At 42.0% G+C, this 57,671-nt stretch carries 30 protein-coding genes (2 of these 30 cut by a window edge); 20 read left to right on the top strand and 10 right to left on the bottom strand.

From position 1 onward, the window contains the following. The 18 genes from JMN32_RS25065 to JMN32_RS24980 form a co-directional block, all read left to right on the top strand. Positions 1–3,470, top strand: the final stretch of a protein-coding gene (locus JMN32_RS25065) for a non-ribosomal peptide synthetase (RefSeq protein ID WP_202859158.1). The gene continues 4,462 nt to the left of window position 1, outside the view; the window shows 3,470 of its 7,932 coding nt (coding positions 4,463–7,932); the start codon falls outside the window, past its left edge; its stop codon occupies positions 3,468–3,470. 43 nt (positions 3,471–3,513) lie between these two features. Next, on the top strand, positions 3,514–5,379 hold the full coding sequence (gene asnB, locus JMN32_RS25060; protein ID WP_202859157.1) for an asparagine synthase (glutamine-hydrolyzing): 1,866 nt from the start codon (positions 3,514–3,516) through the stop codon (positions 5,377–5,379). Between the two features lie 78 nt (positions 5,380–5,457). Then, positions 5,458–8,586, top strand: coding sequence for a non-ribosomal peptide synthetase (locus JMN32_RS25055; protein WP_202859156.1), 3,129 nt, complete (start codon positions 5,458–5,460; stop codon positions 8,584–8,586). An 88-nt stretch (positions 8,587–8,674) separates the two neighbouring features. Then, the gene (locus JMN32_RS25050) at positions 8,675–10,027 is read left to right on the top strand and encodes a glycosyltransferase (RefSeq protein ID WP_202859155.1); all 1,353 of its coding nucleotides are present in this window, start codon (positions 8,675–8,677) and stop codon (positions 10,025–10,027) included. Then, on the top strand, positions 10,005–11,087 hold the full coding sequence (locus tag JMN32_RS25045; RefSeq protein WP_202859154.1) for a fatty acid desaturase family protein: 1,083 nt from the start codon (positions 10,005–10,007) through the stop codon (positions 11,085–11,087). Before JMN32_RS25050 ends, JMN32_RS25045 begins: the two co-directional genes overlap by 23 nt. Positions 11,088–11,103: 16 nt before the next feature. Further along, entirely contained in the window at positions 11,104–19,062 is a 7,959-nt protein-coding gene (locus tag JMN32_RS25040; protein WP_202859153.1) for a non-ribosomal peptide synthetase, read from the top strand. Between the two features lie 71 nt (positions 19,063–19,133). Then, positions 19,134–20,951, top strand: a complete 1,818-nt coding sequence (locus JMN32_RS27800) for a phosphopantetheine-binding protein (protein ID WP_202859152.1) — start codon at positions 19,134–19,136, stop codon at positions 20,949–20,951. 33 nt (positions 20,952–20,984) lie between these two features. Further along, positions 20,985–22,976 (top strand): glycoside hydrolase family 13 protein, encoded by a 1,992-nt coding sequence (locus JMN32_RS25030; protein WP_202859151.1) that lies wholly within the window; start codon positions 20,985–20,987, stop codon positions 22,974–22,976. After that, entirely contained in the window at positions 22,973–24,493 is a 1,521-nt protein-coding gene (locus JMN32_RS25025) for a glycogen synthase (protein ID WP_202859150.1), read from the top strand. The genes JMN32_RS25030 and JMN32_RS25025 overlap by 4 nt, the downstream gene beginning before the upstream one ends. A gap of 124 nt (positions 24,494–24,617) precedes the next feature. Continuing rightward, positions 24,618–25,370: a hypothetical protein gene (locus JMN32_RS25020; RefSeq protein WP_202859149.1), complete on the top strand. Its 753-nt coding sequence runs from the start codon at positions 24,618–24,620 to the stop codon at positions 25,368–25,370. A 258-nt stretch (positions 25,371–25,628) separates the two neighbouring features. After that, positions 25,629–27,386: a carbamoyltransferase family protein gene (locus tag JMN32_RS25015; protein WP_202859148.1), complete on the top strand. Its 1,758-nt coding sequence runs from the start codon at positions 25,629–25,631 to the stop codon at positions 27,384–27,386. Positions 27,387–27,407: 21 nt separating this feature from the next. Then, a complete protein-coding gene (locus tag JMN32_RS25010; RefSeq protein WP_202859147.1) occupies positions 27,408–29,462 on the top strand; it encodes a hypothetical protein in 2,055 nt (684 codons plus the stop codon). Between the two features lie 55 nt (positions 29,463–29,517). Next, complete coding sequence (locus JMN32_RS25005) at positions 29,518–30,234, top strand: thioesterase II family protein (RefSeq protein ID WP_202859146.1); 717 nt, start codon at positions 29,518–29,520, stop codon at positions 30,232–30,234. Between the two features lie 314 nt (positions 30,235–30,548). After that, positions 30,549–31,679, top strand: a complete 1,131-nt coding sequence (locus JMN32_RS25000) for a GNAT family N-acetyltransferase (protein ID WP_202859145.1) — start codon at positions 30,549–30,551, stop codon at positions 31,677–31,679. A 146-nt stretch (positions 31,680–31,825) separates the two neighbouring features. Further along, positions 31,826–32,509, top strand: coding sequence for a 2'-5' RNA ligase family protein (locus tag JMN32_RS24995; protein WP_202859144.1), 684 nt, complete (start codon positions 31,826–31,828; stop codon positions 32,507–32,509). Positions 32,510–32,697: 188 nt separating this feature from the next. Then, positions 32,698–33,015 (top strand): hypothetical protein, encoded by a 318-nt coding sequence (locus JMN32_RS24990; protein ID WP_202859143.1) that lies wholly within the window; start codon positions 32,698–32,700, stop codon positions 33,013–33,015. Positions 33,016–33,030: 15 nt separating this feature from the next. Then, entirely contained in the window at positions 33,031–33,456 is a 426-nt protein-coding gene (locus tag JMN32_RS24985) for a DUF3108 domain-containing protein (RefSeq protein ID WP_202859142.1), read from the top strand. Positions 33,457–33,561: 105 nt separating this feature from the next. After that, positions 33,562–33,921: a winged helix-turn-helix transcriptional regulator gene (locus JMN32_RS24980; RefSeq protein WP_202859141.1), complete on the top strand. Its 360-nt coding sequence runs from the start codon at positions 33,562–33,564 to the stop codon at positions 33,919–33,921. Here JMN32_RS24980 and JMN32_RS24975 read toward each other — a convergent pair. Together JMN32_RS24975 and JMN32_RS24970 are read right to left on the bottom strand one after the other, a co-directional pair. After that, the gene (locus tag JMN32_RS24975; RefSeq protein WP_202859140.1) at positions 33,897–34,415 is read right to left on the bottom strand and encodes a lactoylglutathione lyase family protein; all 519 of its coding nucleotides are present in this window, start codon (positions 34,413–34,415) and stop codon (positions 33,897–33,899) included. The genes JMN32_RS24980 and JMN32_RS24975 overlap by 25 nt on opposite strands. An 863-nt stretch (positions 34,416–35,278) precedes the next feature. Beyond that, positions 35,279–35,614: a hypothetical protein gene (locus JMN32_RS24970; protein ID WP_202859139.1), complete on the bottom strand. Its 336-nt coding sequence runs from the start codon at positions 35,612–35,614 to the stop codon at positions 35,279–35,281. 599 nt (positions 35,615–36,213) lie between these two features. Between JMN32_RS24970 and JMN32_RS24965 the strand changes: the two genes are divergently transcribed. Together JMN32_RS24965 and JMN32_RS24960 are read left to right on the top strand one after the other, a co-directional pair. Then, the gene (locus JMN32_RS24965; protein WP_238354624.1) at positions 36,214–40,119 is read left to right on the top strand and encodes a hypothetical protein; all 3,906 of its coding nucleotides are present in this window, start codon (positions 36,214–36,216) and stop codon (positions 40,117–40,119) included. 12 nt (positions 40,120–40,131) lie between these two features. Continuing rightward, on the top strand, positions 40,132–41,226 hold the full coding sequence (locus JMN32_RS24960; RefSeq protein WP_202859137.1) for an outer membrane protein assembly factor BamB family protein: 1,095 nt from the start codon (positions 40,132–40,134) through the stop codon (positions 41,224–41,226). 350 nt (positions 41,227–41,576) lie between these two features. Here the strand turns inward: JMN32_RS24960 and JMN32_RS24955 are convergent, their stop codons facing one another. The 8 genes from JMN32_RS24955 to JMN32_RS24920 form a co-directional block, all read right to left on the bottom strand. Continuing rightward, a complete protein-coding gene (locus tag JMN32_RS24955) occupies positions 41,577–42,419 on the bottom strand; it encodes a trypsin-like serine peptidase (RefSeq protein ID WP_202859136.1) in 843 nt (280 codons plus the stop codon). Between the two features lie 94 nt (positions 42,420–42,513). Next, the gene (locus JMN32_RS24950) at positions 42,514–43,005 is read right to left on the bottom strand and encodes an NUDIX hydrolase (protein ID WP_202859135.1); all 492 of its coding nucleotides are present in this window, start codon (positions 43,003–43,005) and stop codon (positions 42,514–42,516) included. A gap of 124 nt (positions 43,006–43,129) precedes the next feature. Continuing rightward, complete coding sequence (locus tag JMN32_RS24945; RefSeq protein ID WP_202859134.1) at positions 43,130–43,951, bottom strand: aminoglycoside phosphotransferase family protein; 822 nt, start codon at positions 43,949–43,951, stop codon at positions 43,130–43,132. Continuing rightward, on the bottom strand, positions 43,948–44,766 hold the full coding sequence (locus JMN32_RS24940; RefSeq protein WP_202859133.1) for an aspartyl/asparaginyl beta-hydroxylase domain-containing protein: 819 nt from the start codon (positions 44,764–44,766) through the stop codon (positions 43,948–43,950). Before JMN32_RS24940 ends, JMN32_RS24945 begins: the two co-directional genes overlap by 4 nt. Further along, on the bottom strand, positions 44,756–51,892 hold the full coding sequence (locus tag JMN32_RS24935; protein ID WP_202859132.1) for a type I polyketide synthase: 7,137 nt from the start codon (positions 51,890–51,892) through the stop codon (positions 44,756–44,758). Before JMN32_RS24935 ends, JMN32_RS24940 begins: the two co-directional genes overlap by 11 nt. Before the next feature lie 215 nt (positions 51,893–52,107). After that, positions 52,108–53,517, bottom strand: a complete 1,410-nt coding sequence (locus tag JMN32_RS24930; RefSeq protein ID WP_202859131.1) for a hypothetical protein — start codon at positions 53,515–53,517, stop codon at positions 52,108–52,110. A 23-nt stretch (positions 53,518–53,540) separates the two neighbouring features. Beyond that, positions 53,541–57,512 carry a hypothetical protein gene (locus JMN32_RS24925; protein WP_202859130.1) on the bottom strand — a complete coding sequence of 1,324 codons (3,972 nt, stop codon included), beginning with the start codon at positions 57,510–57,512 and terminating at the stop codon, positions 53,541–53,543. Positions 57,513–57,514: 2 nt separating this feature from the next. Continuing rightward, positions 57,515–57,671 carry the 3' portion of a hypothetical protein gene (locus JMN32_RS24920; protein ID WP_202859129.1) on the bottom strand. It continues 800 nt past the right edge of the window, so 157 of the gene's 957 nt are visible here — the last part of the coding sequence; its start codon lies beyond the right edge, outside the window; it ends in the stop codon at positions 57,515–57,517.

Genomic DNA, 57,671 nt, shown 5'->3' with positions numbered 1-57,671 from the left:
TTCCTGTTGAACAAGGAGATACGCAGGAAGAGAGCTTCAGTATCACCAATGTTAAATCTATAGGAAGGACCAGTTTTGATTTTTGGATGATCATTACCCCGGACGACGGACTCGATATCTGTCTTAATTACGATGCCGGTGTTTTTGATGACGACACCATTAGCAGTGTTGGAAGCCACCTCGAAATAGTACTCAATAACTTTGTGTATAATCCTGATAAGCGACTTTCTGAAATTGAGATATTGACAAAGAATGAGAGAGAGCAGATCCTTTATCAGTTTAATGATACCTCCCTGCCCTATAGTAACAAAAAGCTTATGCATGAGCTTTTTGAAGAGCAGGTGTGTAATACGCCGGATCACACGGCCATCATTATCAATGGACAATCATATTCCTATAAATGGTTAAATGAACGTTCCAACCAAATGGCAAACTACCTCAGGGGTTTGGGAGTAGAAGCTGAAGATGCTGTCACAGTAGTGATGAAAAGAGACATAGAGCTGGTTATTGCTTTGCTGGCGATACTTAAAAGTGGAGGAAAGTATATTCCAGTTGAACCATATCTTCCATGGAATCGCAAAGCAACTATAATAAATACGGTATCATCCCGGATCTTAATTACCGATCAGCAGGAGTTTAGGGAACGATATTTGGACGATCAGGAGATAGCTTGCCTTGAAACCATTTTGGAAAACCCCGATGCCAAGCAGGGTTTTCAGGGTACCCAGCTCAATCAGGGCAAGGAGAATGAAATTGATTTTACACATTACGCCACAGAGAACCTGGTTGGCACTACTACCAGTGATCACCTGGCTTATGTAATCTTTACCTCCGGATCAACAGGAAATCCTAAAGGTGTTGCTGTAAAACATCACCCTGCGGTTAACCTGATCGAATGGGTGAATAACACTTACAACATCAACCAAAACGATGTGATCTTTATGGTAAGTTCGGTGAGTTTTGATCTCTCTGTATACGACCTTTTCGGAGGCTTGGCCAAAGGAGCAACCGTACGAATTGCCAATGAAGAAGAGCTGGCCTCACCAGAGATGCTTGCATCTATAGTGGTCTCCGAAGGAGTAACCTTTTGGGACTCAGCGCCTGCTATGCTACAGCAGTTAATACCATTTTTTGAAGCTATGCCTAAGGAGCACCTCCAAAAAAGCAAGCTCAGGCTCTCCTTTTCAAGTGGTGACTGGATCCCGCTGTCCATGCCCGTTAAAATGAAGTCCCTGTTCAGCAATTACCGTTTCATAGGATTAGGAGGCGCTACCGAAGCTACTATTTGGTCTAATTACTTTGAAGTAGAAAAAGTTTTGACTGAGTGGAGCAGTATCCCTTATGGAAAACCGATCCAAAACGCCCGCTATCTGGTATTAGATAAAGATTTAAACCTATGTCCTATTGGAGTCAAAGGGCACTTGTACATTGGTGGGGATTGTCTGGCAACCTGCTACTTCAACGAGCCAGAACTAAGCGCCTCTAGGTTTATAGATAGCCCTTTTTACGAAGGAGAAAAGCTTTACCATACCGGTGATATGGCACGTTGGTATCCGGACGGAAACCTGGAGTTCATGGGAAGAGAGGACTCTCAAGTGAAAATCAGGGGATACCGAGTAGAGTTAGGTGAGATTGAAAGAAGGCTGCAGCAGCATCCGGATATAAGTCAGGTGATAGTACATGCCAATGCAAGAAGTAAGTATGATAAATATATTTGTGCATACTATGTCTCAGAGAACAACATAGACCAGGCAAATTTAAATGAATTCCTGTTACAGGAGCTTCCGGCTTATATGCTGCCAAGTTTTTATTTCCGCCTGGATGAAATCCCAGTAACTGAAAATGGAAAAGTAAATCGGAAAAAACTGCCCACAGCTCAAGATGCACTTAGTAAAGATGCTTCAGAGCAGGGAGTTTTGACTGAAACTGAAAAAGCCCTAAGAAAGATCTTTAGCAAACTTCTGCAACATAAAGAGCAAAACATAAGCATACAGGATGATTTCTTTGTTCTTGGAGGGCATTCCATTATGGCCGTCTACTTAATGGGAGAAATTCAGAATGTTTTCGGAGTAAAATTAAACTTAAGGTCTATTTTCGATCACAGCGTGTTGCAAAGCCTGGCACTACTTATTGAAGGTAAGAAAGGAGAAGACAGTGATAAGATCCCACATTGTGGTATTAGAGAGTTTTACCCTGTTTCTTCAGCCCAGCAAAGACTGTTTTTTCATTCTCTGATGAATTTTGACAGTACACTGTTCAACATTCCGATGGCGTATGAAATTGAAGGAGATATAGACGCAGTAAAAGTTGAAAAAGCCCTAACTGAACTCACTCGGCTACACGATGGGTTAAGGACTAACTTTGAGCTAGATGACGATGGAGTGGTGCAGCAGTACATCGGGCAGGACCCACGTATATCATTAGAAGTAAACAACTTAAGTTCCGGGTATAACTTGTTTGAGGCCTTTCATGCATTTGTAAAGCCTTTTGATCTGGAGCAAGGGGTACTACTAAGATTCAATCTAATGTTAGGTCAGGAGAAGAGCTTTTTGCTCATTGATATTCACCATATTATCTGCGACGGAGTGGCGTTGAATACACTCATGACGGACTTTATGAAGTTATATCAGGGGCTTTCAGTAGCAGCACCTTCCGTTCGCTATGTAGATTATGCGCAATGGCAGAAAGATCGCAAGGAGCAATTGCAGCAGCAAAGAGCTTTTTGGCTGGAAAAACTGGACGGAAATATTCCCCAACTGCGATTTCCTGCAAATAACTCCATAACTGTTGATTCGGATAACAGTGCCATGATTTTTGACCGGGTTCTGGATAAAAATCAGTATAGCAATATGAAAGCGTTCTGTGCAAAAGCAGAAGTTTCCGAATTTATGTATTTGCTTTCAGTTTATTTTCTACTGCTTCACAAAGTATCAGGAGAGAGAACCATCATTATTGAAACAGATGCTTTGGGTAGGAGTAAACAAGAGCTTTTCAAAGTAGTGGGGACTTTTATTAACGTCCTTCCATTAAAGGTTAATATAGACCCGGAAACCAGTTTCAGCTCTTTTGTAGAAACTATTAAGACTAATGTTCTTGATAGTTTTGATAATCAGGATTATCAGTATGATGACTTACTTGGTGAATTGAATGAAAAAAACGAAATAGAAGGAGGAAGACTGACCAATACACAATTTACATTCATCAACTATTATACTGAAGAATCAAAAGTAGGAGAGCTTTCATTCAAGCCATTAAAATTGTCACAGGACACCGTCTCTGACTATGCTTTTAAAATAGAGGCACAGCCAAGTCAAGATGTGTTGGAACTGTTCTTTATAGGTCAGCCTCAGTTGTTTGAAAACGAGGTACTTGAGGCATTGGCCGACCAATACCTGAAATTAGTGAATGAAACCCTTAGGGACTCTACAATGCCTATTAGCGAAATCAATACTGAAGCAACTGTTGCCTAGTTGTTCAGTATTCATCTAACAAAAAAATAAAACCAATCACCATATGTGTGGAATTTGCGGATTTGTAAAAAATACTGCTACAACCCTTACCGATAGGGAAATTATTGAAAGAATGAATCAGAAACTGATTCATCGAGGGCCAGATGCCCAAGACGTGATGTTACATGAAAACCTGGCTTTTGGGTTTACCCGGCTAAGCATCATCGGCCTTAATAATGGTATGCAACCTATTAGTAATGAGGATGATTCCGTTACTTTGATCTGTAATGGGGAAATATTCAATTATGTAGAACTCCGGGAAGAACTTTGGAAGAAAGGGCATGCCTTTAAAACGGACACGGATGTGGAAGTAATCGTCCATTTATATGAAGAGCATGGAGTAGAGTTCATTAATAAGCTTAACGGACAGTTTGCTTTTGCACTGTATGACAAAAAAAGACAACGTTTAATCTGTGCAAGAGATCATTTAGGCATCATACCGTTATTTTATACTTCGGTAAACGGACATTTTATTTTTGCTTCTGAAATAAAAGCCATACTTGAACATCCACAGGTATCTGCCTCGGTGGATTTAACCGGTTTGGATCAGGTCATGACCTTCCCGGGACTCATCAGCCCTAGAACAATGTTTGATAACATCCAAAGCCTGGAAAATGGACACTATTTGATATATGATAATCAGGGGAGCCTTAGTGTACACGAATATTGGGATTTGGATTACCCCACACTTGATCAGATGACTGATGGAAAGCCAGAAAGCGAATATATAGAAGCAATGGAGGAGGTTTTCAATACATCATTGAAGTATAGGCTCAGGGCCGATGTTCCTTCGGCTGTTTACCTCAGTGGGGGCTTGGACTCATCTATGATTGCTTCTATGGTCAACCGCAACTATCCCGATTCAATAAAGGAAGCATTTTCCATTGATTTTACAGACCCGCTGTATTCAGAGTCATACTATCAGAAATTAGTAGCCAGCCAAAACAATATGAATCTGAACCAAAAGGTGTTTCAATATGAAGATATCAGCGATCGGCTCGTTAAGTCTATCTATCATAGCGAATGCCCTATAAAAGAAACATATAATACGGCATCACTATCTCTGTCGGAAAGTGTTAGAAATAAGAATATAAAAGTAATTCTATCCGGAGAGGGGGCAGATGAGTTTTTTGCAGGATATGTAGGGTACAGGTTTGATAAAATGAGAGCAGAAAAGCTGGTCTCCACGGAAGCTTGTGAAGCTGAAAAGGTGTTGAGAGAATCACTCTGGGGAGATCGGGATTTTTTATATGAGAGGAATTACCTGGAGTTTGATGATATTAAAAAATCGTTGTATTCGGATGGAGTCAATGAAGATTTCGACAAAATAAACTGTCTGAAGAATGGCTTTCCCCTGAACAAGGAACGAGTAAATAATAGGCATATTCTTCATAAAAGAGCCTATATCGACTATAAACTTCGGTTAGTAGATCACTTGGTTTCTGACCATGGAGATAGAATGGGGATGGCCAACTCAGTAGAAGTGCGGTATCCATTTCTGGATAAAGATCTCATAGAGTTATCAACGAGGATCCCCCCGGATTTAAAGCTGAGTGACTTTACCGAAAAGTATATACTTCGACAAATGGGGAGTAAATATGTTTCTCGAGAGATTCTGGATCGCGAAAAGTTTCACTTTATCGCCCCCGGAAGCCCTTTTTTGCTACAGCAGAACATTGAGTATATCAATGACCTGTTATCTTATGATCTGATTAAGAAACAAGGATATTTCAATCCTGATATGATAGAGCATCTAAAAAAGAAATATAGTCAAAAAGGCTATACCATAAATGCTCCATATGAAAATGACCTCCTTATTGTAGTGATTACGTTTGGTATTATGCTAGATCTATTTTTTAAGAAGCACTGACCGTACCAATAGACATGCAAAACGACTCACAAACGGTACTCATTAAAGTAACAAAACCTAATTTTAAAATTTAACTGTATGACTTTTCAGCAAGAACTGATCAAGTGTTTGGAACTGAACAAAAAAGCTATAGCTCTGGAGCATGGAGACAGGGTATTTACATATGAAGCGGTACATAAAAAGGCGATTAAGATTGCCAGATTTCTTCTACAAGCCGACCTTCCGGAAAATAGCTTTATAGGAATAGCAACAGAGGACAGAGTTTCCATGATCTGTGCGATGATAGGAGTAGCACTGGCTCGTCATGTATTTGTACCCATTGACACCAAAATGCCCGTCAGTAGATTTAATAATATAATTGCTGATAATGACATAGCTTATCTCTTATATACTTCGCATGGGGGATTTAACACTAGCATACTTCCTGATAGTAGGGCTGATATTGAAGATGTCATGGTGGCAGATGTTGCAGAAATTGAAGTATTGTCCAATTATGATGAAAAGGACAGCTTGTATATGTATTTTACTTCAGGGTCAACAGGTAAACCCAAAAGCATTGTTGGACAGAATGATAGCCTTTTGCAGTTTATTCTTTGGGAGGTCAGTGAGTTTTCAATTAATAAAAATGACCGTTTCAGTCAATTGATAAGTCCATACTTTGATGCATTTCTTCGAGATGTATTTGTTCCGTTGTTTGCAGGAGGAACCGTATGCATTCCTGAAAGTCAGGAAGTATTTGATCCTTTAAACCTGTTGGCTTGGTTGGAGACAAAACAAGTAACGGCAATACATTGCGTTCCCAGTGTGTTCAGAGTATTTAATAGCAATGAGCTAAGCGAAGATCAGCTGGGTTCCCTCAGGTACATCTTCCTTTCAGGGGAAAGGGTCATACCTGCAGAACTGAAAAGCTGGTATGAGAAAAAGGGTGAAAGTACAGAATTGGTCAATTTTTACGGGGCTACCGAGACCACTATGATACGTGCTTTTTACCGGATCAAGTCTGAAGATGCAGGAAAGGTAAGGATACCCGTAGGTAAGGCCATAAGAGGCTCACAGGTTTTGGTATTAGACGAAACTATGAAACCATGCCCTGCTCTTACCCCTGGTGATGTTTATATTGTTTCCGAATATTTCACCAAAGGATATTATAAAAATGAAGCACTAAATGCCACGAGCTTTATTACACTTGAAAATGAAGAGGGCAAGCCATTGACGGCTTATAAAACTGGTGATCGTGGTGAAATAAATGCAGATGGAAATTTAGATCTATTAGGCAGGAATGACCGTCAGGTCAAAATGAGAGGCATACGTATAGAGCTTGAGGAATTAGAAAATGTAGTATCAGCATCTCCGCATGTTAAAAATGCGATGGCTATAGTGGTGAAGCAGGATCTACCTGAAGCTGAGATCAGAATGTATGTTGAACTTGTAGATTTTGAGGATCAGGAAAACGGGATAAAGGAACTATGGCAACTATTGAAGGTACAGTTACCTGAGTATATGCACCCTGCGTTATTGATTCCTTTAAAATCAATTCCATTGCTGTCCAATGGTAAAGTAGATATAAAAGCCCTGGAGAAAATACAGCCACAGAAAACCGAATCGGCTACAGAGCCTTCTAATGAAACTGAAGCCAAACTATTGGCTATATGGAAAACAGTGCTTAATAGTGATAGTATTTCTGTAACGGATAATTTTCTTAGAATAGGAGGAAACTCCATCAGTCTGATGAAGCTGATCGGTAGAATCTATAGAGAGTTTGGAGTAAGACTTACTTTAGGCCATGCTTTAAAGAACCTTACTGTAAGACAGCAGGCACATAAGGTGCAGGAACTCAATCAGGATAGTGTTTTTGTTATTTCTAAAGTAGAGTCCGGAGTTCGGTTCCCGTTGAGCAAGAATCAGGAGCGTATGCTTTTTGAGGCAGAAACGAATAAAGATGTTGCATATAATCTTCCTATCGCCTGGACAATTAGTGAGCATGTGCAAATAGATAAGATGGTCGAGGTCTTTAATCAGATCATAGAGCGACATGAAGCTTTTAGGACCAGTTTTGTATTTGATGATAAGAAGTTTTGGCAGGTAATTAATGCACCCTGGGAGATTGAAATTGAGACTATTGAAGTGAAAGGAGGAGAATCAGAGATACTACAAGCAGCTAAAACCTTTGTCAGGCCGTTTCAGTTGGAAAGCGGGAAATTGTTACGCGTTGGGATTATTCAGTCAGATACTTCTCGTGTGGTTATTGCAGATACCCATCATATTGTTTGCGACGGGATGTCGCAGATCAATTTGATACGCGATTTTCTGGCTTTTTACAATAACCAGACTCCGCAACCTCTTAATATTCAATTTAAGGATTATGCGGTATGGGAAAATAAATTCAGAGAGAGTGGCGAATATGCAAAGAGCGGTCTTTTCTGGAAGCAGATATTAAATAAGAAGACACCTAAATTGGGTTTTCAGCCATTTTATGAAGCTGAAGGGAATGGAGAGGGGAGTCATCTTGAATTTTTTGTTTCCAAGGACATTATAGCACAGCTTATAAAGGCGTATGAGAAAAACAATGTCACCGCATTTTCGATAATTTATACCCTTTATTTTTTGATGCTCTCGAAGGTTACAGGGCAAAAGGATATTACCATTGGTATTAATGCTATAGGAAGAATCCAACAAGAAGTAATGGGCATCATTGGCATGTTTGCCAAAACTTTACCTGTACGTTTTGAAGTAAAAGGAGAGCTGACTTTCCCACAAATGGTACTTGATGCTCATAACTTGCTCACAGAGGTGAATGAAAAACAACTTTTTGACCTTTCAGACATTACAGATGATCTTATCCGCTCTCAGATACTAGATAAGGGGCAACAACTGATTGAAACCATGTTGGTATTTCAGAATCTGGATTTTTCAGGGTTAAAAGTTGCAGATAACAGTTTTACCCCTTTCCAAATCGATATGGGGGGAGCCAAACATCCGCTCAGCTTGTTTGTATATGAACAGCCTCAAAACTATCTGTTTCGTTTTGAATACTCTACTTCATACTTCAAAGCGGAAGAAATACAATCTTTAAAAGCCTTATTCGAGCAAATGTTAGATGTGCTGAAGAAGGATACCTCACCATCTTTGGGGACACTTTTAGATCATTCATCCCAGGTTACTAAGGAAACACAGACTTTAGGAGATGAGATAACCTTTAACCTATAATATGATTTTTCTTCCAGGCCCAGATGCATATCAGAACGTCAGGGGCTCATACAATACTTGGAATCCCAGATAGTGTAACCCTTATAACATGGATGAGAAAGAACTAATATGTATTGTTATTAAACCTGAGGCAAGTACCATCAGGTCTACACAATACCTGGCAAACTTTTTAAAAAAGCATCGGTATGAAGTGGAATATGCCGGAATCTTTGATGAAGAAACTTGCAGGTATTTTGATAAGAATGACCTGAAGTACAAGGCATTTTCTTTTCCTGAGCCTACGTTTGATTTAAATCAACCTAAAAATTTACACTTATATCAGGTGGAGGCAGAACAGGCATTAATGACAGAATGCTACAACTATTATCGGGAATGTCCACCTAAATTGGTTTTGTACGAGGTGCTAAATACATCATGGACATTGCCTTTTGTAAAATTGGGAGTTCCTTTACTGGGGATCAGTGTTACGCTCTCCACCGAATTCAACACACGATTGCCTTCGGTGCATTCCACCTATGCCCCTTCAAAGAAGCTTAGCCTGATCGATCGTATGAAAATCCTGGCGGGTTGGATGAGCATTTATCGGTGGTGGTTAAGAGATCGTCTTCAGTACAATGCAATGCTTTATAGATATTTTGGGTTGACACATATCCCAAAGAACAATTTTAAGCAGGCTTTCAAAAAATATGGATATCGCATTATATGGGGCGATTATCCGACCAACGATTTTAGGATAAATACACCCGTTCTATATTGCTGTCCGGCAGAGTTTGATCTGCCATACCGCAAAAACAGGAAAAGGGTTTTTTATGGAGGGAGTTTTGTTTTGCAGAACGAAAAACAAGGCGAGCAGTTCGACTGGTCAGTTTTTGGAGAGCAAAGCAAAGTAATTTATGCCACACTAGGTACCATGCCCCAGTTTTTGAACCCTAAGGTGAGGGTGAACTTTTATAAGTCTATGCTCGGAGCCATGGAAGAAATGGATGGTTACGAGTTGATTCTTCAGGTTGGGAAAAAAGAGGATTTGGATGGATTGAAGGTTCCGGGCAATGTACATATTTACGATTGGGTGCCCCATACAGAAATATTCAACAGAATATCCCTGATGGTATGTCATGGGGGGTTAGGAACACTTAGAGAAGCCATCTATCATGGAGTTCCCTCGGTGGTTTTCCCATCTTTTGGGGATCAACCCGGAAATTCAACAAGGGTAATATATAACAACCTGGGAGTCCGGGGTAACCTGTTAGATATCAATAAAACAGAAATGTTGAGACTCATGAATCAGGTTTTTCAGGATGACAACATTCAGCGAGGGGTTCAGAAATTTCAGAAGATATTTAGAGACCAAATGGACTTCCCGTTGGGAATAGACTTTTTCAATCAGTTAATGCAAAAAAAAATCGATAACACTACCTATGGAAACGTTACAACAAATTGAACCGATCAATATTTCAAAAAGTATATTAAGAGAGGTTCAGAAACTACGAGGAGCAAATAAATACTCGGGGTTGTTAATCGTGCTTTTTAACTACCTTCTAATTGCATTTTCAGTTATCATTTGTGTGCAATTTTCGTATTGGTTTTACCCAATTAGTCTGATAATCATTGGGTCAGTTCAGCGGGTTTTTGCTAATCTTTTACACGAGGCCAGCCATGGGTTATTGTCTTCTAATAAAAGGCTAAACCAGATTTTAGGAACCTACTTTACTTCGTTTCTAATCTGTCACCTTTTGATTCCCTATAAGCAGACACACCTTAGAGGGCACCATCCTTATTGTGGAGATGAAGAGAAGGACCCGGATTATAACTTTCAGATAGCTTGTGGTCTGTACGATACTAAAGAAGGGTATAGAATGTTTTTTATCAAAAATATCGTGCTTTCGATTATCGGTTATAGAACCATTGAATACATCCGGTATATCTACCGCGACAGGATCTTTTTTGACACGTCTCATTTGTCAGCGGAAAGAGCTCGTAAATTCAGGAGAGAAAGACTACAGTTTTTTATTACTTGGGCGGTTGTTTTTGCTACTGTAATACTTGCAGGAGTTTTATTGGAATTCTTTCTATTCTGGATCATACCACTCTTTACATCTTATGTTACAATTGGCTGGTTAGCAGAAATGGCTGAACATTATCCTTTGCCAGAATCTGAAAAGTCAGAGTTACTGCTTACCAGAAACAGGCACGGGAACATGATTGAAAACTTTATTTTCGGAAGACATGGAGACCGTTATCACTTGGTGCATCACCTATGCCCTTCTATTCCTTGTTACAAACTCAGAGAAGCACATGAGGTTCTACGAAAAGATGCTAATTATCGAGAATGGGACAATATATGGGGAGGAATTTTTAGTAGGAGTAAATCTAAGACGGAAACTCTTTTGAGCTATACAAAAAAGTATCGTAAGTGGGAAGGAGGGGAGCCTGGTATATCATTTGGGCTACATATGCTGGATGAGTACCGGGGCTTGGTAAATGAAGGCGAACTGAGATAATAAAAGGGAGTATTTTATGGCAAAAGATATAGAGTTAAAACTGGTTGACCGAGGTTACTTTACGGGTCAGCTGGACCGTTGGGAAGGCACGGATTATTTTGGTGATTACGAGCTAAGACATCAAGATGGTTATGAGTCAGGCAGCGTACAAGTTGAAGTGTCAGAGACTTTATTATCTGGTCTGAAGAAGATATCTGACTCCTTGCGGGCACAACATATGGTATTGCTATCAGGTTTCCAGGTGCTGGCGAGCCGATTGTCAGGTTGTAGCCAGGCGCTGGTATTTACAGGAGCTTATACCGATACAGAGACCTCCGTAGCCGACGGTTACGTTATTCCCGTCCTCAGTGAACTGGGACCAACCACCACTTTTCGAGACATATTGTCCCAGGTAAAGTCGAGTATACTGGAGAGCCTTGGCCACCCTCACTGTAATGTGACACATTTGTTAAGTGAGCAGATATCCAGCATTTCATCTGGCAGCCTGTTGGGGTTAACCAGCTCAGGAATCCACGAGCGTATTGACCTTGAAGGCATATTATGTGACCAACACTACCATTTTGAAGGATCAGAGGTACTGATTAGCTATAACAAGCTAAAATACAGAGAAGAGAGCATCTTGCAGCTATATAGTTTTTACGAGCAGTTACTGTTGAACCTTTTAGCGTCTCCCGACCAGAATTACGGCAAAGTAGAGCTGACCAGCGATAGAGAACGCGAACACCTTTTAAGCCAGTTTGATCACCGGTCAGTAAGCTATCCGGAATCATCGACTTTAGTGAGCCTATTTGCTAGCCAGGTATCGTTGTTTCCAGACAACACGGCCATAGTTTACGGCGATGTTCATATGAGCTATTCAGCGTTGGACCAAGCCTCAAACCGAGTAGCGCACATGCTGATGGGCCATGGCGGTCGTCCAGGCGACCTGATCGGCTTGCTAACAGGTCGGAGCCACGAGACGATCATAGGTATACTGGGTATTTTGAAGATGGGGGGCGTCTATGTGCCCGTAGATGTAAACTATCCAGCCAAACGCATTCAATACATCCTTGAAGACAGTGGCGTAGAACTGGTACTGTCCACAGAGTCCGTCAGCGACATATCCTATAAACATCAGATTATCCCTATAAGCACATCGACAGGCTATAGTGATTTACCAACAGGAGTAGAACCCTTACCGGAGGACCTCTGCTATATCATCTATACCTCGGGAACCACCGGTAACCCGAAGGGGGTTATGATCCCCCACCGGAATGTAGTTCGTTTACTATACAATGACTCACTTGATTTTGACTTCAGCAGCAGCGACATATGGGTAATGTTCCACAGCCCATGTTTTGATATGAGCGTATGGGAGATCTTCGGATCGTTGCTTTACGGAGGCCAGCTGATCGTCCTCCCCCGAGAGACATCGATGGATACCCTTGAATTCATAGAGATCTTGAAAGGTCACGGCGTAACGTGCCTATGTCAGACCCCAAGCGCCTTCTACAACCTGATTCGTCATAAAGATCACCATCCCGAAGCTGATTTTAAATTACGCTATATCACGCTAGGCGGAGAAGCCTTTAATCCATCCCTGATGCGTTCCTGGTATGAAAGCTACCCTGAGACAAAGGTTATCAATATGTACGGGATCACCGAGACGACGGTCCACAATACATTTAAACATATTACAAGAGAAGAAATAGAAAGCGGAGCGAGTAACATTGGCCGACCACTGCCAACCCTTTCGATCTATTTACTGGATGAACATGATTGCCTGGTGCCGAACGGAATGATCGGCGAACTTCATGTAGGCGGTATCGGCTTAGCAGATGGCTACTATGGAAAGGCAGAGTTAACATCGAGCCGTTTTATAGAGCACCCCTATATACCCGGTGAGCGTATTTACAAGTCCGGGGACCTTGCACGGGTCATGGAAAACGGAGAGTTGGAATACCTGAGTCGGAAAGACAACCAGGTACAGCTTCGCGGCTACCGGATTGAACTGGGTTCTTTGGAGAACCACCTTCAAAACTACGAAGGCATCAGCCAGGCCGTAGTATTAGTTCAGGAACAACAAGAACATAAGATGCTGGCCGCCTTTTATGTAAGTGCTACTCCCTATAAAGAGTCTATACTTCGTGCATATCTATCCAGTCAGGTGCCGGATTATATGATACCCTCGGTATTTATTCATGTCCCGGTATTACCCCTGACACCCAATGGTAAGACTGATAAGCGCGCCCTTTTGGAGCTATGTTCCACACCCAACCGCGCATCCGGTGTGAGTACCCCGGAGAGCGAAGAGGAGTCTTACCTTCAAAGTCTATGGGGAGAGATACTATCCCAGCCATCGGAGAGCATAGGCACGCATACCAGTTTTTTCAGTCTTGGCGGCAACTCCCTGACCGTTGTCATGCTAAAGCACAGCATCCTAAAAGACTACCAGGTTAATTTAAGTATATCAGCCTTATTTGAAAGAGACACCATATCCTCCCAGGCAACCCTGTTAAAGGAATCTGACCGGACCACACATAGCCCGATCCAACGAACAGCGCCCTGCTTGTCCTACCCATTATCTCCAGCCCAGCGCCGGTTGTATTTTGTACAACACCTGGAAGAAGATAATACAGCCTATAACATGCCCTTTGCCGTTAGGTTGCCCGTGATTCTGGAAGAAGATCGTTTACGGGCATCCTGTCAGCATTTGGTTGAGCGTCATGAGATCCTGAGAACGACATTTGAACAGGAAGAAGGACATCCAGTTCAGAAAGTGCATGAAGAAGGGGCTGTATCCGTAAGGTTTTATCAACCAGATGAAGGAACAGATGAAGCACACCTTCTACAAGAGTTCAGGGAATCATTTTCTTTGGATAGCCTTCCATTGTTTCGCCTAGGCGTAGTACCCGGCGATACAAGTAGCCTTTTGCTGTTTGATATCCACCATATCATCAGTGATGGCGTTACCCAGCATCTTCTGGTAAAAGAGCTTTTGTCACTTTACCAGGGTGTTACCCTTGATCCGGTTCCATTGCAGTACCGTGATTATGTGATTTGGTACCACAGTGCAGATACACAGGCAGACCTGGTTAAACAAAGACAATTTTGGGAGCAAGAGTATGTATCCCTTCCTTCCCCGGTAGAATTACCTGTCGATTATTCCCGACCTCATTTCCGCAGCTTTGAAGGCGATACCCTGTCCCAGCCATTAGGGGCTACAACTACCCAGTCATTAAGGAATTATGCAGAGCAACACAGCAGCTCGGTATACACCGTCATCTATGCAGCCTATTACCTTTTAGTAGGGAAACTGTCCGGCAGCGATGATCTGGTGATAGGTACGATAACCAATGGCCGTAACCACCCCGACCTGTCAGACCTTTTCGGGATGTTTGCGAGTACCCTTCCGATCCGGATGCTATTAGACCGCAACCTGAGTTTTGAAGCGTTCCATGCTCAGGTAAAAGACCGGGTATTGCAATGCATGGACCACCAGGACTTTCCCTATGAAGATTTACTGGAAAGCCTTGACGTAGCCCGTGATACCAGCCGGAACCCACTGTTTGATATCTGTTTGGTTTATGAGCACCTGGAATCTGATCCTGAAGCCAGAGAGGAATACAAAGCAGTTCCGGTTCAACTGGACCACAAGCTGTCAAAATTTGACCTGACCCTGATCGTAAAAGAAACCCCGGAAGGTCTTTTACTGGAGATGGAATACAGCACGGCACTATTTAAACCAGCGACCATACAGGTTTTTATGGATGCCTACCAATACATATTGAATAGCGTCCTTTCCGATCCGGGGCAGTCCCTCCGTTCCGTTAGCCTTCAGGCAGAAGGTCCTGAGGTATATTTAAATTACCCCATAACAGGAACAAGTTTTGCTCCTGATCAGACAGTTATAGATGCCTTTGAGATGCAGGAGAAGCATCACCCGGAAAAGGCAGCGGTGAGCTATGGAGAAGAGTCATTGAGCTACAGCGAACTCAATGCCCGATCCAACCGATTGGCGAGGCACCTTCAGTCGTCAGGTGCCGGCCCAGGGCATCGCATCGGGCTATATTATAATCGGTCCGTGGAGATGATCGTTGCCATCCTTGCCGTACTGAAAACAGGCTCGACCTATGTGCCGATCGATGATGATGCCTCACCAGAACGTATTGGCGAGATACTTTCAGACAGTCAGGCCCTACTGCTACTGACCCATTCGGAGAAGGCATTGAATGGGTTAAACTTTGAAGTAATAAGTTCGGACACCCTTGATCTGGCAAGCTATAGTTCAGCGAACCTGGGCGTATTGATACCCTCCGGCACCCTTGCCTATATCATCTATACCTCGGGCACGACAGGGAAGTCCAAAGGAGTGATGATCAGCCATGAGAACCTGAAGAACCTGGTACTAAACCGGGATACCCCATTTACCTTTAGCTCATCAGATACCTGGACGTTATTCCACCGTTACTGCTTTGACTTCAGCGTATGGGAGATCTTCGGCCCCTTGGTTAGCGGGGGACATTTGTTAGTGCTTTCACGGGAAGAAATACTTGACCCGACCCTTCTTTTGGATCGAATAGTAAGCGATCAGGTAACCGTATTGAACCAGACGCCGACCGCCTTTTATAACCTTATGCGTGTAGCTTTACAGGCGCCTTCAGCAATAAAGCTCCGTTACATTATTTTTGGTGGCGAAAAGCTTCAGCCGGGAATGCTTTCAGACTGGAACGACACCTACCCAGGCGTGAAACTGGTGAACATGTATGGAATAACCGAGACGACGGTACATGTAACCTACAAAGAGATCACCCGCCCGATTATATCCAGGAATGAGAGCAATGTAGGGCTTCCATTGCCAGGATACTTTGCCTGCGTGGTCAATAGCGACGGAAACATAGTTCCCCATGGATTGCCCGGCGAACTCTATGTAGGCGGTTATGGCGTATCCCAGGGATATATTGGAAATGCTGATCTGACCGGCGAGAAATTTATCAGTCGTCCTGAGGTCTCCCCCTGGAAACTATACAGGAGCGGCGACCTTGTCCGGGTTGACGCTCATGGCGAGTTGATCTACTATCGTCGTATGGACCACCAGGTACAGCTAAAAGGCTTTCGGGTAGAGCTACAGGCCATAGAGAATATCCTGTCCACCTACAAGTTTATTGAAGAAGTAAAGGTAGTGTTCCGAGAGCGCTCTCAGGCCCAATACCTGATAGCCTACTATATAGGTCAGGAAGATATAGATGTTGTACAATTTCGCAGATTGCTGGCAGATAAGCTTCCCCTGTATATGATACCGTCGTACTTTGTACGGATAGACCACTTAAAATTAACGGCCAACGGTAAGCTGGATGAGCAGCATCTGCCAGACCCGGTTCTCCGGGTACAGCAAGGTATTAAATCAGCCCAGAGTTATTTAGAGAAGAAAGCATCGTCCATATGGAGCGCTACCCTAGGTCTTGAATCAGTAGGCCTTGAAGATAACTACTTCAGTATAGGCGGGGATTCGATCACAGCAATTCGTCTGATCAGCCGAATGAATGAAACCCTTCATACCAGTCTTAAAGTATCAGATCTCTATAAATACCAGACGCTGGAAGAACTACTTTCCCATGCCCTGTCAGAAGATAGCCGAGGCCATGAGCGATATTACCAGGAGGTACAAACCGATCTGGCAGAGTTTTCAGCATCCTATCGATCAAAACATGTCGACCCGTCGATAGAGTCGGTCTATCCCATGTCGAACATAGAGCGCGGAATGAGCTTTATCCAGCTTAGGAACGAAGAAGCCCTGATCTATTTTGAACAACTGGTATGGGAAGTTACCTATGAGGACTTTGATATCCATGTTCTGGAACAAGCCTTAACCCTATTAACAGAAAAACAGACCGCCCTGCGTACCGCTCTTGATGTCGGGGAGAATGCCCATGTGATCTATAAACCCTTTTCAATAGAAGTTCCCTATGCGGATTTGAGAGGAAAACCAAAGCAGGAGCAGGAAGGGCATATCCGATCATATATGGAGCACTCCCAAGAGCACCCCTTCGCCCTGGATAAGGCACCCTTATGGCGGTTGAGTGCCTTTCGTCTTCAGGAAGACTTTCACGTGCTGATCTTTGAGATCCACCATGCCATTTCCGATGGCTGGAGTATCGCAACCTTTATGACCGAGCTGAACAGGACCTATCGAGCCCTTCAGGAAGATAAGACCTATCGTCCATCTCCATTAAGTACCGGCTACCGGGAGTTCATCATAGAAGAGATGGTTTATGACCGGATGGAAGAGAGCCTTGATTTTTGGAAATCAGAGCTATCGGGCTTTACGAAGTTCAGTTTGAATACCCCTGTAGAGGATAGTTCATTCCGCTCGATAAAGGTTCCCTTTGACCAGGATCTTTTCGGATCGTTGGAAGACCTGGCGTCGAGCCGAGGCACGACCGTCAAGAACCTGTTCTTTGCGGCGTATATGAGCAGTCTGAATATGATGAGCTACAGCTCAGACATCGTAGCGGGTTTGGTGACCTTCAACCGCATGATCGGGGAAGAAGGCGTAGATGTATTTGGTAACTTCTTAAATACGATTCCAGTGCGTCTGGATCTGACAGAAGAACTGACCGGTGAATTACTTTTGACCAAAGTAGAACAGAAGCTACAGGAGATCAAAGCATACGATCGTACCTCCCTGTTCCGAATAGCGCGGGCGATGGGGGTAACCAATTTCACGGAAAACCCGATCACCGACCTGCTGTTCAACTTTACGAGCTTCCATGTGATCTATGAACTATCGATGGATCATTCCCGGTCCGTGACCGAAGAGGAGCGTGTGGCCATCGATAACTTCATCCGGGGTCATGGTTTGTTTGAAGTAAGTGTTAACGGCGTACGAAGCAACTGTTTTATCCAGTATGATTATGTGACCACCTTTATCTCCGATACAGATTTCAGGAGATTCACCCAAATTTATGAGAATACCCTTCGCCTGTTGGCAGACTCCCTTGACCGGAAGATCAACCTGTCAACCGTATTGGCGGAAGACAATGAATCCCTTGCGGAACTTCAGGGTGCTGATAGAGATATTCCCGAAGACTTTTCCATCCTCCCCCAGTTTGCCAGTCATGTATCATCAACCCCCGATGCCCTGGCATTGATTTATGAGGGAGATGAGATAAGCTACCGTGAGTTGGATGCACGCTCAGACCAAATCGCATCGTCATTGCAGACTTCCGGAGTTGTAGGTGGCGATGTAGTAGGAGTTTTACAAGAGCGTAGCCCAGACTTAATAGCCAGTGTACTGGGTATTTTCAAAGCCGGGGGTGTATACCTTCCGATGGATCCTGATTACCCTGCTTCACGGATCAGAGAGATCATCGAAGATAGCGGAGCGGTATGTTTGCTTAGCGGCACATCCCAGTCAGAAGCTATGGAGCTGCCTTCATCATGTTTTGTTATCAGAACAGATACCCTGGCAAAAGATACATCGGCAGTGCTATGGACACCCGCCGACCGATCATCTACGGCCTATATCATCTACACCTCAGGATCAACAGGGAAACCGAAAGGTGTAGAGAACACCCACGGAGGACTGATCAACCGACTGCTATGGATGCAGGAAGAGCTTGGACTTACCGCAGGCACTCGTTTTTTACATAAGACACCGGTCGTTTTTGATGTCTCTGTCTGGGAACTTATTTTACCGCTGATAACAGGAGGGACACTGGTGATCGCACGCCCTGAAGGTCATAAAGACCAGAGCTACCTCAGCACAACGATAGCAGAAGCAGGTGTTGAAGTCATACACTTTGTGCCCTCGATGCTCTCAGTATTTCTGGATGCGATGCAGTTAGAAGGGGCAACGCTTCCCGGAGTAGAAGATGTGATCTGTAGTGGCGAAGCGCTGAAAGGAGTGACCGTAGAAGCCTTTTCGTCCGTTTTTACCCATGCACGACTCCATAACTATTATGGACCAACCGAGGCAGCCATAGATGNACCGTAGAAGCCTTTTCGTCCGTTTTTACGCATGCACGACTCCATAACTATTATGGACCAACCGAGGCAGCCATAGATGTGACCTCCATTTGCCTGGATGGTTACTCCGGCGGGGTGGTTCCCATCGGGCGTCCGGTGTTAAACACGCAGATCCATATCATGGATGACCAAAGCCGTTTATTGTCCCGTGGCAGCGTAGGAGAGCTATGCATAGGAGGAGTTCAGGTAGCAGCGGGCTACGTTAACCGTCCGGAGTTGACCTCGTCAAAATTCATCATGGCAGATGGTGAGTTGGGCCGTTTGTACCGAACCGGCGACCTTGCCCGCTGGCGATCAGACGGAACCCTGGAGTACCTGGGCCGGATCGATACCCAGGTAAAACTACGAGGTTATCGCATAGAGCTGGGAGAGATCAGCAATGTGCTGGAGCGATGTGTAGGGGTGCGTCAGGCAGCCGTCGCCCTTCGTCATCGGGGAGAAGACGCCCACCTGGTGGGTTACTACGTATCCGATGGTCCCATTGAAAGAGATGAGTTAAAGGCCCATTTGTCAGCGTATTTACCGGATTATATGGTTCCCGAGTATTATGTTGAGTTGGAGGCGTTGCCATTGACCCATAATGGTAAGCTGGATTACAGCTCCCTGCCTGACTACCAGGTATCAGTGGAAGAATATCAGGCACCTTCCAGTGAGGTGGAGCGCCGTCTGGTAAGTATATGGTCCGAAATCCTCGAACTCCCCCAGGAAAGTATTAGCACTAATGCCGATTTCTTTGAACTGGGAGGACACTCGCTGACGCTTATGAAACTCATACAGCAAATAAACATGCGTTTGGGGATCATTATTTCCATGGATGTTATATTCCGGAATACAACAATCCAAACCATAGCAAGTCATATCAATAACCGTTATAGCTGGGCGGCAGGGCTTGACGAAAAGTTTAAGAAAATAAAACAGGCAGAAACTGTAAAAATTGCAGAAATCGCCAATTCTAATTCAACTAATAAATTGTTTTTCTGTGCGCCAATGGGAGGTATAATGCCGTCAACAAGCATTATAGGGATATTGGACATGGGACCATACCTAACAGATATAACAGATTTTTTTGGTGTTCAGGCTCCTGCTTTATTTCCTGAAATGCTCGAAATGATCAACAACGATCAGGATGTAAACCTGAAGACGTGGAATTTTGATTTTTCCAGATTTAAAGATATTGTTGAAGAAACAACTCGGGCTGTTCTGAAATATCAGCAGGATGGAACCTTTCTTATTGGTGGATTCTGTTCAGGTTGTGTACTTGCACTTGAAGTGTCTAAAAGGCTGAAATCTATGGGAAAAAATGTTGGCCCTCTTGTATTGGTAGATCCTCCTCTCTGGATGACAGCACCTGTACTTCCTGAAAAAATAGCTTCTACGTACACACTTGGAGAAACTGCATCGTTCATAGCAAAGGATATCGACTGGCAGGCAGGTATTGAATCTGCTGATATAGAGATTCTTATGAAAAATCAGCCTTTGGAGAATGTCTGGGAAATTGGAAGAGGAGTTTTAAAGGAAAAAGGAGCTATTAAAGGTGAAACCAGAGCTGCCGACATAAAGAGAGCATTTGGGCATAAGTTTTACAATGATCAGGCTTTGTCTCTATTTTTTGCGCATAACCAGTATAAGGTGCCTGTTATCGACCCCGATATTCCTGTTTTGTTATTGTTGCCAGAAGCTTCATACAGCAACGATAGTGATACGGTAGCTTATGTCGAAAGCCATATTGCAGCGAATTGTCGTTTAGGAAAGTTTGAAGGCCAAAATCACACTCTTTTTCAGGAAAAATATCTTCGAGAATGGATTGAACGCGTTAAGCAGCATCTTCTACATCGGGAAGAACTAATCCCGGGTTGAACAAACAATTTCAGCATAATTCAAAAATAGAACATGGATAAAACTCTTATTCGTAAAGAAATTCTATACATATCCTCAGATCCTACTGTTACCGAAGTACATGTAGGTGTTTTCCCGGTCAAAGGAAGATATTTTAGAAAGCCTATGGAGTGCAGACAGCCGGGTATATTTGAGCTTAAGGTGGATCTGCCTAGAGGAAAATCATTTATACATTATTTTTTAAATAAAGATTTTACCAAACCGGTTAATAGCGAGTTAACGATGATCTCGGTTTATGATTCTCATAAGCGGTCACCACTTATTCTTGAGACAGAGCCCTTTAGCCCGCTTCAATTTGAAAACTCTTCAGCCTGTATAAGTCACATCAAAGATGATATATGGGAGATACGTGCTATTACGCATCATGGATGGATAGAGGAAGTTGTACTGGAGACCAGGGAGAAAAGTTATTCACTAACACGGTTTTTTCAGTATAAAAATAAATCATTCTGGAAAACCAGGGTACGTTTACAAGGCGAATATCTTCATTATCACCTTAAGATAGCCGGGGTTCGGCAGGTTAGATATTATCATCCTGGAAGTATGTTATCCGCTGATGTTCAGGAAAATAATTTATTTGTCTTTGACCTTAAATCAAATTATAAATCAGAGACAGGTACTCAGCTTTTCGGGTATCAGGTATTTCCCGACAGGTTTCATCGAACTAAGGAAGAGCCTGTGGAAAAACATTTGGAATCTTGGGGAGAGACTCCTGATTACTATAAGTTTTTTGGGGGCACAATCAAAGGTATTATTAGTAAGCTGGATTATATAGCATCTATAGGTGCAGAGTTTATATACCTGAACCCCGTGTTTCATTCAAAGTCATACCATCGGTATGATTGTATCGATTATTTTAAGGTAGATCCGCTTTTGGGTAATGAAGAAGACCTTAAAAATTTGGTTGAAGAGTTACATTCCAGAGGAATGAAACTCATCCTGGATATCGGGCTTAACCATTGTAGCACTGATTTTTTTGCATTTAAGGATGTTTTGGAAAATGGAGAAAACTCAGCTTATCGGAACTGGTTTGAGATTAGCTCCTTTCCCCTGATTGAGGGGTCGCATTGTAACTATAGTTGTTGGCATGGTTACCGAGAGCTGCCCCAGTTTAATTTAAAGAACCCTGAAGTAGAGGCTTACTTTTTGAAAGTGGTGGAAAAATGGATAGGGGATTACCATGTAGATGGATGGCGGCTGGATGTTTGCACCGAGATGCCGGAGTCATTTATCCAACGTTTTGTAGCAAGAACCAGGGAAATTAATGCAGAGGCATTGATAGTGGCAGAGAGCTGGCACTTTGATGAAAATATTTTTTCCAGGTCGTGTGCGATAAATGGGTTTACCAATTATGCCTTATATCTGGATGTGCTGACTCCATTTTTTATAAAAGGAAGTATATCGGTGAGAATGCTGGTTTATAAAATGTTGGAAGTTTATTATAGAAATTCCTATCGCTTTAGCCGGGACTCATGGAATTTCCTAAGTAACCACGATGTTGCCCGTTTTTACTCCTTGTTAAACATTAAAGACTTGTATGAGCCTGCACTTACCTTGCTCTTTGCATTACCTGGCACGCCGGTGTTGTATTATGGTGAAGAAAAAGGGATGGAGGGATTGGGAGATCCTCTCAATCGAAGATGTATGGAGTTCGACGACATTGATGCCGAATATAGAACAAAGCGTTTTGTTACATACTTAAGTCAAATCAGATCAGAACATAGCGAAATTTTTAAAAATGGAAGCCTGTCCTTTTCTTCAGTAGATTCTTCTAAAAAGAGACTCATTCTGGAACGAAGTTTTGAAGGAGAGTCACTTTACTTCCTTTTCAATTTTTCTGATGGAACTACCATTTTTAGCATAGATGGAAAAGAAATTAACTTGGAGCCATACCGAGTTGAGATCGTATTTTCCGCTAATGGGAGCGTATCCCGAATGATTACTGATACTTTAAAAGACACCAGAAACCCTATCAATATTATATGATTGTTCACTTAGCTTCTGAAGTTGCCCCCTTTTATAAGCGGGGAGGCCTTGGTGATGTAGTGGGAACATTACCCAAATATTTGTCGGTAAAAGAGCCCAATGTGGTTATTTCTTTTTACTACAAAACGAGAATGCACAAGGATTATTTGTTTGAGCAGGATTGTTTTGAAATAGAGATCCAAAATGTTAATTATACCTTTCACTACTATCATTATCAGGAAGACGGTGTGGATTTTTATTTCCTGAATATGTCGGATGATATGCAGTTTAGTGATATGGAATCGGGAGAAGGAAAAACCTCAGATGAAGATGGAGAAAAACCTTATGGACAAAACTTCCCCTTTGTGGTTTATCTCTATTTTGCCAAAGCTGCTTTGCATCTGATAAAACTCAAAGATATGCAGCCAGGTTTTGTTTTTTTTCACGACTGGCATGTATGTGGGTGTTTCGTATACCCTGATTTGCTGGAAAGCCTGAGTCCTAACTGTAAAACTATACTCCTGATACACAATTATGAATTTCAGGGCGAAATATTTTTAGATCAGGTGCATTTGCTGGAAGCAGAGACGCGTGAGCAGCTTATGGCAGTACATGGTATTCATGGAATGCTTACATTCTTTTCGCTTGCCTTCAAAAATGCCGATTATGTAGCAACTGTTAGTGAAACGTATGCTTGGGAGTTATGTGAAAGTCAGGTTCCACATTGCGGTATGCAGTTCCTGGATTTAATAAAACGAAATAAGATATATGCACTTCCCAATGGCATTGATGAAAAACAATGGTCACCGGATCAAAGTCCTTTCCTTTACAGGCATTATGACGTGTCGAGTTATAAGAATGTAAAACCATACTGGAAAAACAGGATGTGCAAAACCCTGAACATAACTGAAGGAGAAGAACCTGTTGTTTTGTTTATGGCCAGACTTACAGAGCAAAAAGGAATTAACTTGCTTATGAATCTATGGAAGTCTGAGGCTGAAGCAATGGAACAAATACGTACACTTCTGGATCAGGGATTAAAGTTAGTTGTATATGGAAGGCCGGCCAATGGAGTAAATGGTATTATACACAAAAGGCTTTCTAAGGCCATGGACTTGTTTCCGGGAAGGTTTAGTTATGTTCATGAGTATACAGAAAAACAGGCTCATGAATTTCTTGCTGGTGCCGATATGATATTATGTCCTTCATTGTTCGAGCCATGCGGACTTGTTCAAATGTATGGTCTTGCTTTCGGTTGTGTTCCTGTTGTAAGGCCCGTTGGAGGATTAAAAGATACCGTAGTTTCATATGCTCATCTTCCACATGAGTGTACCGGCTTTTATATTCCCGAGTTTGAGCATGAAAGCCTTGTGGAAACATTGTGTGAAGCAGTACAAGCATTTCATCGAAAAGCTGAATGGCATGGTATTATTGAACGAGGTATGAGGGAAGATTTTTCATGGAAACGGTCTATGGAAAAGTATTTAACATTTCTGGATATGGTTGAAGAAGAGAGTCAGGTAGTTATGGCAGAATAAGAGTGCCGTACAGTTCCAGAAAATTCTTCAGGCAATTGGAACCAAGATGATTATGGAGGATCTCTTCAAAATGATGAAAAAAACTGATTTCAAATAAAGTATAATATATAAAAGGTATAGATCAATGATGAGGACAAAAATTGTAAAAATCCCGAATGATATGAATGATGAAGAGTTGATAGCCTTGGCTGATGCTTTTCGATACAACACTTTTGAAATAGAAACATTGGAACCTAACGAAGATAACATTCCGGAAAATCTTCCGGATCCGATGAAGGAAATAGACAGCTATAATGCGATGTTTAAGGAAAAAACAGGAAGTTTTAACTATTTAGCGATACGATTTGCGGTTCCTTCCGGTACGGTTGTACATGTTCCTATTGCCGTATTTGGTAAGGGAGAATCCAAAAAAGTAAGGTTTCCTCTCATTATGAATGGTTCTTGGTTTGCGATGTTAACGACTGATAAAGATACTTTTCAAATGGGTTTGGGAGTGGGAGAGGAAGAGTGCTCCTTATATTTTTCACGGTTTGTGGATTGGAAGCGCAATTTTATTGAGAAAATATTTGACCACTATCTTCAAAGTGAATATTGCTCAGCAATGTGTTGGGAAGTAAAGGAGAAATCAAGTAATACACGAAAGATTGCAGAAAAGCTGGGCTTCTATCGCATTGTATTTGATAATCAGGAATTGTATACGTCTAAGGATATATCAGGAGATCCGGAGATGATCAATTATTTTACCTCAGCATTTTCAAAGTGGCTTGATTTAAACAAGACAGATAAGGAAAACATACCTCCCCAGGGGCATAAGAATACGGTTACTCTTTTTGCAAAAACAGTAGGGTATGAAACCCCGGAAACTATCAAAGGGTAGTTTTAACAATGAAGTACAATATTATTCTTTAACGTTAAGATAATTTGTAAACTTCAAGCTACACATAAGGCCTCACCAGGAAACGTTGGACAGTGCTTATTATATTATAGCGGTTTCTTTTAATAATACAGAGTAATGGTTTGGCTATTTAAACAATTTTGTAACTATTATTTAACCAGTTACCCATATAGGCAGTGGGTTTTCTATTGCTTCTTTTAGAGGCAATGAAATATACTTTAACACTTATCTCTAGTACATATGAATATCTTAGGAATTTCTGCTTTTTACCATGATTCGGCTTGTTGTCTGTTACAGGACGGCGTACTGATCAATGCTATTCAGGAAGAAAGGCTGACACGTATAAAAAATGACTCGTCATTACCTAAAAAAGCATACCGATGGTGCCTGGAACAGGCACATTTATCTCCATCTGACATAGATTGTATTGCTTATTATGAAGATCCTGTTAAGAAGTTTGCCAGGCAATTGTGGAGTAAAAACCAGAATATTCGTTTAGATAATCTGGCTGATTTTGATCCCAAAAATGTTGAGTATAGCATTCGTGAGCAGTTGGGATATGAGGGGAAAATCGTATTTGTTGATCATCACATGTCTCATGCAGCAAGTAGCTACTTCTTTTCTGGTTTTGAAGATGCAGGCATACTCACCGTGGATGGTGTAGGAGAGTGGGCAACAACAACCTATGGGCGTGCCGAAGGCAAAAAAATAGACCTTTTTGAGGAAGTACATTTCCCAAATTCTTTAGGATTGCTTTATAGTACCATAACAGCTTACCTGGGGTTTGAAGTCAATGAAGGTGAATATAAGGTAATGGGGCTGGCCCCCTACGGCACACCTCATTATGCATCACAAGTTCGCAAATTAGTAACAATGGAAGATAAGGGGCAGTATAGCTTGAACATGGAGTATTTCGACTTTATGAAAGGGAAGCGAATGTATTCGGAAAAACTGGTCGACTTGATAGGGGTGCCGGTACGTGAGCGGAATGCATCTTTAGATACCTGCCATATGGATATAGCTAAAAGCCTTCAGGTTGTTTTGGAAGAGATTCTTATAGAGAAAGTTACTTACTTATATAATGAAGTAGAATCTGAAAACCTCTGTCTGGCGGGAGGTGTTGCTCTCAATTGTGTAGCAAACGGAAAAGTTTTGAAAAACACCCCTTTTAAAAACATGTTCGTTCAACCTGCTTCTAACGACTCAGGAGGAGCCCTGGGAGCCGCCTGTCAGGCACATGTTCAGATTACGGGAGAACGTCCGGCTCAATCACGTATTCATCAGATATACACAGGACCTTCATTTTCAAATGATCAAATTTCAGTTGTTCTGGGAGACTTTACCAAAGAGGCTCTGAATTATACGACGAATGAAGAGAACCTTCTTGATGAAGTAGCAACGCGTCTGAAAGATGGAAAGGTTATAGGCTGGTTCCAGGGTAAAATGGAGTTTGGCCCCAGAGCATTAGGGAATAGGTCCATATTGGCAGACCCCAGAAATCCGGATATGCGAGATATTATTAACAGTATGGTAAAGAAAAGAGAGGGATTCAGGCCCTTTGCCCCGGCGGTGATCAAAGAGAAATGTTCTGAATACTTTGAACTGGATCATGAGTCTCCTTTTATGTTAGAAACTTGTCAGGTAAAGCCAGGAATGGATATGCCGGCGATTACCCATGTGGACGGCTCAGCACGTGTTCAAACAGTTAGTTTGGAGTCTAATCCCAGGTTCTATAAACTATTATCGAAGTTTGAAACCTATAGTGGAGTACCCATATTACTGAATACATCATTTAATGTAAAGGGAGAGCCTATTGTATGCTCTGTAGAAGACGCTTTGCTTTGCTTTATCAATACAGAAATCGATTGCCTCGTTCTTGGCGGATACATTTTTGACCGTAATGAAGAAACAGTAAGGAGGATCAAGAAAATTCTAGGGGAAAAATTCAGTACTGTACAACAAAGGAATGTAAACAGTGATGTCTACACGTTTGCATAAAATGCTTAAAATCAAAATAGAATGGAATTAAAAGAGACTTCAAATAAAGTAGCAGAACTTGTTTACTCAGGAGCGTCGATTGATCTTTCGAATGAGTTGGCACTATTCATAGAGGAGCAACAGGAGCCTGCAACCAAATCTACTGAGCCCGTGAGCAGGCCGGAAAAAGTAGGGAGATGGATTAAAGATGACATAAGTGGGAATTATGTAAAAAATCCGGAGTTTGATTCAGAAGATGACAACTGGTCTGAGGTGGAGTTTATCACCCCGGGAAGTGAAGATGTATATCGTATAGTGCTTATTGGCGAATCTGTAGCAAGATGCACCCATTTTCCACATGAATATTGTGCTGCCCGGGTTGTTGAAAAGATGCTATCAGAATCTATACCGGGTCGCAAAATTGAGGTGGTTGACCTGGCCAAAGAAGGGATGCGTTTTGAACAACTTATGGAAGTTATTTCAGAAAGTGTATTGCTAAATCCGGATATGGTTATTGTATTTGCTGGAAATAACTGGCAACCGGGAAGCTCTTTGGGTACACCCTATAACTTTAATATGCTTCAGAAAACTGTTGGGACATCCGGGCAGACCCAATTTATCAAGGATACACTTAGAGATAGCCTTAAAAGTAATGTAAATGATTTTAAAGAACTCCTGACTGGAATCAACGCAGAATATAATATCCCGGTTTTATATGTGATGCCGGAGTTTAACCTTGGCGGTTTTAAGCCAGCTCGGAAAGAGTATGTTTCCCATTTTTTACCTGGAAACAAAATGAAAATATGGAGTGAAGCCTATGATTCTTGTCTGCATGCCGAGGCTTCAGGAGGTTGGGAAGAGGTTAAAAAACTAGCCGGTCAAATGATGGATATGGATACTGAACATCCTTTTGCATATGAAATGATGGCTAAATATTTTGAGCATATCGGTGATTTACGCCAGAGGAGGGAATTTCTTGAGCAGCTTAAAGATAAAGCCCTTATTAATGCCATAGGAACAAGTGCTCCAAGAAGATTTACGGTTATTAGAGAATTGGTAAATGATATCTTAAAAGAAAGTCCTGTAACGGTTGTGGACCTTCAGGAAGTGCTAAAAAAACATAGTCATGAAGGAATTCCGGGAAACGAACTTTTCTTGGATTATTGTCATCTTAATTTTAGAGGTATCCACCTGGCTATGGGGGCTTTGGCTTCTCAAATAGCAAGTATACTTGGAGTGAATATAGATGCAGCCAGTATGTCCGCGATAGAAAGTCCTGTTTCGGAAAGAGTACTTTCTATCACTCACTTTCAGGCGGCTATTCATAACTATTACGTAGGCCAGGATACTCCTTTGCTTTATCATCATTGTTGTGAGGCATTAAAGCATGCAGATGATGAGTTGGTTGAAGCATATCATAAATCCTGTATACTGTTTTCCAAACGTTCTTCAGCAGTCTTTTCAGATGAACTTCACTTTCTGTCAGAGGTTTATCCGTTTGAAAATTTTAGTGTTTTCGGACATCCGAGAAATAAGAAGCTGATGTTTATAGAACTTGTAGATGCAATGACTAAAGCGTTGCAGGTGGTGAAAAAAATTGAGATAGCAGATGAAATAAAAAATATTCGTATTCAGGAATATAAAATAGGAAAAGAACCTGTTGATTTACTTGAAAGTCCATATGCGGAAAGATCGTTTCAGGAATTTCTTTGCGATGAAGATGTCGCTTATTATCGGGCACATGAAACACGCTCTTCCTTTATATGTGTTGCTGATGCCTCCGAAAACATTGAACTGGATGTTACTGCCCGAATTCCTGACTTTGCTTTCTGTGATATTAATTCGGCAGTAAAGGTGTATGTCAATGGTGACTTGTATGAGACGGTTAGGGTTTGTGATGAGTGGACCAATATTAAAATTTCTATAAAAAGGGAAGTTTTAGGAGCTGGGGTAAACAAATTGGAGTTTGTTTGGCCAGTTCCGGAAAAACAGGTAATGAGAAAGCTTTATAAAACACTTAGCTTACCCGGGGAGATTATTAATATGATCTATTACACATTTGCTGAAATGTTTGCTATAAGAGCTGTTACCAGTTAGTGATAAAATAAGGAGACTTTTGAAAGTCCGTTTTTAGATAAAAACCAATATTTAAATGAGTAGATTAAAGTTGTTTGCCTTTCCCTACGCCGGAGGGTCTTCCAGCATTTATAACGGTTTAAGACCTTTGTTGGATGATCAGATTGAATTTATTCCTGTTGAACTTGCAGGGAGAGGCCGGAGGATAGGAGAGGACCTGTATCCGGATTTGAATGCTGCGGTAGATGATTTGTATAAAATTGTATCACCCCAGATAGGATTCTCCCAATTTGCTTTTTTTGGACATAGTATGGGGAGTCTATTAGCTCATCAATTGGCTAAGCGATTGAAAGAGGAGTTAGGGGTATCTCCAAGTCACATATTTTTTTCTGGTAGAGGTGCTTTACAAATGAACATTGAAAAAGAAAAAAAGTATCATCAAATGAGTGAGCAACAGTTCAAAGATGAGGTACTTTTATTGGGAGGCACACCTCCAGAGTTTTTTCAACACCCTGAGCTTCTGGAGTTATTTTTACCTTTGCTTCGAAATGATTTTAGAATTGCTGAAACTGCACCGAGTATTGACGGGTTCAACAAGGAGGGTGTGGATATTACCGTATTTACCGGAAGAGAGGATGACCACACTGAGGAACAAATAGCCGGTTGGAATGATTATACAACAGGGAGCTGTGAAATTCATACTTTTGAAGGAGGCCATTTTTTCATTCATCAGGAAATGGATGCAATTGCCAGGATTATTAATTCTACTATTGATCAGCTGGTTATTAAATAAATTTAAAATTTTCACCTCATTAATAAGTCTAAAGCCGATTATCGAAAGATGATTGGCTTTATTTGTTTTATACCTTTTCAACAGGCATCGTTTGTTCCGGTTTTGAAAGGAGAAAATAGGAAATGCTTAAATGGAGTTGCTGGTAAAAAATCGCTATATTGAAGTGTATGTAATATCTGCTTATAGCCATTTGTAAGTTTAGTATTACTGGATGGTTAACATTGTTGACTATAACCTGAAAAAACTTCTAAGGAAGTACTTTTGGTCTAACATGGAACCCAGGGGTAAAGCCTTAGAATAAGTCCGTGGGTACTATGATAAATGGGAAACAAACATATACTTTTCAATTATCTGATAAATGCTTATCCAGTGAAGAAATCCGAGTTTTTGAAGATTGCCTGAATTATTACAACCTGGACAACAGTATATGGGAAGTGTTTGCCTGTCTTTTCAAATCTAGTGTAGAAAATGCAAAACCGCTTTTACTTAAAGCATTTAAAGACGGAAGCCTTTTTGGTGTTACCATTGTTATCAGGTGTAAGCGCTATGGTAAGTCCCTTTTTAATAACAAACTTCTTTCCGGGTTAATAAACATCATTAATATACCATTTTACCTATGGATCAAGTTTGGTTGTTGCATGGATATGATGTCAAATCCCGGCTTTGTGAAAGACCCCGAAAAATCGGAAGAGGTATTTAGGGCTATGTTATCATATTTTAAAGAAAATAACTTATTAACATTCATAAATGATTATTCTGAAAACATTGGGTTGTATGAGTCTGCTGCAGTGCTTCCGGCACTTCCTCACGCAATAATTGACTGTTCATCAATGACATCTATACAAGATTATACCAAAAGCCATAAGAATATAAAACGTAAAATCAGGGTGTTTAAAAATAAAAATGGAGAGTATAAAAGGATTGATAAACAGCTGAATAAAGGGCAACTCAACTCACTAAAAAAGTGCTTTATATCAACCTCTGAAAAAAGCGTATTCTATTTACCTTATCAGAAGCTTTATCTCAATGCAGCGTTAACTACAAGTAGTACAGAGCTAGAAAATGTTCATTACTTCATAGCCACAATAAATGGTGAATTTATTGGTTATCAAGCCGCATTAGCAACAGGAAAATATTTAAATGCGTTGCATGGAGCTTTCGATCGTAACCGTAAAACCAACTACCATGCATATGATATACTGTTTGTGAAAATGACAGAATTTGCCCTTGAAAAGGGGCTTAAAATGATTGACTTTGGAGCTGTAATTAATAGTACAAAAGAGAAAATGATAAATAAGTCAAAAGAGATGTCATATTTCATTTATAGCAAGTATTCTATGGTTCAGAAACTCTTCAGGGTTTTGTTAAAACTGACGAAAATTCAAGGAGCTGAACAAATGAAATTCAGGCAGAGTGATGAAATAATCGCCCAAGACAATGGATAGAAAATAACAGTCGGTGCGGTAGTAAATAAAGTGTGGTAACCCGATTATGAACACTTATTACCAAAGTAAATTGCAAAGCCTACCATTTTCTTATCCAACTGTTAGGCTGCATTAAGAAAATTAGCTGGATACAATAGAAAAGATAAATGAATCTAAAAGAACACTATGACAAATTATATCAGGATTCAATTCAAAAAATACAATCAGATTCTTATCAGGTTGATGAGTTAATTGACTCGGATGGAGACAATAGATTTGGTATTACTCTTTTATTACGACCAGATAATACAGTAAAAAGCAATATTCATAAGTTGCTTTCAGAAATTAGCCTGATTGAACCAAATCAATACTTTTACCGTGATTCGGATTTACATGTGACGGTAATGTCCATAATTTCTTGTTACAACGGGTTTGCTCTTCATCAAATAAAGGTCGAAGAATATATTGAGGCTATTAAAAAAAGTATAAATGGGTTGAGTCGTTTTCATTTAGAATTTAAGGGGTTAACCTCTTCTCCATCTTGCCTAATGGTACAAGGTTTTTTTGAAAATGATGTTCTTAATCAGGTTCGTGATAACCTGAGAATTAACTTTAGAGATGCAGCTTTGGAACAATCGATAGATAAAAGATATGTAATAAAAACAGCCCATTCAACGATACTGAGACTAAAAGAGAGATTCAGAAATAAAGAGGGTTATTTGAAAGTATTGGAAGCATACAGAGACTTCCATTTTGGCACCGTTACCGTTGATACATTAGAGTTAGTGTTTAATGATTGGTACCAAAGAAAGGAATACGTTAAGATCTTACATAGTTTTAAACTGAAATAAAGGCACTGCCGAGGGTAGTCTATATAAATTCTCTAATGCCTAAGGTAGGCCATGTTCTGGCTAAGAAGTATAAACTAAATTGAGGATTAAAAAGAGAGTAAGGTATAATCACTGATGCTTGACTTGTAGAGGAGTACGCGTAACTATTCATAACTGAGGCCGTTGACTACAATTAAAAAACAACTTTTATGAAGAAATTAATAATGGTGCTCTTGTTACTATTAACCTTTGCAGGTTATGCCCAAACACAAATTGATAGTGTAAATACCTTAAATCAGGTGTTGAAATTCAATCAATTAAATGAAACTACTAATACTTATCTGGTATATTTTCAAGATTCTATTAGTGGCCCTAAACGTAACATGGAAATATGGGAAAGAACAATTACCAAAGTTCAAAAAAAGGGTGTTTATAAATTTATTTGGAACCGGTACCTTTCAAATGGATCATATGTAAATTGTGAAATCCTGTCTGATATCAACAGCTTTAAACCTATAAGTGAATAAAAACGGATTTATAAAATGCAAAATGATTCGTTAATAGCTCAAAATAGATACTTTATTTATGAAAGTAATTCTATTTTTACAAGCTCTGATAAGAATAAGCATGATGGAGATTCATTCAGATTAGATGATTTAAACAATTCATTTAATTGGGAAATGGATATGGAAACCTTTAGTATGTTGCCTTTTGAAAAGGACAAAACATTTGCTGTTAACTTCTACCATCCGGGTTCAAAATCTTTACCAGAATATTATCTATATGCTGTAAACAGAAGTGAAGAGATTGAATTTAATGGCAAAAAATATGATTGCTGGGTTTTGAGAATAGACTATACCAGTGGAAACGGACATACGGAATTTTGGATTGATAAGAATACCAAAAGAACTATGAAAATGAAAGAAGTTTATAAAGACATACTTCGAATTAAAGTCCTGATAGTATAAGTTAATTTGCTGTTAGCAACGAATGTCTTAGAGACCATCATAAGCTCAAAATGCCTTTGCCGTATTGTGTTAATCCCTGTTCCTAAGAATGCAAAAACAGACAATATGAAGTCAGAAAAGATAAAATATCAAGGTAAGGAGTTTAATTGTTCTCTTGCATTTGTTCTTCATTTGATAGGAGATAAATATAAAACATTGATTCTTTTTCATTTGAAAGATGGTGCCCGGAGATCTGGAGAATTACAAAAAAGCATTGCTGATATATCTAATAGGATGTTTACCTACTCCATCCGGGCACTGGAAAAAGACAATTTGGTGAAGAGAAAAATTTATCCTGTTACACCTCCAAAAGTAGAATATGAATTAACAGAAGACGGCGAATCACTTATCCCCATTATTTTGAATTTGGATAAATGGGGACAAGAATTTGCAGACGAACATTATTTATATGCCCCGGCCGAATAGTGTAATTCGTAAGAGTGAGAGTATATTTCAAAAACGGTTCCGAAGGGATCTTCAACATAGCACATTCGATAAGGTTTATCTCCCGGATAATATTCCCGGATTGGCATTCTCTGTTTACCCCCGACATCAACAATCTTCTTTACCAGACCCTCAACATCAGGATCCTGGATAGAAAAGTGAAATAAACCACTGCGAAATGGCTCGAAATGAGGCTTGAGGTTCTCGCTCTCTTTAAACTCAAACAGTTCTACACCAATTCTATCACTTGTTGAAAGGTGGGCAATTTTAAATGTCCCCCAGCCCTTGCCAAACACATCTATGCACATTTGACCTATGGCTGTTTCATTTTCTTCCTTTACTATTGTAGGTTCCATGATTACATAAAGCCCTAGCACTTCGGTATAAAACTTTACGGCTTCTTCAATATTAGGAACAGTAATTCCAATGTGAGAAAATGATTTAGGGTAAACTTTTGTTGGTTCGTTATAATCCATTTTATCTTTTATAGTTTTAAAATTTAGGTGAAACTAGGTGTTAATATATTGAAAGTAAATAGGTTACATTCTGTGCAGATAGTTACATCGGTGTGTATTTTTAACATTGTCAAGAGTTTATAAGAGAAAGAAATTTTAAATAAAATGAGGGTGATACTTTCGGAGAGGTACGAGAAGCAAATCATTCATAATAAAAATATTGAAACCATTTTTATCCCTGGTTTTATGCTATCATTATTTTGCAACAGCGGGCTGTAGTGACGGCGATGGAGCATTACTCCGATTCTTGATCCTATACTCCTTTCAGACAACATTGATGAGGAACTACATCTGGAAAATAACATTACTGAGGAAGGGTGCCAGATTACATTGTGGATGGGTTTTTAGAGGTCAATGTAGGTCTGATTACCGACCCTGGAGCCTGTTTTGTATTTACTGCCAATATGCCGGAATTTGAAGCAAACTAAACCATTGCCTTTAAGCAGGATTATTCAGGGCCAAACTACGACATCATTATCGCCATTGGTCCCTTTTTAATTGCCGAATGGCATAAGAAGAATTTATACATGTGGTCAAAAATTCAAAAACATATTAAAGAAAATGATAAATCCATGTTTTTGCTTTTTCATAACCTGAAACTACTCAACCTTGGGTATTGATAAGTAACTCTTAGATGACGGAGGGTTTTAGACTGAGAAAAGACAGGCCTTGAAGAGGTATGGACTTCTTAATGAGCATCAGTTGAAGTAAAAACAGAATATTGACCTTTATTTGATTGAAAGTGGTTGAAGCGGATACTACCAGTGGGAGTCTTGAGAGATTTAAAAAGGTGGCGCAAGTTACCAACTTGCGCCAGAGTTGGATCAACATCCAGCAGTACGATGATTGGTTTCCCTGAATTCTTCCCATTGCCATGATGAAGCCGGAATACCGCAAACCCTTCTTTCCACATCATAGTATTCATAGCAGATGCATTGCCCCTGATACTCAGCAGTGCATCTTGACCCTGTGCCTACCTTCGACCATGAAGTGCAAACAATATCTGCTTCAGTCAAAAGTATTTCACAGTTCATCTCTTCTACGCAAGTTAAATCGGCATTGTCCGAAAGGTTTGCCAGACCTAATTGGCTGTTGCCGAAAAAGGCAAACGCAAACAGAAAAGCAGCAACAAAGGAAATTTTTACAATTGGAGTTTTCATAATAGGTGGGTTTAGTTGATAAATAATGAATTTGGTTGGTAATTAATTTAACTTAAAAAAACCGTTAAATGGGAGGAGTGTAATATAAACCCTGAAATTGGATAAAAACATGTGAACTGAGAGGCCAACACGAAACTTCTTACTTTCCAAGCGAAGTCTCCCGCAGGTCTCGCAGAGGATCTCGCGGCTACAAAATCTCCTGAAGAGCAAACTGATTTTAGACTAAGTGTTATACAGTCTAAAATTAAAGGAGGATCTGTTGCAAAATTATGTAATATTAATCACTTAATTTGGATGATTTGCAGTGTATATTAACATTTTATGCCCAAAATTGGAGTTAAACTTAAATTTTCAGGGTGTAAGTTTATCGGTTAAAATGATCTTTTATAACTAACCGATAGCTATAGCTTTGTAAATCATTTAAATCATGTAAGAAATGGTTTTAGTGCAAATTATTTGCGCTGTTGATTATTCTTACTCCCTGACTTAAACAGCCCCACAATTTTATTAATTGCCTTGCAGGCTTGAAGAAGCCGAGGAATAACTATGCTTATTTAAGCTTATCAACTGCTGGGGAATAAATGATACAAATAATCAGGATGAAGAACCAATACCAATATAACTATTCCTCGATTCTTGCCATGTTGATGGCGCTTTACCTGTTCATGGGAGTAGCTCATAGTACATTTTCCCAGGTCTATCCCATAAATGCTACCACACAGATAGCACCGCCGTACTCCGTATTCATCAGCGACTATGTAGCGCCTGGGTCAGAACAGCTTAAACTTAACCTCTTTCTTCGTGACCTTACCGAGCCGGTCTATGATGTGAGACTCAGACTAGTGATTGAAGGGCAGGGGGTCAGGATAGAAACTTCACCAACCTATAACCCTCCGCCCATAACCATCGAAGGAGGACTTTCTACCTGGCTGGATGCTACTGACCTGGCGCCGTTGTTTGAGAGCAGGAACCTTATTTTTAGCGGCTACAGCAAATCGGAGTTTGAAAGATATGGCAGGTTGCCCGAAGGATTTTATCAGTTCTGTTTTACCGTTTACGACTACCGCCACCCTGAAATACAGCTTTCACAGCAAAGCTGCCAGAACCTCTGGCTGGTACGCCCTGACCCACCCATGCTCAACCAGCCCGCATGTGCCGCTGAGCTTGAGCTGAATGAGATGCAGCAATCGGTGATTTTTCAATGGACACCGATGGCTATTTCACCTAATTCCAGCTTTACAACAGATTATATTTTCAGATTGTATGAGATCCGTTCTGAAGGCCGAAACCCTGCGGACATTGTGCTCAGTACCAACCCGATCTATGAATTACAAACCGCTGAAATGAGCCTGCTCTACGGTGTAGCAGAACCACCCTTGGTACCGGGCATGGAATATGTCTGGCAGGTTCAGGCGATAGACCTTGGTGGGAGAGATCGTTTTAAAAACAATGGCTACAGTAAAATCTGTACTTTCAGGGTGGCCGAAAATGAAGAGCCGCTGCCTGAACCAGACGAGTTTAAGGCCTGGGGGCTTAATGAAAGCATGGGGATGGCTTCATGGATTCCTTCCCTGGAACCAGATGGTTACACGGTAGAATACAGGCTGGCGGACAATCCGCAGGCAGAATGGTTTGTGGAAGAACTACAGCTCCCGCCGGATGCACAACTAGCAGACAGCATGTACGTGGTACTGCAAGACCTGATGGCTCAAACGGCCTACGAGGTTCGTATTGGTAGTAAGCGGGGTGCCTTTGTCAGCTCATGGACGGAAACCAAAAGATTCACTACCCTTCCACCCCGGGAATTTGCCTGCGGAGATCCTCAGGAGGTTCAACAGCCTTTGAATACCACCCCGCTTATTTCTGCCATTCGTGGTGAGGTGTTTACCGTAGGTGACTTCAATATGAGGCTTACTAAAGTAACGGGAGGTGACGGAGTGTTTTCAGGCTATGGCTCGGTTGAAACCCCATTCCTTGGGGTCAATCTCGCGGTGAAGTTTGACAATATTAGGGTCAATGAACTGTACCAGGTAGTGGACGGTGAAGTGATTGCCCTTTCGGATGGTATTGATGGTTTGATTGAGGCTTGGGAAGATGATGAGGGCATTGATTCCGATGATGATGATGAAAACACCAGCGATGAGAGCAGTGATACCAATGATGACTTTGATGGCGTAGATATTGATTATGACGGGGAAATCAGTGATGTGACAGTGGGTGATGACGGGGTAATTGTAGTGACAGATGAGAGCGGAATGGAGCATACCTATGAGCAGCCTGTTGACCTTGAAACTGGGGAGAAGGAGGATGTCAGGTTCACTGATGGGTCGGGAGATACCTGGATTGTGGATGGTGAGGGGAATGTGTTGCAGGGAAATGGAAATGTTACGGATGATGAAACAATTGATACTGAAAAAGAACTAATTAAAGAAGCTTTAGAATACTTCAAGCAGGAAATTACCATATATCTAGAAAACAGTGAAAAGGGACCTTTGGATGAAGTGTTGCTTAGAAGAATACAATCATTACCTGATTGTCTACCAAAGGATGAAGAAAAACTGCAAGCTATTTTGGGAAAAATTGATGATCTAATTAATGAACCTGATAATCTATTAGCATTAATAAAAGAAGATGACATCAATGGGCCTCAGGTTGAACTGATGGTTGATCAGCTCAAAGGCAAGCGGCCTCCTTATAGCAGTGAGCTTTCTGAGGAGCAGTGGAATCAATTAATTCAAATGTTATGTCCTTATCTTGTTGAGGAGGAAGAGCTGCCAGAGTTAGTAAGCATTGTACCAATTACTGATGAAGAATTTACGGCTGGTATTGATGATGACAAATTAGAAATATCCTACTCTATAAAAACAACTGACAAGTATCCACTAAAATACGCCAAGCTGGAAATCTATAAGAATGATGGAACTTTAGCGTATTTAAATGATCAGGATATAAAGATTTCAGAAAATGCATTGTTTTATTGGGATGGAAAAATGAATCAGGGAGATAGTAAGGATAAGTATATCAGATATGATGAGTCCCCTTTTGAAGTAAGGGTTATAGCTAGCTCAAACCAAGAGTTTAAGAACGAATTTTTAGCAAAATCAAAAGGAAGTACAAATAAGTATGTAGATGAATGGCGTGATAATCAGGAAATGCACAAACATGTAGCGAGTCATCCAAAATGGACCAAGTTTGAATACTATATTGAAATGAGAGACCAAATTGTCATCAAAATCAGTGGAGATGACGAAACTTTTTTAAAGGATTACAATAATAGCCCATTGGACTACTACAGTAAAAATATCAAAACAATTTCTTTTTTGGGACAAAACATAGATGTACATAATAACTATTACAATGTTCTTAAGGGTATTGAAAATTCAATGGGAGGACCAAGTTCCGCTTATTACAATAACAAAAAATACGGTATAGGTGGATTTAGCATTAGGTTTCAAAACTCAGAACCAGTGATAAGTAATCATGCCTTTGGCATGGCTTTGGATGTTGATTTTAAATATAATCCACAATTATATAATAGAGCACTATTTATGATAGGATTGCTCTCTAACATAACCCTTGTAAAAACTGTATCATCGGTCGATGAAATGAAAAAGGCTAATAGTTTAATAATGGATATGAAAATATCGAGGTCAGATATCAAAAACATAGAGTCTGGCTATAAGGTAATAGAGGAACATAGAGATAGATATCAGGGAATTGATTTGCAACTGATCGGAGCAATGAGTGAAGAATCAAAAGGTCTTTATAAAGAATTTATAGAAATTTATAATAGAACAAAATTTTTGAGTAACGAGAGACATTTTTTTGCAAATCCTGAAAGATATACTGAAAAAGAAATCAAGGCATTAAAAGAGGAATTTTACCAAAAAATACCTGAGAAATTAAATATGCTTCTGAACAAAATAAATTCATTTGATAAAGATAAAATATCGATTTATAGAAAAATCATTAAAGAAGGCTATGGACCAGCCATGTTACTTGATGTTCATATAAGACCTGACTATCAATCTTTAATATCCGATCTTGATAATTCTGAAAAGTTAAATTCAATTAATGTTGTAATAGACAATCTTCTGAGGGTTACAAGATCAGAAGACATACCGGCAGACTTTACTGCACAAGTTGGTGAAGTAAATCTGACGTTTAGTAATTCATCAAGCTTGAATAAGGTACTCAATCATATAAATAAGGTTAATAATGATTATCAGAAAGCATTTGGGCAGATAAATTCTTATTCAGAAATTATTAAATGGTTTGATAAAGGAACAGTTTTTTCATTTTACTCTATTGCATCATTAAACATATTTGATTTTTATATACAACTCTCTGAGATTGGCTTTTTTAGATTAGATAAGGCATTTGTAAACGAATTTATCAAGCCTGAGTACTTAGGTAAGATAAGGTGGGGAGGGTTCTATAAAACAAAGTCAAAAGATTGGATGCATTTTGAATATATTGATAAGCAAAGATTTATTGTAGATTAACCTAAAGATTTTATGTTTAGAATTATAATTGTTTTAACTGCAGTTTTTTACTCACAAGCACTGTACTGCCAATCTTATCCTACTTTAGATAATATACTAAAATTGATATGGGTTGATACATTATCAACAAAGGACTACAGAGATGCTCCAATTATTAAAAATGGTGTATTGTTCCATCATATCAATCAAGATTATGGATTTGAAGTTACAAGTGGAAAAAGGATTCCATTTACCAATGAAATCAAGGAATACACTTCCGACAGTTTGCTGTTTTTTGATTCAAAAAATGAGGCCAAAATAGTTAATGTTTTTACAGGGTACGATGTACTAAATGTAAAAAAAAGAAATGGTGGTTATATAGGTTATCGATCACCTTCTATGATATCCGATTCGTTGGTTTATATACCTGTGAATGATATGAAAATTATTGCATATAATGTTTTTACTGGGAGTCAGGTTTTTGAAAAAGAATTAGATAGCCCAATTTATACTAAACCAATTGTTTATAAGAATAATGTGGTTTTTGCGGAAAAAATGAGTATTCAAGTTATTAATGGGGTAACGGGTGAAGATGTCTGGTCATTTAATTTGAACGGAAAAATACTATCTAATTTAGAAATGGATGGAGATGATATATACTTCTGGGTTAAAGGCGATGGAGTGAAAAGTCTGTCACTTAAGTATTATAATTTAAATTGGTCTTTTAATGAAGTATCCACTGAGATGCGAAGCTATAGCATAATCATTGATACTGCCCGAATTTACTTTAATAGCGGTAAGGTTTATGCCTTAAATAAGAATAATGGGGATGTTGTATGGGAAACGGAAAACAACTGTGGTGTAAATGGTACCTTTTTAAGCATTCAAAAGAAATTTTTATTTTTCTATGAAAATTGCGATAACCAGCAAAACATTTTAACAGCTATTGATATCTCAAATGGGGTAAAGAAATATCAAGGATTTACTTCCAACACTTATCCTCCTAAACCTGGTTTAGGTATTCACTTTTTCGATATGGTAGAAATGCGCTTGGTTAAAGAAGATACTGCAGATTATTTAATAGGAGTCTTCGATGATAAAATCTACGGATTTAAATTGATGAAATAGCCTATACCACTAAAGCATGCGTTTAAATATCATGATCTTAACTGCATTTACTTTTTAGCGTAGCGATCCTAAGACCTAAAATGAAATAGGACGTCCGCTCAAAAAGATATAGGGGTCTGTGGCGGACGCTACCAGGGTGGTTATGTATTCTGGAGCATAGCCAAAGATAAGTTTTAAGAAGAAAACACATGAGATATACTGAAGACTTCCCGAAAAATGGGACAATGTTAAAATAGGAAAAAACACTAACACCCCACTTGCATCAATCATGATAAAGGCTACTATCCACAAAAAAACCGGTCATCCACAGACAACCGGCTTTTCCAATATAAGTACCATCCTCAAACAATCTAAGTAGCCAGCTCCAGGAAGTTTTCCGCATAAATGATCCCTGCAGTCAGGTCTTCATCATTTTCGTAGGTTCTGTAGCCATAGCAATCATTTTTCTTGGCCCAATCAGTGATTTCTGAAGATCCGCTGACCAATATGCCTACCACATTTCCAGTTTTGAAATTAACAATAGGACTTCCCGAGTTACCGGGAAAAAAGCTTATCCATCCTTTGAGGTCATCCAGATCTCCATCTGTTTCAGCGATCTTGCCCTCGCTAAATTTCATGGGCTGTCCCAACGGATATCCAATCATTTGGATCACATCATTGGGCTTCAGTGATCGCTGCTCGGAAGTAGGAGCACAGGTGAAGAAATTTTGGACAGACTGCTTGGTCCTGATGATACAGATGTCTTTTTCTGTGTTGTATTCGATAGCAGTTACATCAAGCATGTTATAAGTGAAACCGGAGCTTGGAGAAGACTTCCTGAAGTACCCCGACATTAGCTTCAGCTTGCTAAAATCTGTGGGCTTGGCATCTACCTCGTTGAGCACATCTTCTACTACATGCTTAGCCGTGATAAATGTCTTTTTGCCAATCGCAAATGCCGTACCCGTCATCCAGACGGCTGTTTCCGCAGCGATATCAGGACACAAAGTGCCCTGACCGCCACCGGGGTATTTAGGGTCATTTGTGTTGTAATAATAACCACTGGTTTTGGTGGTTAAAGAACCATTTTTACTGTTCAGAAATTTCTGCCCCACGGCACATACAATACATGTTGCTTCAGCTTTCTCCTTGAGGTCTACCGGCATCGCTTTATCATAGTAGTCTACCGGGTAGAATTGATTAAATATTGCCATAATTATGGTTGTTTATGTGAGAGGTTTATTTAGAGTGCAGGCTTTCATCAGGACATTTTTAGCAATGTCCAAGATAGCCAGTCGTTGAAGCTGTTTAATCTTTTACAGTACCTTCAGAAGCGGTCTCAGCCCACTTGATAGCCGCATCGAAGGCTTCGTAAGTGGTGGACTCCTCAAATTGTTGCGTTGGTGTGATTTTTAACTTTCTGAGGAGATCTTTGATGTCATCCCCTGCATCAAACTGCACAAAAAATTTATCGATGCTTGCCATTTCCGGATTTTTAAGTGGCCCCAGAAAATTATTTCCAGAAAAATTCTCAGCCACATAAAAACTGTATGTGCTGCCTGCTACATTGGTCCTATATACCTGAGTCAGGGCCCCCGGCTGCAGAGAGATCTTTTCATCACTTTCTTCCCGCATCTCACGAGCTATTGTGTCACGATCAGATTCTCCCGGATCTTTTGTGCCTCCAAAAAATTGAGGCATTCCTCCGTATTCGCGTCCTTCCCTCTTAATGGGGAAATACAGGTAACCATCATCTTCGCTAGTAGAAGCAAATAGAATTGCATAAGCTTTGTTTGGCATAATTGAAACTGTTTTATGATTAGTAATTGAATTAATTCCGTTTCATGTAGTAGGTATTATAGATTGAAAATAAGTTAAGTATGTAGCTTTTGTCGGCATAATTTTCGGTTTTAGCATCGTCAGTTCACGTGGCCAGAGCCCCCAGCTGTTTTCGTATGTATTTTTCAGTCCAATCCTTTTCCTCCATGGAGACTTTTGTGAATAGTCTGGTGGCTGCCACGGGTATTAACCAGTCCCGGATCTGACCGGAAGAGGTGTTGGTGAGCTTCATATATTCTTGCAGGTAGAATTTTGCAAATAGCTTTCTGTATTTGTTGTGCAGCTGAAAGTAATAAGAGGAGGTTTTGAGAATAGGAGCAGGGACGGGATGCTCCTGCACCAGTACGGCATGTACTACGTCCGCGATGGGGTTCCCCCTCAAAGCTTCCTGCCAGTCCAGGATTACCGGGCCATTTTTAGAAAATATGATATTCTCCTGATGAAAATCATTGTGACAAACCCTGTCGGCATCAGGCAGGTCCTTAAATAGTTTAAGTATCGTTTCTGTCGTGTCATGCCCCAATCGCCCGAGACTGTTGAGTATCGTTTTTTCCATAAACTCACGCTGGCTGGGGAAATCAGTTACCGAAATACTATGCAGGTCCGCCTGAACCTGGGCGAACTTCTGTGCATAAGTTTTGATTTTATGTGGCGACTTCCTGAGTATATTGGTGATGGTTGGCCCCTGGATATGCTCCATAACGATCCCCTCGCGGCCGTTGAAGTGAATGATGTCCTTAACCGCAGGTACCGGTAACCCATAAGCCTTGGCCGTCATGGTATTATTGGCCTCCCGTTGTATATGCCGGCTGCTGATCTCTTTTCTAAATAGCTTCACCAAAGTGCCTGAGCCGTAAGTGAAAATTTCGGCGCGATCCCCGGCTGATACCAATTCACCCATTTTCATTTTGGCTGGCGTTTAAGTGAAATACGTTGAAAAGGCAGATATATAAACATGACGGCCCGTACAAAGTGGTAGATCATTTTCTTGATGTACCGCTTCCTACGGCGCAGGAAGTCATACTTTTGATAGAGCATCTGCACAGCAGCCGAAGCCAGCACATGAGCGCAGATCTCGTTCTTTCTATTGCTGAATTCCGGGCGCATAACGTCCAGAATCATGATGTACCTTCTTTCGGAGGTATGGTTCCAGGCCGTGTGGGTCCTGGCATCACAAAAAGGGAGCGTTTTTCCTTCTTCCCACGCTCTGATATCGTTATCTACCTGGAAACCGCAGTCCGGTAAGGTACCCGGTATGGATAAGCCCATGTGGCACCTGATCACCGCATCTGTATCGCCCTGATGAGGGTTGATGTTGGACTGCGGCTCCAATATACTCAGCGATGCAGAAGTACATCCCGGTAAAGACTTGAGTATCTTCATCGTCTGAGGGCAACGGTTACAATTATTGTGGTTTTTCATGTTCCAGAAGATTAGCCCCATGGTTTTCCACCTTTTGGGAGGGAAAGACATCGATTTGTTAATCTTATAAGGCTGTAACCGGTCCGGGTGCTCTTCGATCAGGCCAAGCAACTCGTCACGGATTATCTTCCAGTTGTCCTCCAGCATTTTGGTCCAGGGTAATTGCTCCCGGTTGTAAAATGGAGGGTGATCTCCCTGGTATCTACCACCGAAAATACTGTACCAGGGTTCTGCATCCGGATTTCTTCGGATTTCTTCTTTTTGTTTTTTGGTAGCTACCTCAGGGGTATCAATGTACATTTGAGAATTCATTTAAAACTATTTCAATTTCGTCAGACCAATAATTACTCAGTTGTCCCTCTATCAGACCCACCAAAACAGCATGCTGTTCATTGACCAGGTCATGTTCTCCCGGTATGTATGAGATTTTGAAATCTTTAAGTGAGAAAAGTGCCCATTCCCGGACTTTTTCAGGAGACATCAGAGGATCAGATTCACCCACAATGACCATCAACGGAGCAGATACAGCTTCATTACCAGGCTGGTAAGTTTCCAATATCTGAATATCAGCCCTTAAAAGCTCTGTGGTTCTTTCCAATGCCAGACGCCGCTCCCGGTCATGAGTGGTGCCTTCGTATTTCTCCATGACAGCATCTATAAACTCAGTCTGAGGCAATTCATGGATCGGTTTTCCCTTCCGTGTTCCCGGCGCATTGCTTCCAGACAGGAACAGATGATCAGGGGTACGTTTGCCTGCTTTTTGGAGTCCTACATAGCATTCATAAGCCGTTAAGGCGCCCAGGCTATGTCCAAAGAATGCATAAGGTCCTTCCGGTGGTTCAAAGGCTTCGACAAGACCTGAGACCAATTGATCCATAGACTTGCATGGCTTTTCTCCCGTCCGATCATCTCTGCCAGGAGACTGGATGCCGATCAGTGTAATGTCTGGGTGAATCGTATTGACCCAGGACTGAAAGGCCAGAGGTCCGGAGCCTGCGTAAGGGAAGCAATAGAGCGTAATCGCCGTTTTGCCCTCCGATGCTTTGAGTACCTTAAACCAATCGCCCGGGGGAACATCTTCAATGTCTTCATGGGTTACAGGTGCCTCTTTCTGAATGGGCTCTTCTACCATGATTTCTTCTGTTTGCTGAGGTTTATAGACCAGTTCAAACAAGTGGTCGGAAACCGCTTTAATGTGCGGGTAGTTGTAAGCCAGGGTGTTGGGTAACTTGACCTGGAAATACTGTTCCAACTTGGTGGCCAGCAAAATGGCCATGAGGGAATCCATACCCAGAAAGTTGAATCGTTTGTCATCAGGTATATCATCTATTGATTCGATCAGCATAACTGACCTTAGTTCCGTACGGACTACCTCTTCAATCAGCTCCCGGGCCTTTTCCGGAGAAGCACTCAGCATATGATCCAGGTGACCAGGAGAGACCCCTGAGGCAGAGCTTATTGATGTTTGGGCAACCTGTTCAAATAAAGAAGGTTGCAAGGTGAAATCAATGAACGATCGGTATTTTTCCCAATTGATTTTGCTGATCAGGGATAAAGGCTGGCCGGAGCCAAGCTGTAATTCCATCGCACTCAGCGCTTCCTGAGGGGGCATCAGCGTAAAGCCCATTTTGTCCAGCACCTCCCTTTCTTCTGGTTTGGCGCTCATGCCTACCTGGTCCCACGGCCCCCAATCAATGCAAAGGCTCTTTTGACCTGCTCCAAAGCGGTATTGGCTCACAGCATCCATAAAGAAATTTGCCGCAGTATAATGGCTGAGGTTGACTGATCCCCACAAGGCTGAAACGGAAGAGTATAAGATAAAGCAATCCAGATCATGCGGCTTGCTTAGCTGGTGAAGTGCCCACGTACCGGCCACTTTGATGTCAAGAGTATCAAAAAATTCCGATTCATTCAGTTCCATGATTTTGGCAAACCAGTTGACTCCGGCTGCATGCAGGATGCCGCGAACAGGTATGTCACGATCTTCAAGAGAAGAGAATAGCGCTTCCAGTTTAGGGATATCGCGAATATCCAGGCTGGCTACCTCTACCGTAGCGCCTTGCTCTTCCAGCGATAGTAATTGTTGCACTACTTCGTATTGGCCATGATCGGATGGCATTGATACCCAGTCTGTTCTGGGAGGTAGGCTTCTGCGACTAATTAAAATCACATGCCGAGCACCTTTATTAACAACCCAGGAGGCAGTTTCCAAACCTAAGCCACCCAGCCCCCCGGTAATGATGAAAGCTCCGTCATTGCGGAAGGTTATGGACTCTTGAAGTGTCGGATTAGTCGGTACTAATTGTTCTACATATTGATTTCCCTGCCTGATGACAATGCAATTCTCGTTTTGAGTTTGAAGAACTTTACTCATAATTTGAGTGGCTTTTTCTTCGGGGTTGACCTTTGGCTCAAGGTCAATCATCCCGCCGCGCCACTCGGGATGTTCCAGGTATAGTGTTTTGGCAAAACCCCAGAGTGGTGCAGCAGTGAGGTTGAGAGAGACCGCTTCTTCCGGGGTCACCTGTTGCGTTCCCTCAGTAACTACCCATACTGGAGGGGTAATGACAACCCGCCTGAGGGCTTTAAGAAATGGAATAAAAACACCTAGACTCTTTTGCGTAGCCAGTTTAAGGTCATCCGTATCCAGCAACATGCCTGTGCGGGAGAAGCTTTTGGGGTAGAAAACCACCTTCCAGGCATCTACATTGGCCCGGCTTTCACTGGTTACTATTCTATTGAGTACATTAAAAGTAGCTGCCATATCCATGCCATAGGAAAGCACCGCATCAGGCTTATGGGCATGCTTTGTTTCCATGCCTATCCAAAATACCTGGTGCCCTCTTTTTCTGATCCCATCCAATAATGCCTGTAATGCAGGAGTATCTTCACCCAGAATAATCCAGGAAATGTTGGTTCTTATATCTTCAATTTCATCAGGCTGGGCCAGTTTTCCTTTTTTGACCCAATTGAGATCATAATGAATGGTCGGGGCGGTGTCTGGCGCTGGCTCATTTACAGCCGCCGGTTTGTAATTAGGGTTGTATATGGGACCAGCAAATGCAGAGATATTTTCGGCTTCCAGCCCTTTTACCCAATAAGACTGATGGTTAAACACTATCCCAGGAATCATTTCAGGGTGCTTTTTGCCATGAAGCAAAGTTTGCCAATGAACAGACCAGCCCTCCTGATAAAGTTTTCCCACGGAATCAAAAAAGTGATAGGACTCTGAACGACTACCTTTAGGGGAGCTTAATGATCTTAGCAATACCAGATCTGATCGATTCAGGCATTCTCTAACTGCTACCAGGGTACCTGAGCCAGAGCCAACTTCCAGGAAGTGACGGATGTCTTCCTGGTCTAAAAGGGCTGCTGCCGAAGAAAATTGGACGGTATGACGTAAATGTTTTACCCAATGATCAGCATGAGGTGCCTCGCTCATGGCTTTGCCTGTTGTAGCAGAAATCCACCGCTTCACCGGGCGGACAAAAGTGAATTGTTCGATATATTTCAGGAAGGGTTCTAGAATAGCATCCAGGAGATGGCTGTGGAATGCCATGTTCACCTGCAGAGGGTGGACTTCAACACCCTGGTTAGTGAAATGCTCCATTAACCGATCCACTTCTGCAGATTCACCAGAGATAACAGTTTTTCCAGGGCTGTTGATTACAGCTATTTGTGCTTTTTCCGTATTCAAAATCTTTTCAACCTCTTCAGGACTAGCAAAAAGGGTGACCATCTTTCCTTTATCAGGAAGGTTGTAAACCAATTCGGATCGTTTCAGGAGAATCTTCATACCAGTTTCCGGTTCAAAGCACCCTGCGAGGCATGCGGCTGCATATTCCCCCAAACTATAACCCAGCAGGATATGTGGAATAACCCCGCACTCTTGCCAAAGTGTTCCCAGCGCGTATTGAATGGCAAAAAGAATAGCCTGCTGGTACTTATCCTGCCAGGCTTCATATTCCAGCTTTTCGAATGCGATCTGTTGTAACGACATGGGCAGCCCCAAGTCCTCGGTGACTTGGGCACATCGGTCGAAAGCAGCTCTGAAAATAGGCATCTGCGTGTAAAATTCTTTGCCCATATGCAAGAATTGCTCACCCTGACCGGTAAATAGAAAACATATTTTATGATCCTTGGCTGGTTGCATGCTTGCCGGATCAGCGATTCGAATAAATCTTTCAAGCTGGTTCTTGATCTCCGCTTTATCCTGTGATAAGAAGCATTGTCTGTATTTCAGGTGCGACCTGCATATAGCCTGGGTGTATATCAGGTCAGATAAGGATATACCAGGGTTTGTCTCCAGCCATTCCACCCAATGCTGAGCTTGTTGTATCAACCCTTGAGAGGTGTGGGCTGAAATAGGGAATGGCAGGTGGACTGATTTTTCTAATGATACATCGCGCGTCTTAGAGGTATCCAGGTTGTGTTGGGGTGCCTCCGCTTCCTCTAAAATGACATGAGCCAGAGATCCTCCGAAACCAAAAGAACTTATGGCACTGCATCTTTTTTCATTCGGGTTCCATTTCCGGGACTGGACGGGAATCTCCAGTCGTGTGTTTTCCAGGTGAATACGTGGGTTCAGTTTTTTGACATGAATTTGAGGTGGAATTTGCTGATGTTGTAACATGAGCAATACCTTGATGACACTGGCTATGCCTGCAGCCGTTTCCAGATGGCCAATATTGGCTTTTACTGATCCTACGTAACATTTGTCCTTGGCAGGGTCTCCATACAAAAGCCCTAACTGTTCCAGTTCTACAGGGTCACCTGTAGGTGTTCCGGTACCATGGGCCTCCAGGTAATTGATCTGTTTACCTTCGAGGCCTGCTTCACTTAATGTACGTGTTATGAGCTTGTGCTGTGCGGCACCATTAGGGTAGGTGATGCCCAGGCTATGCCCGTCCTGACCTATGGAAGAACCTTTGACAACCGCTAGTATGTGATCTCCGTCCTTCAGGGCTTCAGATTGCCTTTTAAGCATGACCAGTCCGCAGCCCTCTGAACGAACATATCCGTCTGCTTCGGAATCAAATGTTTTGCATCTGCCTTCTGGCGACATCATGCCAAACTGTGAGAGTGTGATGGTGGTGCCGGGAGAAAGAATAGCATTTACCCCGCCAACAATAGCTTGGGAACAATCGCCTCTGAGAATGGCTTGAACACCCAAATGAAAAGCGGTGAGTGATGAAGAGCAAGCAGTATCTACCGCCAGGCTGGGGCCTTTCAGATCATAAAAGTAGGATAGCCTGTTGGCAGCTACACTGTTTGAGTTGCCTAGGCCAGAATAGGCATTGAAGCCATTCATATCAGGGGTAAGCTTTATTTTCATGTACAGGTAGTCATTGTTGGCTATCCCGACAAATACCCCCGTGTTAGAATTTTGCAGGTCTTCCTTTTTCCATCCCGTATTTTCCAGCAACCTCCATGAAATTTCCAGCAGCATCCGTTGCTGAGGGTCAATTTCAGGGGCTTCGTAGGGCGAAATACCAAAAAGACCCGGGTCAAACTGGTCAATATGATCTGTCAGTCCGGACCACTTGGTATTCATCCGTCCGGGCGTTGCTGCTTTTCGGTCATAGAAAATGTCGTTATCCCATCTGCTTTTAGGTATTTCAGAGATGCCATCTACGCCCTGTACCAGCTGCTCCCAAAACTGCTCAGGACTGTCTGCTCCTCCCGGGAACCGGCAAGCCATTCCCACAACTACTACCGGATCCTCATTTGGCGATGTTTGAGGCAAAGGAGTGGTGTTTTCTGTGGAATGCAGGACTTGTAATTCCCCAGCCAGATGGAGTTTTAAACATTTTTGCCTGGATATCTTGTGATTAGAAGTTTTGGGAAGCGTTCCCCTGGCGATCAGGTGAATGGCATCCGCTGTTATGCCATAGCTCTCCGTTAGATTGGCTTGAATGCCTTCGGTAATCTTGTGATAGAGGTTGGGTGGCGTATGCCGGTGTGTTTCCTGAAACACCAGCAACCGTTCCCGGCCTGGTCCGATTTGAGCTACACATGCAGTAAGATCGTTGCTTTGTAACAAGTCCTGATTGTGTCGGACAGCATATTCGAGGTCTTCTGCACTGTAGTTAGCACCTCTAACGATTACAATTTCTTTTTTTCTTCCGGTGATATAAAGAAACCCGTTCTGAATAAAACCCAGGTCTCCGGTGGCGATTATCCTTTCGTGATTACAGGAAGTGTCATGTGGCTCACTTTCCAGATATCCGATGGAATTATAAGGGGCCTGGATGATAATCTCCCCTTCGTGTCTGTCAGGAAGCACGTTGCCGCTTTCCGTATCTTGTATGTATATGGTCCCGCTTTCCTGATCTATTTTATAGGGTGTTAAGTTTCTTTGAAAAGAACCAACCGGCCTGTTAATAAAGTGATTGCTGAGATCATGTAAGCCTTTACCACCTCCGGCAACCAGCAGAGTAGCTTCTGCCAGACCATAAACAGGACGGATAGAATTGGCTCCAAAACCTGTGATGGCAAATTTTTCAGTGAAGTTCTGTAGAATGTCATAGGGTACTGTTTCAGAACCTACATACAAATGCTTAAAACAACTCAGGTCCCAGGCTTTTGAAATTGCAACTTTTCGGACGGACATTTCTAAGGCAAAAGTAGGTGCAGCCGCTGCGGTGCCCTGGTAATCGTGTATGGCCTGGAACCAACGCTCAGGAGATGATAGGAAGGATGCAGGCGGGAGAAAAACCCCAAAACCGGATTCATAAAGTACAGTGAACAGGTGCCCTACCAGCCCCATGTCGTGGTGGAACGGCAGCCACCCAACTACCCTTACCCTTTCCTGGCGCTGAAAGACCCGGTACATCTTAGCTAGGTTTTGCAGCACTTGCCGGTGCGTGAGCATTACCCCCTTAGGGCTACTTGTTGAGCCTGACGTATATTGGATGTAGGCCAGGTCGTCTGGAGAAGCATCAGGTAATGTCAACTTGTTTGGAGACTGTTTATACATAGGCTCCAACGAAAGTACCTTTACTGGTGAAGTGATTTCATGGTGCAAAGTCTCGAAAATAGATTTTTGGCTGTCAGAAACCAGTATTGTAGAAGCGTTTCCTGATTGTAGGATACTTTGTATCCGATCCATACCAGTTTGGTCTCGTTTATGACGGATGGGAGGGAGAGGGGCAGGAACGCACCCTGCCAGTATGCACCCAAAAAAACCGATAACGAAATATGCTTGGTCTTCTATAGGTAATAAAATTACTTCACCTTTGGTGGTTTGATTGACCAGATGCTGTGCAATATGGATGCATTTTTCTTTTAGATCCTGGAAAGTGAAGTTTTGAGTTTCTGTAGCTTGCTCGTTTAAAAATAAAAGGACTTGTTCTTCTGCTTGCTTCTCAGGAAAATGCAATACCATATCCTGAACAAGTCTTCTTTTCTTATTTTTTTCTTTCATGTGTATAATGTTTGGTTTTCATAAGTCACATGGAACTTGCGATAAACTTTATTCACCCTCAGCGTGGTATAATTTCAGGGTGCTTGAAATTTATGTTCATCTCATGTGCATATGATTTTAGCATTGAGATCCGGGTACGCCCTTTCACTCAATACTCACGACTAAGTATTCAGCCCTTTTCTATTTGCCTATTGTTTTTGTTTGCTCCCAACGTTTTAGGCTTCTTTTACAGTTTCTTTCTTCGATTCGGTTTTTTTGTCCACTGCACTCGGTGGGATTTCCAGAACGCTCCTTATAGATTGACCATTATTGCCCACCCCGGTTAAGGTCACTGATTGGGCATCTTTAGGGATCGGGCTGGTACCCTTTTTTATTTTGCCTTCATCAATGGAAGTGCCTCCCGGGTCCAAAGTAAGTGACTTTAGGTTGGCAGTGATCCATGACAGGTTCCCATCCACTACTTCAAAATATTGGATCATAGGGTGTGTGGTGTCTTCGGTGTCTAGGTAAAATATATCCTGCTTGTACCCTGGCTGGTGGATGGTTAAAGTCAGGGAGTTGTTTCCATAATTAGGATCGGCAGCCTTCCAGTGAATAGGATCCATTTTAAAGGCAATTTCTGTAAGGTCATCGTTTTTGTATTTGATGTATAATAGCTGGACAGGGTTTACCTTGAATACAAAGTCGTGTTTTGCAGGAGTTTTAAATCCATTGACATGGAAAGAATAGGTTACTGTATCAGGCATTAATTGAGCGTTGCGGTTTCCCATATTATATATATCTGTAAGCTCGGTCCCCGGCGTGGATGTAAAAGGTGAGCGCGCATTGATTTTTCTGGATTGTAACCACTTCATTTCATTGCTGCTTTCGTACATAGTTTTCCAGGTGAGCGTGATCTCTTCTCCAGGGTTAACCGATTGGTTTTCAGTTGGGCTGAAAATAGTGATCAATGGAGGGACCTGTGTTAGTGTAATTGATTCTGGAGGAGATTGATTACCGTTTGCCCAGGCAGTAGCTACATAAGTTCTTTGAGCATTTGTATCTGAACCTATGCCAACAGCGTCACTACCTGAATAGGGAGGTGTTTCAAATGATTTTTCACCTTTTCCGTCAGGGTAGCCCGATATAACTACTTTGGTACTGGCAGCGCTCTTAAATTGAAGGTTGGATGTATGATCTAACCCAACGATAAGAGGATCCAGCCAAACAATTACGCCTAGCTCTTGCGCCTTTTTGCTAACGGGCACTGATGTTTTGCCTGAATTTAAATCAATGTATTCATTGATAACGACAGAAGCCGTACCGGTAGAGGCAGTGATAGGAACGTCGTTGAACATAACTTCAACAGTTTCCCCAGGGTCCAGGGTAGTATCTTCCGTAGCCGTAATGACAAAATTATCACCCACTTTATTGCAGGTGAATGGAGTAGTAACTTCACCTGTACCGAAGTCTAAATTGGTGACCAGGTCACTTGGAAAAGAAATATTGATCGTGTCTCCTCCACGACCTGCCTTAAAGGGTATAGACTTGCTTGAAATTGGGTTTTGTGCAACTAGCTTTAGGCTGTCTTTCGAGTTAACGAATACAGCGTTGGGTAGAAAGGAGTAGTCTAGTAGTGTGCTCATGGTTCTGTTTGCTAATGGTGGTCCTAATTGTTTTTATTGAAGTTGGAAAGGCTCAGCCATCCTTCTATTAAACTTAAAGGTTGAGGTGTCAGGGCGGCCTGAGCGGTTTGCTGTGTTACGCTCACATCTGGTTGCCATTCGGTAACATCTTTTCTGGCTACCCAGGCCCAATCACCCCGGACTTCGGCTGGAGTAGGCATTCTTATCTGACCCAGATCCAGAAGTAACGGACCTGTTCGGAAGGTGGCCGAAAGGTTTTCAATCGCCGCTGTCACCGGACCATTGGGAAGTGAAATGCTACTTCCTGGCAGGCTTCCGGGTATGATGGGCATGTCTCCTGTTGGGTCCATGATCACGGTAAGTTTTACAGGCCCCTGATTGGCTGCCAGCGATACCAGGTGATCAGTGATCACATAGCCGGAGGAAGGGGCAGGCCCTTTGGCTAAAGCCGACTTTACCTGATCCAGGGTTAGTGAAGCGCCTCCCGTTTTAAGTAGCCGTTGTAACTCCAGGGTCTGGCCCGTTGATCCATATACCTTATAAAACTTGGTGTAGTCATCGTTGACGAAATAGCCCATGACACCATTCTTTTTCATGAGGCTGTCACCAATGCGAACGTTAAATTTTACAGCGACAAATGGAGGGTCCTGTGGTTTGTAAGTGCCCTGGTCATCATAATATTCACCGGTCTGATACCATCCCTGGTTGTAGGAAGGGTCACCTGACAGGGTCAATTCAACTTCAGCTCTTACCACAGCAAGTGGTTTACCTAGCAGTATGGAAAGGTTATTTCCTTCCCGTATCTGGTTATTTAGCCACAAGGTAGAGTCGATGGCATTCATCAATTCGGTATAAGCCAGTGCGCCGGTGTTGGTGGTTCCGGTTGCTAAAAGTGCGTTGATGAAATTTTCAAGGTGTGTGTTAGGTAGAGTCGGACCTGCACCTAATGCGGTATTCGAACCGGGAGCAGCATCCCAGCGGATGGTCAAATTATTGTCATCTCCAGTTACTTCTCTCCGTACTTTGATCACCTCCCCCTGATTGTGACCACTGGCATCAAAGACCATTAAGGCATCATCAAGGTAATTGACCATTACCCACCCGCAGATAGGGCTGGTGCTGTCAGAGGAGTTGGTAAATATCTGATCATTATCGCTCTGCAAAAAGCGTGGGGTCATCACGGTGTCTTGCGAGATTCTTGGTGGTAGCTGACCAAATCTGCTAGCGTCACTTCCGTTATAATTCGGGCTGCTGGTGGTCATATCTGGTGACCATACAATATTTTCGATGGGATCGTCAGGTCCCAGTAAATTACTTTTACCTGGCAATATCTGGCCGTAGGAGTCTACCAACCATAGATCCAATACCTGGAAATGTCCTGACCGAATAGGGAAAAACGGACCTGCATTCTGCGTGTTCGTTGCCCCTGATACGGGATCGTAGTATGAATTTCCGGTAAGTAGGTTCTGAATGTTGGTATCCAGAGGTTGGTTTTTCATGGTATTCAACACGGTATTGAGCTGGAGGGTGAATCCTGCCATGGACTGTGTTACCAGGTCCATATAGGAAATGTTATTAGCTACCCATTGGAGGTTCTGGATAGTGTTTTTAGGCAGGTTTTTAAAGTTGGGATCATTTTTAAACGTGGTGAATTTGGTCTGGATATTTTGCGTTGTTTTTTGGTTTAAAACCGATCTGCCCTGAAAGACGATTTCAGGAGAAGGTGATTTCAACGTCGATCCCTGCCATGAATAATCCAGTTCCTCCAACTGCCAATCCTCCAAAGCGTCAGTCACTTCAGAAGAGGAGGGGAACCACTTGATTTTCCAGTCCATGAAGATAGGGGTCCATGGGTTTTTATCAGGCCTGAAGGCCACTCCAACCGGGTCTGGCAATAACCCTTCAAAGCCACAGGCTGCCGTTAGTGCTTCAGTAGGCGGCTGGGTTTCAAAATCGGTCCAGCAGGATGTTTGCTGGGTTTGAATTTTTTCCGTGAGTTCCTCCAACTGATTATTCTGGGGTGACTTTCCAGCTTTCTCAAAATAGATAGATGCAATCAGTTGTGCATTGCTGGTATCCAGTAATAGAGATTCCAGCCATAGACTCTGCACTTCTTTCGGAAAAGCATTCCAGCTTGCTAAAGTGATTTTACCCAGCAGGTCTTCCCAAGTGATAGAGATGGGGTCCTGCTGTATGGGACTATAGGTCACCATAATGGCAGTAATAGCCTGACCGGTGAAGCGGGTAGGCAATAACTGAGATTCTCCATTCACTTCAGGAGGAAGAAGTTTCATATCTAATTCACCACCACTGATCAGTACCACGGGGTCTGAAGGAGAAGCCACGGGTTCGAGATCAACGGCCTTTAAAATGTATTCGCTACCCAGGTCTGTCTGAAGGGTTTCACTGGAAGTCTTGATCGTATTTTGTAAAGTGGTTTGCTGGTCTTGGTTTTGAGTAAGAGAGCTGCTTACGGCTTTGATGCTGTTGTTTACTTTTTCAGTCAGCGTAGCCAGATCGTTTGGATCAATGGAAGACCGATTGTACTCCAGGTACTCTTTCTTCATGGCCAGAGCATAGAGTTCAAGCTGTTGGGTAGTAATGGTCCATCCAAGCTCATTGAGAGAAGCCTGTTCAGTGTTTAGCTGAGTGAGGGCCTGAGTCTGTGCCGTATTTAAAGGAATAGACTGTTGCCCCTGACGAGGGTTATCTGACAGAGGTGGAGTCGCTGACGATCCGTCTGACCTGACCACGATCCACTCCTGACCATGGTACTTTTTGTCAAACTTAGCATCATGGATCATGCTTTGCGCCCATTCCGGGTCCGTCTGTAGGTCAAATAGCAGATCACGTTGAAATGCTTCCAGGGCAATGGCCAGGTTCGGGATGTCCGCTTTGGTGATCCCTGACCCCGGAACCTGTGATGCTTTAGTAGCCATGTAGGTAGAAATGGCCTCTTCTGGGGTGTTGGCAACAGATAGTGTGGGTAACTTTGGCTTACCATCAGAGCCAATAGGAGCCCCTGTTCCATAGGATTTGTTTTGCCCTTTCCACTGCACAGTGGCTACCATAGAGTGATAGAGAGCCTGAGTCGGTAAATCAGGAGTTTCGGTTGTGATACCGTTTTGCTGCTGCCAGTTATGCCAGGCTTCTATCATGGCTTTAGCCTGATCGGGCAGGTTAAGTGCAGATGGGTCCCATGTACCGGTAAGTCCATATTGCTTTTGCCAGGCTTGCCAGTCGGCTACAGCCTGTTCCACATCTTCAGAAGTCCATTTAAATTGGTTTTCAAGAAAGGATAACCAGTTTTTGTCTGAATCGGTAGGGAAGTTATACAAAGGATCCGATTGAGGGTCTGCATACCACCCAATAATGGAGTAAGTATATGTTTGAGTTTCATCGGGAAGTTCGTCATGTAATGCAAATACATTCTGAACATTGTCATAACTCACCGCCCAGGTAATGTCCCCGGGCCCCACAGCCTTTACTTCAGCGGATCCGGAATTTTCTCCCGTAAATTGATCCAGAGGTACGTTAGTACCTATTTGGCGAACACCCAGGTTAGTATCTTCATAATAGGGATACTGGTTTACATTTTGAATGTTTCCGCCTGCATCAATCAGGATGTCGCTTTGAACAATCGTAGGAGTGCTTCCCGGAGCTTCTCCGGCACTGCTATATCCAAATCGGGTGATCAACCACCTGTTGGGAACCAGAGGGAAGTCTACCGGAGCCCCTTCAGTGGTTTGTTGTTTTCCCTGACGAAGGCTGTTGGGCAGGGTCCACATCAGGTGAGCTCCTACCGGAGGGCACGAGCCTTTGGAGAATGGAGCAGGCTGAGCCGTGCTGCCAAACATCCATAATCCGTAATAGTCATTTTTTAGGTTGGCCCATGTCGACTGTGCATTTACATCCCCCTGACCTATAAGCAATACATCGGTAGGGATGGGGATTAACAGGGAGGGGCCAGGCCAGACTGGAGATTTTTTGCTCATTTTTATTCTGTTTTTTTGTTGTTAGAAGAAGGGGTACAAGGAGGAAAATTGCTCCCTGATTCATAAGGTTGTTTTTGGGCGGTCTTGGTCATCTGGATCGCAAAACCACCTGAGGTTAACTTCCCGTCTTTGAGGGCACTTGATGGTAGTGTGCTAGTG

The organism is Fulvivirga marina (assembly GCF_016775155.1).
Classification (GTDB): domain Bacteria; phylum Bacteroidota; class Bacteroidia; order Cytophagales; family Cyclobacteriaceae; genus Fulvivirga; species Fulvivirga marina.
This window is presented reverse-complemented; position numbering and strand designations above follow the sequence as displayed.

Coding starts and splice junctions, on each gene's coding strand:
- JMN32_RS24995 (WP_202859144.1), top strand. CDS start 31,826: ATGAATCTAAAAGAACACTATGACAAATTATATCAGGATTCAATTCAA.
- JMN32_RS24945 (WP_202859134.1), bottom strand. CDS start 43,951: ATGAAAATGGGTGAATTGGTATCAGCCGGGGATCGCGCCGAAATTTTC.
- JMN32_RS24940 (WP_202859133.1), bottom strand. CDS start 44,766: ATGTACATTGATACCCCTGAGGTAGCTACCAAAAAACAAAAAGAAGAA.
- JMN32_RS24965 (WP_238354624.1), top strand. CDS start 36,214: ATGAAGAACCAATACCAATATAACTATTCCTCGATTCTTGCCATGTTG.
- asnB (WP_202859157.1), top strand. CDS start 3,514: ATGTGTGGAATTTGCGGATTTGTAAAAAATACTGCTACAACCCTTACC.
- JMN32_RS24955 (WP_202859136.1), bottom strand. CDS start 42,419: ATGGCAATATTTAATCAATTCTACCCGGTAGACTACTATGATAAAGCG.
- JMN32_RS25030 (WP_202859151.1), top strand. CDS start 20,985: ATGGATAAAACTCTTATTCGTAAAGAAATTCTATACATATCCTCAGAT.
- JMN32_RS25050 (WP_202859155.1), top strand. CDS start 8,675: ATGGATGAGAAAGAACTAATATGTATTGTTATTAAACCTGAGGCAAGT.
- JMN32_RS24960 (WP_202859137.1), top strand. CDS start 40,132: ATGTTTAGAATTATAATTGTTTTAACTGCAGTTTTTTACTCACAAGCA.
- JMN32_RS24990 (WP_202859143.1), top strand. CDS start 32,698: ATGAAGAAATTAATAATGGTGCTCTTGTTACTATTAACCTTTGCAGGT.
- JMN32_RS24930 (WP_202859131.1), bottom strand. CDS start 53,517: ATGAGCACACTACTAGACTACTCCTTTCTACCCAACGCTGTATTCGTT.
- JMN32_RS25015 (WP_202859148.1), top strand. CDS start 25,629: ATGAATATCTTAGGAATTTCTGCTTTTTACCATGATTCGGCTTGTTGT.
- JMN32_RS25055 (WP_202859156.1), top strand. CDS start 5,458: ATGACTTTTCAGCAAGAACTGATCAAGTGTTTGGAACTGAACAAAAAA.
- JMN32_RS24970 (WP_202859139.1), bottom strand. CDS start 35,614: ATGAAAACTCCAATTGTAAAAATTTCCTTTGTTGCTGCTTTTCTGTTT.
- JMN32_RS25020 (WP_202859149.1), top strand. CDS start 24,618: ATGATGAGGACAAAAATTGTAAAAATCCCGAATGATATGAATGATGAA.
- JMN32_RS25025 (WP_202859150.1), top strand. CDS start 22,973: ATGATTGTTCACTTAGCTTCTGAAGTTGCCCCCTTTTATAAGCGGGGA.
- JMN32_RS24950 (WP_202859135.1), bottom strand. CDS start 43,005: ATGCCAAACAAAGCTTATGCAATTCTATTTGCTTCTACTAGCGAAGAT.
- JMN32_RS24975 (WP_202859140.1), bottom strand. CDS start 34,415: ATGGATTATAACGAACCAACAAAAGTTTACCCTAAATCATTTTCTCAC.
- JMN32_RS25005 (WP_202859146.1), top strand. CDS start 29,518: ATGAGTAGATTAAAGTTGTTTGCCTTTCCCTACGCCGGAGGGTCTTCC.
- JMN32_RS25045 (WP_202859154.1), top strand. CDS start 10,005: ATGGAAACGTTACAACAAATTGAACCGATCAATATTTCAAAAAGTATA.
- JMN32_RS24985 (WP_202859142.1), top strand. CDS start 33,031: ATGCAAAATGATTCGTTAATAGCTCAAAATAGATACTTTATTTATGAA.
- JMN32_RS24980 (WP_202859141.1), top strand. CDS start 33,562: ATGAAGTCAGAAAAGATAAAATATCAAGGTAAGGAGTTTAATTGTTCT.
- JMN32_RS24925 (WP_202859130.1), bottom strand. CDS start 57,512: ATGAGCAAAAAATCTCCAGTCTGGCCTGGCCCCTCCCTGTTAATCCCC.
- JMN32_RS24935 (WP_202859132.1), bottom strand. CDS start 51,892: ATGAAAGAAAAAAATAAGAAAAGAAGACTTGTTCAGGATATGGTATTG.
- JMN32_RS25010 (WP_202859147.1), top strand. CDS start 27,408: ATGGAATTAAAAGAGACTTCAAATAAAGTAGCAGAACTTGTTTACTCA.
- JMN32_RS25000 (WP_202859145.1), top strand. CDS start 30,549: ATGATAAATGGGAAACAAACATATACTTTTCAATTATCTGATAAATGC.